53 protein-coding genes and 2 pseudogenes (1 of these 55 running past the window's edge) are annotated in these 56,837 nt (G+C 61.5%); 24 read left to right on the top strand and 31 right to left on the bottom strand.

Annotation, left to right across the window (positions count from 1 at the left end; genetic code table 11):
• The 3 genes and pseudogenes from H7A77_RS25575 to H7A77_RS07225 all read right to left on the bottom strand — a co-directional run.
• A pseudogene (locus H7A77_RS25575) lies at positions 1–148 on the bottom strand (cytoplasmic protein); the annotation flags it as partial.
• An 18-nt stretch (positions 149–166) separates the two neighbouring features.
• Positions 167–1,468 (bottom strand): FAD-binding oxidoreductase, encoded by a 1,302-nt coding sequence (locus tag H7A77_RS07220; protein WP_043148190.1) that lies wholly within the window; start codon positions 1,466–1,468, stop codon positions 167–169.
• 220 nt (positions 1,469–1,688) lie between these two features.
• The gene (locus H7A77_RS07225) at positions 1,689–2,447 is read right to left on the bottom strand and encodes a helix-turn-helix transcriptional regulator (RefSeq protein ID WP_046898053.1); all 759 of its coding nucleotides are present in this window, start codon (positions 2,445–2,447) and stop codon (positions 1,689–1,691) included.
• Positions 2,448–2,676: 229 nt separating this feature from the next.
• Here H7A77_RS07225 and H7A77_RS07230 point away from each other — a divergent pair, with 229 nt between their 5' ends.
• Positions 2,677–3,804, top strand: coding sequence for an iron-containing alcohol dehydrogenase (locus tag H7A77_RS07230; protein ID WP_182073985.1), 1,128 nt, complete (start codon positions 2,677–2,679; stop codon positions 3,802–3,804).
• A gap of 135 nt (positions 3,805–3,939) precedes the next feature.
• Here H7A77_RS07230 and H7A77_RS07235 read toward each other — a convergent pair whose 3' ends face one another.
• Entirely contained in the window at positions 3,940–4,869 is a 930-nt protein-coding gene (locus H7A77_RS07235; RefSeq protein ID WP_047025161.1) for a LysR family transcriptional regulator, read from the bottom strand.
• Positions 4,870–5,004: 135 nt separating this feature from the next.
• Here H7A77_RS07235 and H7A77_RS07240 point away from each other — a divergent pair, with 135 nt between their 5' ends.
• The 4 genes from H7A77_RS07240 (at position 5,005) to H7A77_RS07255 (ending at position 10,567) form a co-directional block, all read left to right on the top strand.
• Positions 5,005–6,345: an aspartate aminotransferase family protein gene (locus H7A77_RS07240; RefSeq protein WP_033641748.1), complete on the top strand. Its 1,341-nt coding sequence runs from the start codon at positions 5,005–5,007 to the stop codon at positions 6,343–6,345.
• 10 nt (positions 6,346–6,355) lie between these two features.
• A complete protein-coding gene (locus tag H7A77_RS07245; RefSeq protein WP_182073986.1) occupies positions 6,356–7,858 on the top strand; it encodes a CoA-acylating methylmalonate-semialdehyde dehydrogenase in 1,503 nt (500 codons plus the stop codon).
• Positions 7,859–8,078: 220 nt separating this feature from the next.
• Positions 8,079–9,455 (top strand): APC family permease, encoded by a 1,377-nt coding sequence (locus tag H7A77_RS07250; RefSeq protein ID WP_182073987.1) that lies wholly within the window; start codon positions 8,079–8,081, stop codon positions 9,453–9,455.
• Between the two features lie 2 nt (positions 9,456–9,457).
• Entirely contained in the window at positions 9,458–10,567 is a 1,110-nt protein-coding gene (locus H7A77_RS07255; RefSeq protein ID WP_182073988.1) for a P1 family peptidase, read from the top strand.
• A 34-nt stretch (positions 10,568–10,601) separates the two neighbouring features.
• On the opposite strand, the gene H7A77_RS07260 is transcribed toward H7A77_RS07255, so the two are convergent.
• The 5 genes from H7A77_RS07260 to H7A77_RS07280 are packed head-to-tail and all read right to left on the bottom strand — an operon-like array spanning position 10,602 to position 15,977.
• On the bottom strand, positions 10,602–11,852 hold the full coding sequence (locus tag H7A77_RS07260; RefSeq protein WP_182073989.1) for a phospholipase D-like domain-containing protein: 1,251 nt from the start codon (positions 11,850–11,852) through the stop codon (positions 10,602–10,604).
• Positions 11,845–12,495 (bottom strand): MotA/TolQ/ExbB proton channel family protein, encoded by a 651-nt coding sequence (locus H7A77_RS07265; protein WP_016929215.1) that lies wholly within the window; start codon positions 12,493–12,495, stop codon positions 11,845–11,847. The genes H7A77_RS07260 and H7A77_RS07265 overlap by 8 nt, the downstream gene beginning before the upstream one ends.
• A gap of 46 nt (positions 12,496–12,541) precedes the next feature.
• A complete protein-coding gene (locus H7A77_RS07270) occupies positions 12,542–14,785 on the bottom strand; it encodes a TonB-dependent receptor (protein ID WP_033651386.1) in 2,244 nt (747 codons plus the stop codon).
• Positions 14,786–14,824: 39 nt separating this feature from the next.
• Positions 14,825–15,568 carry an energy transducer TonB gene (locus H7A77_RS07275; protein WP_182073990.1) on the bottom strand — a complete coding sequence of 248 codons (744 nt, stop codon included), beginning with the start codon at positions 15,566–15,568 and terminating at the stop codon, positions 14,825–14,827.
• 1 nt (position 15,569) lies between these two features.
• Complete coding sequence (locus tag H7A77_RS07280; protein WP_021504179.1) at positions 15,570–15,977, bottom strand: biopolymer transporter ExbD; 408 nt, start codon at positions 15,975–15,977, stop codon at positions 15,570–15,572.
• A gap of 492 nt (positions 15,978–16,469) precedes the next feature.
• Between H7A77_RS07280 and H7A77_RS07285 the strand changes: the two genes are divergently transcribed.
• Positions 16,470–16,772, top strand: a complete 303-nt coding sequence (locus H7A77_RS07285) for a hypothetical protein (RefSeq protein WP_033651388.1) — start codon at positions 16,470–16,472, stop codon at positions 16,770–16,772.
• A gap of 174 nt (positions 16,773–16,946) precedes the next feature.
• Here H7A77_RS07285 and H7A77_RS07290 read toward each other — a convergent pair.
• The 3 genes and pseudogenes from H7A77_RS07290 to H7A77_RS07300 form a co-directional block, all read right to left on the bottom strand.
• Positions 16,947–17,864, bottom strand: a pseudogene (locus H7A77_RS07290) (L,D-transpeptidase family protein); the annotation flags it as partial.
• Between the two features lie 233 nt (positions 17,865–18,097).
• On the bottom strand, positions 18,098–18,973 hold the full coding sequence (locus tag H7A77_RS07295; protein ID WP_047025153.1) for a helix-turn-helix domain-containing protein: 876 nt from the start codon (positions 18,971–18,973) through the stop codon (positions 18,098–18,100).
• Positions 18,974–18,983: 10 nt separating this feature from the next.
• Positions 18,984–19,361 carry a hypothetical protein gene (locus H7A77_RS07300; RefSeq protein ID WP_103101794.1) on the bottom strand — a complete coding sequence of 126 codons (378 nt, stop codon included), beginning with the start codon at positions 19,359–19,361 and terminating at the stop codon, positions 18,984–18,986.
• Positions 19,362–19,481: 120 nt separating this feature from the next.
• Between H7A77_RS07300 and H7A77_RS07305 the strand changes: the two genes are divergently transcribed.
• A complete protein-coding gene (locus H7A77_RS07305) occupies positions 19,482–20,303 on the top strand; it encodes a helix-turn-helix transcriptional regulator (RefSeq protein WP_046688172.1) in 822 nt (273 codons plus the stop codon).
• A gap of 36 nt (positions 20,304–20,339) precedes the next feature.
• On the opposite strand, the gene H7A77_RS07310 is transcribed toward H7A77_RS07305, so the two are convergent.
• From H7A77_RS07310 to H7A77_RS07340, 7 genes are all read right to left on the bottom strand, one after another.
• On the bottom strand, positions 20,340–21,476 hold the full coding sequence (locus H7A77_RS07310; protein ID WP_046688171.1) for a porin: 1,137 nt from the start codon (positions 21,474–21,476) through the stop codon (positions 20,340–20,342).
• 369 nt (positions 21,477–21,845) lie between these two features.
• Entirely contained in the window at positions 21,846–22,616 is a 771-nt protein-coding gene (locus tag H7A77_RS07315) for a 3-hydroxybutyrate dehydrogenase (protein ID WP_047025151.1), read from the bottom strand.
• Positions 22,617–22,628: 12 nt separating this feature from the next.
• Positions 22,629–24,023: a GntP family permease gene (locus tag H7A77_RS07320; protein ID WP_206192867.1), complete on the bottom strand. Its 1,395-nt coding sequence runs from the start codon at positions 24,021–24,023 to the stop codon at positions 22,629–22,631.
• Between the two features lie 42 nt (positions 24,024–24,065).
• Positions 24,066–24,989 (bottom strand): 3-hydroxyacyl-CoA dehydrogenase family protein, encoded by a 924-nt coding sequence (locus H7A77_RS07325; protein WP_182073991.1) that lies wholly within the window; start codon positions 24,987–24,989, stop codon positions 24,066–24,068.
• Between the two features lie 18 nt (positions 24,990–25,007).
• Positions 25,008–26,192, bottom strand: a complete 1,185-nt coding sequence (locus H7A77_RS07330) for an acetyl-CoA C-acetyltransferase (RefSeq protein WP_089192656.1) — start codon at positions 26,190–26,192, stop codon at positions 25,008–25,010.
• Positions 26,193–26,206: 14 nt separating this feature from the next.
• Positions 26,207–26,860 (bottom strand): CoA transferase subunit B, encoded by a 654-nt coding sequence (locus H7A77_RS07335; RefSeq protein WP_025305151.1) that lies wholly within the window; start codon positions 26,858–26,860, stop codon positions 26,207–26,209.
• Positions 26,861–26,871: 11 nt separating this feature from the next.
• Entirely contained in the window at positions 26,872–27,570 is a 699-nt protein-coding gene (locus H7A77_RS07340; protein WP_004933280.1) for a CoA transferase subunit A, read from the bottom strand.
• 168 nt (positions 27,571–27,738) lie between these two features.
• On the opposite strand from H7A77_RS07340, the gene H7A77_RS07345 reads away from it, so the two are divergent.
• The 3 genes from H7A77_RS07345 to H7A77_RS07355 are packed head-to-tail and all read left to right on the top strand — an operon-like array spanning position 27,739 to position 29,226.
• Complete coding sequence (locus H7A77_RS07345) at positions 27,739–28,656, top strand: LysR family transcriptional regulator (protein ID WP_182073992.1); 918 nt, start codon at positions 27,739–27,741, stop codon at positions 28,654–28,656.
• Positions 28,628–28,828: a hypothetical protein gene (locus H7A77_RS07350; RefSeq protein WP_182073993.1), complete on the top strand. Its 201-nt coding sequence runs from the start codon at positions 28,628–28,630 to the stop codon at positions 28,826–28,828. The genes H7A77_RS07345 and H7A77_RS07350 overlap by 29 nt, the downstream gene beginning before the upstream one ends.
• On the top strand, positions 28,825–29,226 hold the full coding sequence (locus tag H7A77_RS07355) for a putative T6SS immunity periplasmic lipoprotein (protein ID WP_033651398.1): 402 nt from the start codon (positions 28,825–28,827) through the stop codon (positions 29,224–29,226). Before H7A77_RS07350 ends, H7A77_RS07355 begins: the two co-directional genes overlap by 4 nt.
• A 15-nt stretch (positions 29,227–29,241) precedes the next feature.
• Here H7A77_RS07355 and H7A77_RS07360 read toward each other — a convergent pair whose 3' ends face one another.
• Complete coding sequence (locus H7A77_RS07360) at positions 29,242–29,541, bottom strand: hypothetical protein (protein WP_182073994.1); 300 nt, start codon at positions 29,539–29,541, stop codon at positions 29,242–29,244.
• Between the two features lie 236 nt (positions 29,542–29,777).
• Here H7A77_RS07360 and H7A77_RS07365 point away from each other — a divergent pair, with 236 nt between their 5' ends.
• The 9 genes from H7A77_RS07365 (at position 29,778) to H7A77_RS07405 (ending at position 39,500) form a co-directional block, all read left to right on the top strand.
• Positions 29,778–31,148: a glutamine synthetase family protein gene (locus tag H7A77_RS07365; RefSeq protein ID WP_122016555.1), complete on the top strand. Its 1,371-nt coding sequence runs from the start codon at positions 29,778–29,780 to the stop codon at positions 31,146–31,148.
• Positions 31,149–31,180: 32 nt separating this feature from the next.
• Positions 31,181–31,591, top strand: coding sequence for a GNAT family N-acetyltransferase (locus H7A77_RS07370; RefSeq protein ID WP_047025147.1), 411 nt, complete (start codon positions 31,181–31,183; stop codon positions 31,589–31,591).
• A 13-nt stretch (positions 31,592–31,604) separates the two neighbouring features.
• The gene (locus H7A77_RS07375) at positions 31,605–32,294 is read left to right on the top strand and encodes a trehalose-6-phosphate synthase (protein WP_033641725.1); all 690 of its coding nucleotides are present in this window, start codon (positions 31,605–31,607) and stop codon (positions 32,292–32,294) included.
• Between the two features lie 482 nt (positions 32,295–32,776).
• Positions 32,777–34,498: an ABC transporter permease subunit gene (locus H7A77_RS07380; protein WP_033641724.1), complete on the top strand. Its 1,722-nt coding sequence runs from the start codon at positions 32,777–32,779 to the stop codon at positions 34,496–34,498.
• A 15-nt stretch (positions 34,499–34,513) separates the two neighbouring features.
• Entirely contained in the window at positions 34,514–35,305 is a 792-nt protein-coding gene (locus H7A77_RS07385; protein WP_182073995.1) for an ABC transporter ATP-binding protein, read from the top strand.
• Between the two features lie 31 nt (positions 35,306–35,336).
• Positions 35,337–36,419, top strand: a complete 1,083-nt coding sequence (locus H7A77_RS07390; protein WP_072626657.1) for a porin — start codon at positions 35,337–35,339, stop codon at positions 36,417–36,419.
• Between the two features lie 585 nt (positions 36,420–37,004).
• Positions 37,005–37,784 (top strand): ABC transporter ATP-binding protein, encoded by a 780-nt coding sequence (locus H7A77_RS07395; RefSeq protein WP_033641721.1) that lies wholly within the window; start codon positions 37,005–37,007, stop codon positions 37,782–37,784.
• A 111-nt stretch (positions 37,785–37,895) separates the two neighbouring features.
• Positions 37,896–38,588 carry an MgtC/SapB family protein gene (locus H7A77_RS07400; RefSeq protein WP_019453282.1) on the top strand — a complete coding sequence of 231 codons (693 nt, stop codon included), beginning with the start codon at positions 37,896–37,898 and terminating at the stop codon, positions 38,586–38,588.
• 27 nt (positions 38,589–38,615) lie between these two features.
• Positions 38,616–39,500 carry a LysR family transcriptional regulator gene (locus H7A77_RS07405; RefSeq protein WP_033641720.1) on the top strand — a complete coding sequence of 295 codons (885 nt, stop codon included), beginning with the start codon at positions 38,616–38,618 and terminating at the stop codon, positions 39,498–39,500.
• A 4-nt stretch (positions 39,501–39,504) separates the two neighbouring features.
• Here the strand turns inward: H7A77_RS07405 and sfnG are convergent, their stop codons facing one another.
• Complete coding sequence (gene sfnG, locus H7A77_RS07410) at positions 39,505–40,599, bottom strand: dimethylsulfone monooxygenase SfnG (RefSeq protein WP_025305137.1); 1,095 nt, start codon at positions 40,597–40,599, stop codon at positions 39,505–39,507.
• 436 nt (positions 40,600–41,035) lie between these two features.
• Between sfnG and H7A77_RS07415 the strand changes: the two genes are divergently transcribed.
• The 3 genes from H7A77_RS07415 (at position 41,036) to yjiA (ending at position 44,613) form a co-directional block, all read left to right on the top strand.
• Positions 41,036–43,216 carry a carbon starvation CstA family protein gene (locus H7A77_RS07415; protein WP_182073996.1) on the top strand — a complete coding sequence of 727 codons (2,181 nt, stop codon included), beginning with the start codon at positions 41,036–41,038 and terminating at the stop codon, positions 43,214–43,216.
• Between the two features lie 218 nt (positions 43,217–43,434).
• A complete protein-coding gene (locus H7A77_RS07420; RefSeq protein WP_004953088.1) occupies positions 43,435–43,638 on the top strand; it encodes a YbdD/YjiX family protein in 204 nt (67 codons plus the stop codon).
• A 21-nt stretch (positions 43,639–43,659) separates the two neighbouring features.
• Positions 43,660–44,613 carry a GTPase gene (yjiA, locus tag H7A77_RS07425; protein ID WP_182073997.1) on the top strand — a complete coding sequence of 318 codons (954 nt, stop codon included), beginning with the start codon at positions 43,660–43,662 and terminating at the stop codon, positions 44,611–44,613.
• A gap of 87 nt (positions 44,614–44,700) precedes the next feature.
• On the opposite strand, the gene H7A77_RS07430 is transcribed toward yjiA, so the two are convergent.
• The 6 genes from H7A77_RS07430 to H7A77_RS07455 form a co-directional block, all read right to left on the bottom strand.
• Positions 44,701–46,098, bottom strand: a complete 1,398-nt coding sequence (locus tag H7A77_RS07430) for a lipopolysaccharide biosynthesis protein (protein WP_072626652.1) — start codon at positions 46,096–46,098, stop codon at positions 44,701–44,703.
• Positions 46,095–47,225, bottom strand: a complete 1,131-nt coding sequence (gene rffA, locus H7A77_RS07435) for a dTDP-4-amino-4,6-dideoxygalactose transaminase (RefSeq protein WP_033651409.1) — start codon at positions 47,223–47,225, stop codon at positions 46,095–46,097. The genes H7A77_RS07430 and rffA overlap by 4 nt, the downstream gene beginning before the upstream one ends.
• Before the next feature lie 54 nt (positions 47,226–47,279).
• Positions 47,280–48,329: a TDP-N-acetylfucosamine:lipid II N-acetylfucosaminyltransferase gene (locus H7A77_RS07440; protein WP_042783601.1), complete on the bottom strand. Its 1,050-nt coding sequence runs from the start codon at positions 48,327–48,329 to the stop codon at positions 47,280–47,282.
• A gap of 75 nt (positions 48,330–48,404) precedes the next feature.
• Positions 48,405–49,274 carry a glucose-1-phosphate thymidylyltransferase RfbA gene (rfbA, locus tag H7A77_RS07445; protein WP_033651411.1) on the bottom strand — a complete coding sequence of 290 codons (870 nt, stop codon included), beginning with the start codon at positions 49,272–49,274 and terminating at the stop codon, positions 48,405–48,407.
• A gap of 20 nt (positions 49,275–49,294) precedes the next feature.
• Positions 49,295–50,359, bottom strand: a complete 1,065-nt coding sequence (gene rffG, locus H7A77_RS07450) for a dTDP-glucose 4,6-dehydratase (RefSeq protein ID WP_042783600.1) — start codon at positions 50,357–50,359, stop codon at positions 49,295–49,297.
• A 642-nt stretch (positions 50,360–51,001) separates the two neighbouring features.
• Complete coding sequence (locus tag H7A77_RS07455) at positions 51,002–52,021, bottom strand: LacI family DNA-binding transcriptional regulator (protein ID WP_156965084.1); 1,020 nt, start codon at positions 52,019–52,021, stop codon at positions 51,002–51,004.
• A 284-nt stretch (positions 52,022–52,305) separates the two neighbouring features.
• Between H7A77_RS07455 and ascF the strand changes: the two genes are divergently transcribed.
• Complete coding sequence (ascF, locus tag H7A77_RS07460) at positions 52,306–53,748, top strand: PTS cellobiose/arbutin/salicin transporter subunit IIBC (protein WP_182073998.1); 1,443 nt, start codon at positions 52,306–52,308, stop codon at positions 53,746–53,748.
• Between the two features lie 144 nt (positions 53,749–53,892).
• Complete coding sequence (locus H7A77_RS07465) at positions 53,893–55,323, top strand: 6-phospho-beta-glucosidase (RefSeq protein WP_182073999.1); 1,431 nt, start codon at positions 53,893–53,895, stop codon at positions 55,321–55,323.
• 15 nt (positions 55,324–55,338) lie between these two features.
• On the opposite strand, the gene H7A77_RS07470 is transcribed toward H7A77_RS07465, so the two are convergent.
• The 4 genes from H7A77_RS07470 to H7A77_RS07485 all read right to left on the bottom strand — a co-directional run.
• The gene (locus H7A77_RS07470) at positions 55,339–55,758 is read right to left on the bottom strand and encodes a putative T6SS immunity periplasmic lipoprotein (protein ID WP_182074000.1); all 420 of its coding nucleotides are present in this window, start codon (positions 55,756–55,758) and stop codon (positions 55,339–55,341) included.
• Between the two features lie 22 nt (positions 55,759–55,780).
• On the bottom strand, positions 55,781–56,080 hold the full coding sequence (locus H7A77_RS07475; protein ID WP_182074001.1) for a contact-dependent growth inhibition system immunity protein: 300 nt from the start codon (positions 56,078–56,080) through the stop codon (positions 55,781–55,783).
• 120 nt (positions 56,081–56,200) lie between these two features.
• Positions 56,201–56,518 (bottom strand): contact-dependent growth inhibition system immunity protein, encoded by a 318-nt coding sequence (locus tag H7A77_RS07480; RefSeq protein ID WP_129993840.1) that lies wholly within the window; start codon positions 56,516–56,518, stop codon positions 56,201–56,203.
• A 4-nt stretch (positions 56,519–56,522) separates the two neighbouring features.
• Positions 56,523–56,837, bottom strand: partial view of an RNase A-like domain-containing protein gene (locus H7A77_RS07485; RefSeq protein WP_129993841.1) — the 3' portion only. 510 nt of this gene lie beyond the right edge of the window; the window shows 315 of its 825 coding nt (coding positions 511–825); its start codon lies beyond the right edge, outside the window; the stop codon is at positions 56,523–56,525.

Consider the following 56,837-nt stretch of genomic DNA (forward strand, 5'->3'; position numbering starts at 1 on the left):
CGCCGCAGTTCAGGTTGTCGGTCGGCTCGCCGAAGATGCTGGCCACGCCGACGTTTGGCGTGCCGGCGATCACCGTGGCGCCCAGGTTGCTGACGCTGCCGATCTCCAGCAGTTCAGGCAGCGGTTGTTTAAGCAGTAACGGTTTCATGTGATTCTCCTCTGAGGGTTAACGGCGGCCTTTCCAGTAGCCGGATGTCTGGTGCCAAACCTTACCGGCGGTGGTCATCACCCGCCGCAGCTTGTCCTTGCCGAAGATGTTGACGTGCGGGATCGAGCTCATCAGATCGTACCGATCGGACCCTTCGCTCATGCCCTCCGCCAGCACCTTGCACACGATGTGGCTCGGCGTCACGCCGAAGCCGGAGTAGCCCTGCACGTAAAATACGTTGTCGCGATCCGGCAGCGTGCCGATCTGCGGGAACAGGTTGGCGCTGCAGCACAGCGGGCCGCCCCAGGCCAGATCGATCTTCACGTCTTTCAGGTACGGGAACACCTTCAGCATCAGGTTGCGGTTCCAGGCCTTGAGATCCGACGGGAAATATTCGATCAGGCGGGTGGCGCTGCCGAACAGCAGCCGGTTTTCGTTGGTCACCCGGTAATAGTCGATCACCGGGCGAATGTCGCTATAGGCGCCGCGGATCGGGCTGATCTGGCGGATCAGATCGTCAGACAGCGGCTCGGTGGCCAGCTGGAAGGCGTAGGTATTGATGGTCTTGCGGTAGATCTGCGGCTCCATGCCGTTGAGGAAGCCGTTGCAGGCCCACAGCATCTTGTTGGCACGCACCGAGCCCATGGCGGTACGCACCGTGATGCGCGGGCCATACTCCACGTTGAGCACGCTGCTGTTCTCAAAGATTTTCACCCCGTAGCCGCTCAGCGCCTTGGCCTCGCCCAGCAACAGGTTAAGCGAATGCACGTGGCCGCCGCCCATGTGTTTCAGCGCGCAGGTGTAGGCGTCGGAGCCCACCACCTGCTTCACCTCCGCCCCGGTGTAGAGCTCAATCTCCTCCTGCGGCGCTACCGCCCTGAACTCCTTCAGCCAGCCGCGCAGGGTCTTCTCCTGGCGTGCGTTGCTGCCGAGATAGCCGTAGCCGAAGCAGAAGTCGGCGTCGATGTCATATTTCTTGATGCGCTCGCGGATAATGCCGGCGCCGAGGTTGCTGATTTTGAAGATGGTTTCCAGCCCGGCCGGGCCAACGTGGCGCTTGATCTTCTCCAGATCGTGGCCGATACCGGCCATCACCTGGCCGCCGTTGCGCCCGGTGCCGCCGTAACCCAGATAGCGGCCTTCGAGAATGGCAATGTTGGTGATGCCCTTCTCCGCCAGCTCCAGCGCGGTGTTGATGCCGGAGAAGCCGCCGCCGATGATCACCACGTCAACGTCCAGATCCTCTTCCAGCGTCGGGAAGCGCAGATCGTATTTTTTGGTCGCCGCGTAGTAGGTTAAGGACTCGATTTCGTTGTTCACTGCCGCACTCCCGATTGCCTATGCCATGACATCGGATTATCGGGAGCGGTGGGATCGTTCGCTATGTCCCCTTAGGGACATTCGTCCCCTTCATCTTTCAAACTACAGCGTTGTTGGCTGCTGACGTTCACCCCAGTCACTTACCTAAGTAAGCTCCTGGGGACTATCGTCCTGGCCGCCTAGCTGTAGCTTGAAAGCTATAGGGGATACATCGATACATTCACGCGCTGCGCCGCTGCGGGGCGGCCAGCAGCAGGCTGAACAGTTCGGCCTGCGAACCGATGTTCAGCTTGCCGTAGATGTTCTTGCGGTGGTTTTTTACCGTGCCGAGGCTGATGAACAGCCGGTCGGCAATCTGCTGCGAACCGCAGCCGGCGAGGATCAGATCGACAATCTCGCGCTCGCGCGGCGTCAGCAGATAGCGCGCCTGGGCGCCGTCATCGTTCACCGTCGCGGCTTCGGCCGGCGCCGCCACCACTTCGCCGTGCAGCCGCGCCACGCTTTTCACCAGCGTCAGCGCGCTGCGCAGATCCGCCCGCTGCGGGTAGCGCACCGCCACCGTGCGGCGCGCCGAACCGAAAAAGACGCCCAGCCCGCGCTCCGGCGTCAGTTGCAGCAGCACGCCGGCCTCGTCGTGCCAGCCGGTCTTGCGATAAAAATTACGGTAATAGTCGCTGTGATAAAACCCGCAGGGCGCCAGCTGGCGCAGCGTGAGCACCTCGCCTTCGCCGCCGTCGTTCAGCGCGCGGTAAAACGGATCCTGCAGGTAGGCGCCCTGCTGGTAGAGCTGATTGACCGCGTCGCTGTTTTCGCGCTCGGTTTTAATCAGGCAGCGTGGCGGCCGGCCGCGTTCGAAGGCATAGACGATGGCGTTGTCGAAGGCGAAAAACCCTTCCAGCCAGTTCAACAGGCTGGGATAAAAGCGTGGGCTGGCCACCGCATCGATCACCGCAGACAAGCGTTCAACCTGAATTTCCATACCCGCCTCGCCATTATTAACACATTAACAATCTACCGATTTCGGATGGGGTTGGCCGCACGACGGCCGGTACTGTTAAAAAAAGCATCCGCAGCGCCGAAATGCAAGAGCGCGATCGTTTACATGTTAAACAACTCACAGGTTGCCGCAGCGGGGAAAGCGGTGGCCGCTCCGCGCCCGCTGGCTTATGCTGTGGCATCGCGACCTGCAACGCCGTCAAGGAGACCTCATGTCCGTCAGCCACATCATCGCCAACCGCCAGACCTGGTTCGGCCACGGCAGCATCCAGCAGCTGCCGCCGCTGCTGCTTGCCGACCCGCAGCCGACGCTGCTGTTCAGCTGCCGCTCTTTTCTCAACGGCCCGGTGTACGCCGGCCTGCGCGAAGCGCTGGCGCCGCTGCTCATCGGCACCGAAATCGTCAGCCACGAGGCGTCGCCGCAGGAAATCGACGCCTGGGTGGCGCGCTGGCGCGGCCAGGCGCGGCGCGTGGTGGCCATCGGCGGCGGCAGCGTGCTGGACGCCGCCAAAGCGTTCTCCGCGCTGGTTGAGCACCCGCTGCCAACGCTGCGCTATATGGAAAAGGTGGGCGACAGCAAAATCAGCGGCGCCACCCTGCCGCTGATAGCCATTCCCACCACCGCCGGCACCGGCAGCGAGGTGACCCAGAACGCGGTGATCACCGATACCCAGGTCAGCAAGGTGAAAGCCTCGCTGCGCCATAACAACTTCGTGCCGCACACCGCCATTCTCGACCCGCAGCTGCTGACGGGCGCCCCGGACAAGGTGCTGGCCTACTGCGCCATCGACGCCTTCACCCACCTGTTCGAGGCCTATCTGTCGAAAACCGCCGGCGCCATGACGCACGATATGTCGCTGAGCGGCATCCGCCACTTCCTCGCCGCCTGGCCGGCGCTTAACCGCAGCGACGCGGCGCGCGAAGCCATTATGCAGGCTTCCTACCTCGGCGGGCTGACGCTGAGCGCCGCCGGGCTGGGGGTCATTCACGGCATCGCCGGCGAGATCGGCGCGCTGCGCGACTACCACCACGGGCAGGTCTGCGGTCGCCTGCTGCTGCCGTTCCTCGCCCTGTTGGAAACCAGCGAACAGCCGCAGCAGCGCGCGCTGATGGCCGAGCTGGCCGCCAGACTGTACCCGCACTGGCAGGGCAGCCCGGAGAGCTACCTGACCGATTTCATCACCCGCCACGCCATCGCGCCGTTCTGGCAGGACGATTTGCCGATTTCCGGCCAGGAGCTGGCGGTAGCGCTGGAGAAATCCAACAGCAAGAATTCCTGGATCGACTATGCGCCGGCGCAGCGGCAACGGATGATCGAAGAGGCGTTTCGCGTCGAATGATTATATAATCAGATCAACGCACTAGCAGGAGTTAAGGAAATGGGCATCATCGGCTGGATCTTCGCCGGCATCGCGGTCGGCATCCTGGTCGGCGCGCTGATCAGAATCTTCGGCATGAAGAAAGAGCAGTAAGCGTCACGCTGTTCCGTGGGCCGCCAGCAGGCACTCATGGAACAGCTTCACCACCCGTTGCGGCACCGGCGAGCGGCGCAGCACGCTGGAGTACTCGCAGTGATAGCGGAACAGCGCCGGTTTGATCGCCCGCATCAGGTTCTGCGCCACAAAAAACGCCGCGTAGTGATCCGGCAAAAAGCCGACGTATTTGCCGGACAGGATCAGCGTGGCGATCGACTCTTGCGCGAACCCCGTCGCCTTGCGATGCAAATGTTGCTGCAGGCTCAGTTCCATATTCGGCGAATGGTAGCCCAATCCGGCGAAAGCATAATTGTGCAGCAGATCCCAATTTAATGTTTCATGGCGGGCGGAAAATAATTCATGCTGCGCGCCGCAATATAAGAACATCCTCTCACTGAATAACGAATGATAAGATAAACTTTCCGCGCTGCGGTGCATGGGAATAACGCCAACCTGAAATTGCCCGTCAATAACGCCACGTTCAATGGTATTAATCGGCTCCACGTACATTTGCAAAGAAACCTCCGGCGCGCGCGCGCTGAATAACGCGATCGCCCGGCCGATCTGCGCCTGCGGATTGCTGACCGTATGGTCGAATATCGCCACGTGCAGCTGCCCGCCCATGCGCTGATGCACCTCGTCCACCCCGCGCCGGAACGCCTCGGTGGCCGCCAGCAGGTTGACGGTTTCCTGGTAGATAATCAGCCCCTCGTCGGTGACCGCAAAGCCCTCGCGCCCGCGCTGGCACAGCGTCAGGCCCAGCCGCTGCTCCAGATCCTTGATGTGCTTGCTGATGGTCGACAGGCTGATATTCAGCTCCAGTTCAGCGGCGCTCATGCCGCCGCAGTCGACCACCGCCTTGAATACCCGCAGCAAACGCAGATCCATATCCGACAATTGTCCCAGCAACGCGCGCTTTTTTACTTGCATAAAACCTTAAGTAAGTTTCGACATATGATTATTCACAGTAGAGAACAAGCGGTACATAGTCAATTTCGTACAACAATTCGTTAACAACTCATTTTATTTAATTAATCGCACTTATTTTCCTGCCCGGAGGAAAACATGGCCGCTGAAAATTATTCGCTTAATCGTCTCGATGCCGAAGGGTTAGAAGCCCATTGGATGCCTTTTACCGGCAACCGCAATTTTAAAGCGCAGCCGCGCATCATTACTCAGGCCGCAGGGGCGTATTACACCAGCCACGACGGCAGAAAGATTTTCGACGGCCTGTCCGGATTGTGGTGCTGCGGATTGGGGCACGGCCGGCAGGAAATCACCGACGCCGCCCAGCGCCAGTTGGCGACGCTGGATTACTCGCCGGCGTTTCAGTTCGGCCACCCGCTGTCGTTCGAGCTGGCCAACAAAATCAAGGCGCTGACGCCGGCGGGGCTGGATTACGTGTTCTTCACCGGCTCCGGCTCGGAAGCGGCGGACACCTCGCTGAAAATGGCGCGCGCTTACTGGCGCGCCAAAGGCCAGGCGGGCAAAACCTGCTTTATCGGCCGGGAAAAGGGCTACCACGGCGTTAACTTCGGCGGCATCTCGGTCGGCGGCATCGCCGGCAACCGCAAGGCGTTCGGCGCCGGCGCCGAGGCGGACCATCTGCCGCACACCCTGCTGGCCGGCAACGCTTTTTCGCGCGGCATGCCGCAACAGGGGGCGGAGCTGGCGGAAGAGCTCAACCGCATCATCGCGCTGCGCGACGCCTCGACGATCGCCGCGGTGATCGTCGAACCGTTCTCCGGCTCCGCCGGGGTGATCGTGCCGCCGGTCGGCTATCTTCAGCGCCTGCGCGAGATCTGTACCCAGCATGACATTCTGCTGATCTTCGACGAAGTGATCACCGCCTTCGGCCGCTGCGGCGCGATGACCGGCGCCGAGGCGTTCGGCGTCACGCCGGACATCATGAACATCGCCAAACAGGTGACCAACGGCGCGCAGCCGATGGGCGCCGTGGTGGTGCGGCCGGAGATCTACCAAACCTTCATGAACGGCGGCGAGCCGGACTACCAGCTCGAATTCCCGCACGGTTACACCTACTCCGCCCATCCGGTCAGCTGCGCGGTGGCGCTGGCGACGCTGGACATCCTGCAGCGCGAACAAATGGTGGAGCGCGTACAGGCGCTGGCGCCCTACTTCGAGCGCGCGGTGCACAGCCTGCAGGGGGCCAAACACGTCGCCGACATTCGCAATATCGGCCTGGCGGCCGGCATCACGCTGGCGGCGCGGCCCGGCGAACCGGCGCGGCGGCCCTTCGAAGCGGCGATGCGCTGCTGGGAAAGCGGGTTTTACGTGCGCTACGGCGGCGACACCCTGCAACTGGCGCCGCCGTTCATCAGCAGCGAAGCGCAGATCGATGCGCTGATCAACGCCGTCGGCGATGCCCTCAACGCCACCGAATAAGGAGCGAACCATGACCATTACCCATTGGATCAACGGCGAACCCGCCGCCGGCGGCGAACGCAGCCAGCCGGTTTACGACCCGGCCACCGGCCAATCGGCGCAGGAGGTGCTGCTGGCCGACCACGCCACGGTGGAGCGCGCCATCGCCGCCGCCGAGCAGGCTTATCCCGCCTGGCGCAACACGCCGCCGCTGAAGCGCGCGCGCATCATGATGAAGCTCAAGGATCTGCTGGAGCAGCACGCCGACGCCATCTGCCAACTGATCACCGCCGAGCACGGCAAAGTGCTCAGCGACGCCCTGGGCGAACTGCAGCGCGGCATCGAGAATATCGAATACGCCGGCTATGTGCCGGAACTGCTGAAAGGCGAACACAGCAAAGAGGCGGGCCCGGGCATCGACAGCTGGAGCGAGTTTCAACCGCTCGGGGTGGTGGCGGGCATCACCCCGTTCAACTTCCCGGCGATGGTGCCGCTGTGGATGTGGCCGATGGCGGTCGCCTGCGGCAATACCTTCGTGCTGAAGCCTTCCGAGCGCGTCCCTTCCGCCGCGCTGTATATCGCGCGGCTGGCGGCGGAGGCCGGGCTGCCGCCGGGGGTGCTCAACGTGGTCAACGGCGATCGCGAAGCGGTGGAGACGCTGCTGCATGACGGACGCGTGAAGGCGATAAGCTTCGTCGGTTCGACGCCGGTCGCAGAACACATCTATCACACCGGCTGCGGCCAAAACAAACGGGTGCAGGCGCTGGGCGGCGCCAAAAACCACGCGGTGGTGCTGCCGGACGCTGATATCCCCGGCGCGGTCGGCGCGCTGATGGGCGCGGCGTTCGGCTCCTGCGGCCAGCGCTGCATGGCCATCCCGCTGGTAGTCGCGGTGGGCGACGGCACCGCCGACGCGCTGATCGCCGGGCTGCGGCAACAGATGGCCGCCATGCGCGTCGGCCCCGGCAGCGACAACCGCAACGACATGGGGCCGCTGGTGACTCAACAGCATTATCAGAAGGTGAAAGGCTATATCGATCAGGGCGTGGCCGAAGGCGCCGAGCTGCTGGTGGACGGCCGCGAACTGCGCGTGACGGACGCCGACGGCCGCCCCAGCCAGGGGTATTTTCTCGGCCCGACGCTGTTCGACCGCGTGACGCCCGGCATGCGCATCTATCAGGAGGAGATCTTCGGCCCGGTGCTCGGCGTGGTGCGCGCGGCGTCGCTGCAGGAGGCGATGGCCTTGATCGACGCCCACGAATACGGCAACGGCACCTGCCTGTTCACCCGTGACGGTGAAGCGGCGCGCCACTTCTCCAGCCGCATTCAGGTCGGCATGGTGGGGATCAACGTGGCGCTGCCGGTGCCGGTGGCCTACCACTCATTCGGCGGCTGGAAGCGCTCGCTGTTCGGCGATCTGCACGCCTACGGCCCGGACGCGGTCAGGTTCTACACCAAACGCAAGACCATTACCCAGCGCTGGCCGGCCTCCGGCGATGCCCGCCGCGCCAGCTTCAGCTTCCCGTCGGGATAAAAATAACAAACTTATCCCCAACGAATTTCAAGTTGCAGCTAGGCGGCAAAGTCATTCGTCTCCAGGAGCTTACTTAAGTAAGTGACTGGTGCGAATGATCTGCGGCCAACAACGCTGCGGCTTGAAAGGCGCAGGGGATTTAGCGCGCTCCATTTGATTTCTGCGTACAGCCTGTGCAGCAAAACAATTACTCACTCACACGTTAATGGAGTCGTTAACCATGAAAGAGTCCGCCCCTGAACACACTTTCAAAGGCAATCTCAGCGTCCTCGACGTGGTGATGATCACCGCTTCCGGCGTGACGCCGGCCAGCTCAATCTTCGTCATCGCGCCGCTGGCGATCGCCAGCGCCGGCAGCGGCGCCTTTCTGTCGTTTCTGATCGCCGCCTGCGTCGCCGCCACCATCGCGCTGTGCTATGCCGAGCTCGGCGCCGCGCACCCCAGCGCCGGCGGCGAATACAGCATCATCAAACGCCTGTTCGGCACCCTGTGCGGGTTGCAGACCTATCTGTTTATTCTCAGCGCCGCGCTGTTCGTGCCGGCGGTGCTGGCCACCGGCGCCGTGCCCTATCTGAATACCGCGTTGGGCACCTCATTCGACGCCTCCACCGCCGGCATGATCACCGTGCTGATCGGCGGCGCCTGCGCCATTTTCAACATCAAGGCCAACGCCCTGCTGACCGGCGCCTTTCTGGTGGTGGAAGTGGCGGTGCTGGCGCTGATCGCCTGGCTCGGTTTCAGCCATCCGCATCAAAGCGCGGAGATCCTCACCGCGCCGGTGATGCTGGACGCGCAGGGCAGCCTGGCGCCGGTTTCGCTGCCGCTGATCGTCGCCATGGTCGGGGTCGCGCTGTTCTCCTACAACGGCTACGGCGCGGCGGTGTACATGGCGGAAGATATGCGCGAGCAGGGCAAACCGATGGCGGTCGCGATCATGCTGACGCTGGTCATCGTGGTGCTGGTGGAACTGGTGCCGTTCACCGCCCTGCTGATCGGCTCGCCGTCGCTGGCGGAGATGGCCAAACAGGCCGATCCGGTCGGTTATGTGGTCACCCAGCTCGGCGGCCCGACGCTGGCGCGGGTGGTGAGCGGCGCGATCTATCTGTCGGTATTCAACGCCATCATCGCCATCGTGGCGCAGTTCAGCCGCATGATGTTCGCCAGCGGGCGCGACGGCTTCTGGCTGCCGACGTTCAACCGCGCGCTGAAAATCATCCATCCGCGCTTCGGCACCCCCTGGATCGCCACCCTGCTGTTCGGCGTCCCCTCGGCGCTGCTGGCGTTTTGCTCCGACCTCGAATCGCTGACCTCATTCACCGTGATCCTGCTGCTGCTGGTGTACATCATCATGGCGGTGGCGGCGCTGATCAGCCGCCGTCGCCGCCACTTCCATCACCCGTACCTGATGCCGCTGTGGCCGCTGCCGGCGGCGGCGGCGCTGCTGTGCTGCCTGTACGTGCTGTGGACGATTTTAATCGCCAGCAGCCTGAAAGACTTTATTATCATTGCCGGCATCATCGGCTTCGGGCTGGCGCTGAACCACTTGCGCGGCCGCCAGACGGCGCCCCTCGCCGCCCCCTCAATAGAAGGAGAATAACCATGACGCAGCGCGCTCAGGATCTGGGCATCACCATCGGCCAGGGCACGCCCGGCCCGCTGAACGCCATCACCGACGTGCCCGGCGTGCGCGTCGGCCATGCCAGCCTTCATGCCGATTTGGCGGACGGGCGCAGCGTGCGCACCGGCGTGACGGTGATCGAACCGCGCCCCGGCTCCGCTCGCCACGCGCCCTGCTTCGCCGGCGTGCACGTGCTGAACGGCAACGGCGACGCCACCGGCCTGGAATGGGTGCGAGAAGCGGGCCTGTTGACCAGCCCGATCGCTTTCACCAACACCCACAGCGTGGGGGTAGTGCGCGATGCGCTGATCGCGCTGGAGCGTGAAACGCTGCCCGCGAGCGACAACGCGGTGTACTGGAATATGCCGGTGGTGATGGAAACCTTCGATGGCCTGCTCAACGACATCAACGGCTTTCACGTCAAGGCCGAGCACGTACGCCAGGCGCAGCAGGCGGCCCGAGGCGGCTTGCCGCAGGAAGGCGCGGTCGGCGGCGGCAGCGGCATGATCTGTCATGAATTCAAGGGCGGCAGCGGCACCGCATCGCGCCGCTTGCCCGCCGATCAAGGCGGCTGGACGGTGGGCGCCATCGTGCAGGCCAACCACGGCAAGCGCGAGTCGCTGCTGGTCGGCGGTTACCCGGTGGGCCGCCACCTGGGGCATATCCCCTCGCCGTTCACGCCGCAGTTGCCGCATCCCGGCATGGGCTCCATCGTGGTGGCGCTGGCGACCGACGCGCCGCTGCTGCCGCACCAGTGCGCGCGGCTGGCGCAGCGCGCCAGCATCGGCATCGCCCGCACCGGCGGCGGCACCGAGGATTCGAGCGGCGATCTCTTTATCGCCTTCGCCACCGGCAACGACGGCCTGCCGCCCGCCGACTACGCCAATAAAGGCGATTTCACCACGCCGCTGCGCATGGTGAACAACGACTACATTTCGGCGCTGTTCGCCGCGGCGGCGGAAGCGGTGGAAGAGGCGATCGTCAATGCGCTGCTGGCGGCCAATACCGTCAGCGGCAACGGCCATCGGGCGGAAGGGTTGAGCGCCGAACAGCTGGTGACGGCGCTGGAGAAGGCCGGCTGGCGGCGGTAAACAACGCGGGGCGCGGGTTAATGCGCCCTGATTATCAGGATTCGCCGCCCGGTTTGGGCGTCGGGTAATCGTAATCCAGCTTCAACGGCTCGGCGTAGACGCTGTCCCACAGCTGTTGGTACAGCCTGTCCAACCGCCCGCTCATCGCCGTGCTGTGCAGCACCAGCTCCAGATTGCGCGAGTTGTCCAGATAGCCGCCGGTCCAGTTGCTGGTGCCCACCCAGGCAATCTCATCGTCGATGGTCATCAGCTTGCTGTGGATCACCCGGGCAAACGGGATGAAGCCGCTGCTGGCCGGCGGAATGGTCACCACCTTGATCTGCACGTTCGGCACCAGCGCCAGGCTCTTCAGCCAGGCGATATCCGGCTTTTTGGTGTTCCAGTTGGCTACCATCAACTCGATCTGCACGCCGCGCGCCGCCGCGCCGCGCAGCGCGTTGTCGATGACCGCATAGAAGGGGCGACTGCGCTCCGGGCCGAACGACAGCGGCGCGTAATCCATTACCTGCACCCGCACCCGCCGTTTGGCGTCAGCCAGCAGACGCGGCAGCTCGGCCTGCGAATCGAGCACGCCCGCCGGGTTGTAGGCGCGCGGGCTGGCCACCAGATAGTTGCCCTGCGGCTGCGCCGTCGGCGGCGAATCGGGCAGCGTCGGCACCGGCTTATCCTGCGCCAGCAGCGCCTGCGCCCGCCAGTCCTGTTCGAAGATCGCCTGGATCTGCCCTACCACCCTGGCGTCGCTGATGCGCAGCCCGGTTTCGTGAATGTGTTCCAGCGCGCGCCAGTCGAAGTTCTGGCTGCCGACGAACGCCTGCTCGCCGTCCACCAGCAGATACTTGGCATGCAGAATGCCGCCGCTCAGCTTCTGGTATGGGATGATGCGCAGCTCCAGATTGGGGATCGCCTTCAGCCGTTCCAGCGTCTCGGCGGTGGAGAGGCGAATGCCCTTCTCTTCCAGCAAAAAGCGGATTTTCACCCCGCGTTCGCCGGCCGACTTCAGGTGCTGCAGCACGCCGTCCAGCAGCGAACCGTCCTGATTCGCCACGTAGAACTGCCCCAGATCGATGCGGGTTTTCGCCGCGTCGAACATCTCGCGCCATACCTCGGCGGTGTTGCGCAGGTCGTCGGCCTGCAGCGCGGTTTCCACCGGCGCGGTGTACACCAGCTCGTAACCGGGAATAGCAAAACGCGCCGCAGCGCTCTGGCTCAACATCAACAAACAACCGCTCCACAATGCCGTATAAAGGCGGCCTCTCGGCCGCCGTACTGGATGGCCATTAGGCATAGCGCGGCGCTCCGCTGTCAACCCATTGTTCGCCGCTGCCGCTCTCCGGACGGCTGGCCGGTTGACCGGCGCGGATCAGCAGCACCTTCAGCAGTTCGTTGATGCGCTCCATGCGGCTCTGCAGGAAATTGTTGGCCACCAGGCACAGCAGCGCGATGGCGATGCCCAGCCCGGTGGCGTACAGCGCGGTGCCCATGCCGGCCGACACCAGACTCGGCTCGGACACCCCCGAGGCGGCCAGCGCCTTGAAGGTTTCGATGATCCCCATCACCGTGCCCAGCAACCCCAGCAACGGCGCGGCGGTGACCACGGTTTCCAGCAGCCACAGGCCGCGCGCCATCGGCGGCTTGCTCAGCAGGTACTGGGCGTCGATCAGATCGCCGATCGCCTCACGGTCGCCGGCGCGGTGTTTCTGCGCCAGCACCGGCGCGATCACCGCCATCGGCAGGCTGTTGCGCTGCGTCAGCGCGTCGGGCAAATCGGCGGCGCGGCGTACCTCCGGCGTCAGCGCCTGCTCCAGCCGGCGCGCCTGACGCTGGGTGTAGGCGAAGTACAGCGTGCGTTCGATGATGATCACCAGCGCGATCGCCAGCGCGGCGTACATCACGTAGAAAATAATGTCGTGCAACAGATTGGCGTCCATACAGGGTTCCTCTTCCCCGCCGCCGGGCAGACGGCGGGGCATTCAGTTAAAAGGTGGCTTCCAGCGAGACGCTGAAGGTGCGTTCTTCGCCGACGTTGTAATACGGGGTGCTGGCCTTCACGCCGCCGTAGGGCGCCGCGTTGAAGGTGGTGGTGCGCACCGAGGTCAGGTATTCCTTGTCAAACAGGTTGCTGATGCCAAAACGCAGCGCGGCGCTTTTGACGATTTTCTTGTCCACCGGCAGATGCACCCCCGCCGCCAGATCGAACACCGTGCGCCCGCCGATCTTCTCGTCGTTGGTCAGATCGCCATAGAACGCGCTGACGTACTTGCCGCTGACGCTGCCGTAGTACAGGCCGTCGTCATAACCCAGCGTCATGTTCAGCAGGTTTTTCGGCACGTTCGGCACCTCTTTGCCGGAGGTCGGCAGCGGCAACCCGCCGTTGCTGACGATGTCGCTCTTCTGCTTCGATTGGGTATAGGTATAGGACGTGTAGTAATTGAAGTTATGCGGCAGTTGGCCGCTCCACTCCAGCTCCAGCCCTTTGTTCTCCACGTTGCCGATGTTCATCATCTCGTAGTCGCCGGCCGCGTTGGTGGTGGAGATCTGGCGATCGCTGTAGCGCATGTAGAACAGCGTGGCGCTCAGCAGCATGTCTTCCTGTTGGAAGCGCCAGCCCAGCTCGTGGTTCCAGCTCAGCTCCGGCTTGGTGCTGAGCGAATCGCCGACGTTGTACAGCACATAGTTCGGCGGCGTGCGCATGTTGCGCGTCAGGTTGTAGAACACCTGGTTTTCCTGGTTCACCTTATAGCTGGCGCTGAAGTTCGGCAGGAATTCATGATAGGTGGCTTTGCGTTTCTCCGGCGCGTTGTACAGGCTGCCGCGATTGTCCCCTTTACGTTCCACGTACTGATAGGCCAGGCCGCCGACGAAAGTCCAGTCCGGCGTGGCGAACCAGGTATCCTGCAGCCACACCTTCTGCGCCGGGGTGATGGTGTACTGGTTGCGCCCCTGAACGGTGTTGCCGTTGGCGTCCTTCACCTGATCGGAACCGCCCGGCGGCCCCCAAATCTGCGACGGGTTGCCGTCGCCCTTGATGCTGATGAACGGCTGGGTCTGCAGCTGGCGCGCGCGCTCATACCAGTAACCGATATCCAGACTGTGCTGATCGTTGATGTCCCACTTCAGCTTGGTGGTGATGCCCGGCCGCCAGGTCTGCGTCCACGACGGGCGGTAGTAGGTGTTGGATTTCAGGTTGCTGAGATCGTACTGCCCTGCCCTGTCCGACGTGCTGGACAATACCGACGCGGTTTGACCGTTGAAGCTGCCGCCGTTGCCCCAGTAGTAATACGGTTGCAGGGTAAGCGACAGGTTGTCGCGCAGCTGCAGCTTCTGGGTGAACGACAGCGTGAAGTTCTCGAACGGGTTGCGCTCGAGCTTGTAATACTTGTTCAACTGTCCGCGGCTGTTGTACTCCGGCGTGGTGGCATAGTCGGTGTCGCGGCCGTCGTTTTGGAACTGCGCCTTGCTCAGGGTGTTGTAGTTGGTGTTGTTCTGGCGGTTGTACTTCATCACCAGATTGCTGCTGTTGCCGTTGCCGTCTTCGTACAGCGAGTTCATCTCGAACTTGTCGGAGTACAGCCGCCCCTCGCCGCGCCACTTCTTCGCCTCGGTGTGCGAATAAGAGAGCCAGTTGCTGAAGCCGTTGTACTCGCCGGTGTCCAGGCGGGCGAAGGTTTTGCTCAGGCTGTTGCTGCCCAGCGTTTGCTTGACGAAACCGCCGAAGTCTTTCGCCGGGCGGCGCGTTACCAGGCCGATGTTGCCGCCGCTGGAGCCGATATGCGGGCCGTCCGCTTCGGAAGAGCCCTGGGTGACGAACACCTCTTCCAGGTTCTCCGCATCGCCCAGCAGGTTCGGGTATACCGCGTAGTTGCCGGAGTCGTTGATCGGGATGCCGTCCATCGACAGGCCGATCTGATCCGAGTTCATGCCGCGCATGGTGTAGTCCACGCCGCTCAGGCCGCTGGCGTCATTGCTGTTGACGTTGAGGCCCGGCGTGAACTTCAGCTTGTCGATGGCGTTGGCCGCCGACGGCATTTTATCCATCGCCTCTTTGGTGACGGTGGAGCGCGCCTTGGCGCTGTCGTCCTGCACCATCATGCCGCCGCCGAGCGACTGCCCCTTGACGCTGATGGTGCCGACGTCGGTGCCGTCGGCCGCCAGCGCGGCGCCCGGCAGCATCGCCGACATCACCGCCAGATAGATCCCAGAACGATTGAACGATTTCATGGTGTGCATCCCTTAAAAATCAAACGATTAACCCTTGCGCTAAGGCGCCTGATAATTGAACGTCGCGGTAAATCTTTTGGTTGTTTGCCCGGCGAACGCGTCGCTCGGGAATGGCTTCACTGAACTGATGCTTTGCAGGCTGCTCATCGCCGCGCGATTCAGCAGCATGCTGGCGGCTTTGTTGGCGATGCCGGAAGAGACCACCCGCCCGCTGCGATCGACCTCCAGCCACACCTCGACGTTGCCCTGCGGGCGCTCGAGGGAGGCCTGACGGCCGGTCGGGTAGCGCTTGCGCTGTTCCAGTTCGCGGCGCAAGGCCAGCAGATAGCCGTTTTCAATCGCCTGCGCATTCACCTTCGGCGCCGCCGGGGTGGCCGGTGCGGGCTGTGCCGCCGGTTTACTGACCAGCGCGCGCGGCGCGGCGGGCGCCGGCGTCGGTTTAGGCTTTTCCACCGGTTTGGCTTTCTCTTTCACCGGCTTGGGTTTGGGCTTCGGTTGCGGTTTCGGCACCGGCTTGGCTTCCACGATCGGTTCCGGCGTCGGCACCACCGGTTCGGGGATCGGCTCCGGCTCGGGCGGCGGTTCGGGCTGGGGGTCCGGCGGCATTTGCGGTTGAGGTTCAGGCGCCGGTTCAGGCTCCACCAGCGCCAGTTCGATGGCGCTTTCGTCGTAGCGCGGCTGGATCTTCAGCGCCGCCTGCTGGCTGGCGAACAGCAGGCAGCCGGCGACAATCAGCGCCGGCAACCAGCTGAAAAGATGACGTGAGCGATAGAGCAGATACATGTCACAGCTTCCGTGTCGCGATGGAGACGGAGAAGAAACCGCCCTGGCGCAGGTTATCCATGACCGCCACCAGCCGCTCGACCGCCACGCCTTTGTCGCTGTTGACGATGATGGTGGTGGTCTGGTTGGCCTGCTGCTGTTGCTTGAGCGTCGTGACCAACGCGTCGAGCGCGATCGGCTGGCCATCCAGCTGCAGCTGTTCGTCGGCCCCCAGCGTGATAATCGCTTTCTTCTGCGGTTTCAGCTGTTGCGCGCTGCCGGCGGACGGCAGCTGCGTTTTCAACCCGAGCGCCGGAATGACGTTCAGGCTGATCAAGACGAAAAACACCAATAAAAACATCATCACGTCGATCATCGGGATCAGTTCGATGTGCGCTTTGTTCTTTTTCGGTTCGTTCCAGTTACGCATGACACTCCCTCACAAAAGCGAAGCAGCCAATATAGGAGGGGTTTGTTTACCTTTTGTTACGCTTGTGTGATCTTATTTTCACAGTGCGGATTTTTTGCGAGAATTTTTTCAATAACTAACGATGGCAAGGGCTATATAACCCATTAATTAGCGATAGTTTTTATCGGAATAATTGCAATGTGGGCCTAACGCCGTGCGGATGACGAGACAATAAATGTGAAAATAGTGACAAGCTGCGCCAACCGGCGGCGGCTTTGCCTCTCACCTTCCAGCGATATCTGCTATTTTTCCCAAGAACATTCCCAATCCCCCTCTTTAAAACACTCGCCAAAAATGAATGCGCCTATATTTAACCAAATAATACCCTTCATTGAATAGAATATTGCCAATCAAATATCAGCTGTTATATTTTTAAAGTGAAATAGCGCTACGGCATTATTTTAGAATTTAATTAAACCCACTAAGTCACCCTTTTATTTATAAGGATTGTATATGAAAGTACTTAGTCAATATGAAGAACAGTACGTTAGCGGTGGCGATCTGAACGCGGCCTGGGATGGGCTGTTGGACGGCGCCATGACCGGCGCGCTGATTGCAGGCAAATCCGCAGGCGCAGGCGGCTTTATTGCCGGTGCGGTCGGCCAATTGGTTGGCACCCTCATCGGCGGCGTTGCAGGCGGTGTGGGGCTGGGTCTTTATGGCCTGACGCATACGCAGCAGGAAGTGGCCGACTACGCGAAACATTTCCGCGAGACGATCGGCTCTACCTCGACCTCGGTCGGCGGCAGCCTGTAATAGAAATAAAATGGCCGCCGGCGCGGCGGCTATTTTATTTCTGACGCGCGGGGAATAAAAAAACCGTTAATCCCGGAGACGCGCCGGCGCAAATATCCTGACAGCACTTCGGTTCATAAAAAAAGACGCCCGCAGGCGTCTTCTTGGTATTGTCACTGAAGCCCGAGGCGATCAGTTCACTTTCACCGGCATACCGGAACGAGCCTTGATCGCCGCGTCCACTTCGCTCTGGTTGACGCCGGCGTCCATCAGCACTTTGCCGACCGGCGCGGAAATGGTCAGCGGCACCGGATCCTTGGATTGCAGCTGCTCTTCGTTGGCCGACAGCGGGTTGTGCACTTCCACGTAGCGCGAGCCGTCCGGTTCGACGGTGGCCTTCATCGGTTCGTTGATGAACTGCACGCGGGTGCCTACCGGCACGTTCTGGAACAGGTACTTGATGTCGTCGGCACGCAGACGCACGCAGCCGTGGCTCACGCGCAGGCCGATGCCGAAGTTGGCGTTGGTGCCGTGGATGGCATACAGGCGGCCAACATACAGCGCATACAGCCCCATCGGGTTATCCGGGCCGGCCGGGAACACCGCAGGCAGGATTTCGCCGTCTGCCGCGTATTCGGCGCGCATTTTGGCGGTCGGCGTCCAGGTTGGGCCGTCTTTCTTGCGCTGCACGGTGGTGGTCCAGTTCAGCGGGGTGTCTTTACCCAGCTGGCCGATGCCGATCGGCAACACCACGACGGTGTTGGAACCTTTCGGGTAGTAGTACAGACGCATTTCGGCGCTGTTGATGATGATGCCTTCACGCGGCGCGTCCGGCAGGATCAGCTGTTGCGGGATGGTCAGGGTGCTGCCGGCCTTCGGCAGGAACGGATCCACGCCCGGGTTGGCCTCCAGCATGTTGCTCAGCCCCATCTGATACTGGGCGGCGAAGCTTTCCAGCGGCAGTTTGCTGTCTTCCGGTACGGTGATTTGGATATTTTCGCCCACCAAACGGCTGTCTTTTGGCGGCAGCGGGTAGACGACGGCGAAGGCAGCCTGGCTGAATGCAACCAGTGCCGTAAACAGGGTTAATAACGCGCGAATGCTCATTTTCATCTTCGTGTTGGTCAAGGCCACTGGCGATTATGGGTATTGGTTTCTACGGCCACGTTTCCCCGTTGAATTTCAGCCGGCAGCCAACGGCGCTGCGGCCTGAAAAACCAGGGGGGATTTGACCGGATGCGCATTATATGTGCACATCAATCAAAGTGTGAACCATTACCGATGTAATATCGCAATTTTTTGTAACCTGACGCGCCACGAAGGCGATTTTCTGCGAGAACCGCCGCCTAACTGGCGGCGGCCAGCGCCTCCGCCCGCCGAATGGGGATCAGATATTCACAACGGATCGCCGCGCCGCCAAGCGGGCAACTGCCCTCCTGCGCCGGGTAGAACCGCTCAATATCCTGCCCTGGCCGGCGGATGGCGTTCATCTGCGGCATGGCGGTGTCATACAGCCGGACAATAAAGTTTTGTAACCCTTCCGCCTGCCCCTGATAGGTGAAACGGGCGTATTCCCCCTGTTCGATGGTCACCCGTTCCCCCACCGCCCCTTCGTCCGGCAAAGCGGCGGTATACGCCATGCGCGGGCAGCCCCGACGCTGCCGGTCGATCTCCAGGCTGGTAAGGCCATACATCACTTCGGGCAGCGTCTGCGGCCGCAGCAGTTGCCGCCAGGCATGGCGACGCAGCTCGCATTTGGAAGCCGCCAACTGCCCCAGCGTAAAGCTGCGGCGTTGCGTGTTGCCCACCAGCTGCATGGCGGGCAGCGTCACGATATCGGCCTGCGGCAGCGGCGCTTCGGTCAGCCGCAGCGGCGGCTGCAGACCGTAGCTCGACCAATCCTGGCTGCGACGATAGCTGGCCGGCGGCAGACCAAACTGCTTGCGGAAGCAGCGGGTGAAGGTCTGCTGCGAATCGAACTGGTACGTATCGGCGATACAGGCCACGCTGGTGCCGGTCAGGCGCAGTTCGCGCGCAGCGGCGGTCAACCTTCTGCGGCGGGCGTACGTGCCGAGGATATGGCCGGTGTGCTGCTTGAACATCCGCTGCAAATGCCACTTGGAATAGCCAGATTTGGCGGCGATGTCGTCCAGCGTCAGCGGCTGATCCAGGCTCTGCTCGATCCAGGCCAGCAGCTGCTCAATCACCTGTTGCTGGTGCATGGTGTTCCCCTTATTTGCTCAGTAATGTCAGCGCCAACATCCGGCCTGCGGCTTCATCGGCGGCCACCAGTACCGGATAGCCCCAGAATTTGGCGCCGTATTCGGCGAATGCTTCCGCCGCCGCGCGTTTGGCGTCGTCCGGTTCCAGCATGATCATGCCTTTCGCCCACCGCTTCAGCGCCGCGCGGTTATCGCGCTTCCACAGCGCCACCTGAGTGCGGGCGTCGCGATCGTGCTCTTCACCTTCATCGCCGACGCTGCGATCGGTCATCAGGACGAAAGGCTCGGCGCGCGCCAGCAGCGCGCTGAATTCAGCCAGCTCGGCCTGGGTATCGCGCCCGTTTCGGCGCATCCACACCAGCGGAAAATCGGCGGTATCGAGTGACATAATCAGTTTCCTCGCGAAAGGGTTTAGGACTGGCGCTTACTTTATCGGCACCGGCGCTAGACCACATTGCGCAATCAGGACATAATACTTTTCAATTCCGCCAAATTGAGAATTGTTCTCATGAAAGTCCAGATCCCACGCCGCAATATCGATATCGATCAGGTGCCGCGCCCGCTGTTCGCCGTGCAGAGTTCCACCATCGAGCAGGACTGGGAAGTCGAGCCGCATCGTCATCAAAAGGCGCAGCTGATCTATACCGTGCGCGGCATGATCCGCTGCGAAGTGGAAAACGGCCTGTGGCTGGTGCCGCCGCAGTGCGCGCTGTGGATGCCGGGCAACGTGTTGCACAACGCCCAGGGCGCCGGCTCGACCGAAGCTTACTGCCTGTTCGTCGATCAACACGTCGTCGCCGGCTTGCCGCAGAGTTGCTGCACGCTGTCGGTCTCGCCGCTGCTGCGCGAACTGCTGCTGCAGGCCACCACCTTCGAACCGCTCTACGACGAACAGGGCGCCGAAGGGCGCCTGACGGCGGTGTTGCTGGATCAGCTGGTAGCCGCGCCGATCGAGAATCTGCATCTGCCGGTATCCGACGATGCGCGCATCCGGCAGTTGACCGAAGGCATGCTGAGCTGCCCGGCGGACAAATCCACCCTCGGCCAGTGGGCGCAGCGCATCGGCATGAGCGAGCGCTCCCTCAGCCGCACGCTGCAACAACAGATGGGCATGAGCTTCGGCCACTGGCGGCGTCAGCTGCACGTGATGCTGGCGCTGCAGCGCTTGACGCAGGGCGAGAGCGTACAGACGGTGGCGCTGGATCTGGGTTACGAGAGCGCCAGCGGCTTCGTCACCATGTTCAGAAAGGCGGTGGGCAAACCGCCGGCGCGCTACCTGGCGGAACGCAACGCCGCCGGGCAATCTCCGGGCGGCGCGATCAGCATGTGAACGGCCGGCACCCGCGCCGGCCTGGCAAGAGGCGGATCAGAAGTCGTAGAACACCGTTATCCAGGTGGAATCCGGCTCGTTGTCGCTGCTGTTGGCCAGCGTGCGCTCCACATACACCGACAGACCGTAACCGATGGTGGTGCCCGCGCCGAGGTAGACGTGGTTGGCGTGATACGCCTCGTCTCCTTTCAGCCGCAGCGAGTCCGCCGCGACGTAAGGCTGAACGGATTTGAGGAACGGCTTGTCGATATTGAAGGTGTAACCGACGAAGCCTTCCAGCCCGTAGCCGTCGCCGGCGAAGAAGTGCGACAGCGTGCGCTGGCGGGTGCTCGGCACATAGTCTTTGTAATAGCTGGCGGTGCCGACGATGTACCAGTTGTTCGGCTGCCAGGTCAACGCGGTGCCGGACAGCTGCTGGTGATAATCCTTTTCGTTGTACAGATTATCTTTGATCTTCGCGTCGGTATAACTGTAGGCGGCGCTGAAGGTGAAATCCTTCGTCACCTTATAATCGAAGCCCAGCCCGCCACCGCCCTTGCGGCGGTAAATCAGGTTATCCGCGGTGTGCAGATCGTCTTCCGGCAATAAATAGTTGGCGTACAGCGTTACCGGCCCGAAATCATTGGTGTATTTGATGCTGTTTTTCGGTTTATTGCCGCCGTCATAATCGCCGGAAATACCGATGCCGGTGCCGCCCGCGTGGCCGTCGTTATCCCAGACGTCGCTTTTGATGCCGACCACGGAATAATAGATGCCGTACTGGTGGCCATAGGTCAGGGTGCCGTAACGATCGTCCTTGAAACCGGCGTACAGCTGGCGCTGATAGTCGCGTTTGCCGTCCTCATTGTAGTGCCCGTCCCAGCTGAGCGCGTGCGCCAGATCGACGCCCCACTCGTAATAGCCGATGATCGAGGTGTCCTGCGTCAGCGCATAGTCGCCGCTGAAGCGAAAACGCGTGCCGCCGTCGTGACCGTTTTTGTCATAGCCCGGTTCCGGGCCGTTATTGAAGATCCACTCGGGGCGAATGCTGCCGCCCACCTTTAAACTGAGCGGCGCCAGCAACACATTGCTCTGCGGGTTTTTATCCAGAATGGTGATCTCGGCCTGTGCGCCGGCGGATAACGCCGACAGCAAGACGCCGCCAATGAATATTGGCGTTGTATTCTTTCTCATTATTACCCCTGCCCGAAAAAATTATTGTTATAAACACGGTGGTCTTAAGCCACGCGGAAATAATTACCCGATGTCAACAGCGCACGCAAGATATAAAAATTCACGTCATAATCTGTCATTATTTCAGGTTGGATTTATTTTCAGCAGAAACGTGTTCACCTGTAACACGGAGAAAAATAATGTAATAACCGCAGCACGAAATAAACCAATCCGCATCTTTTACCCAAAATAACCCGGCGTGATTATCTGGGAATAAAGATAGCAAATAACAAATAAATATTATTGCCGCAGGTAAACCGTCACGCGATGGAATTAATTAATGGTGGGAAATAACGACGGAGCGCATTGCGCGCTCCGGGGAAAATCTCACTACTGCGCCAGCCAGCCGCCGTCCATGTTCCAGGCGGCGCCGCGCACCTGCGCCGCCGCATCGCTGCACAGGAACAGCGCCAGCTCGCCGAGTTGCTCCGGCGTGACAAACGCTTGCGACGGCTGCTTCTCCGCCAGCAGCTCATCGCGCGCCCGCTGCGGATCGATGCCGGCGGCGATGCGTTTGTCGATCTGCTGTTGCACCAGCGGCGTCAGCACCCAGCCGGGGCAGATGGCGTTGCAGGTGACAGGCGTGCGCGCGGTCTCCAGCGCCAGCGTCTTGGTCAGCCCCACCACGCCGTGCTTGGCCGCCACATAGGCCGATTTGTCTTTCGACGCCACCAGCCCGTGCACTGACGCGACGTTGATAATGCGCCCCCAGTTGCGCTCGCGCATCCCCGGCAGCGCCAATCGGCAGGTGTGGAACACCGCCGACAGGTTGATGGCGAGGATCGCGTTCCATTTCTCCACCGGGAACTGATCCAGCGGCGCCACGTGCTGAATGCCGGCGTTGTTCACCAGAATATCCACGCCGCCGAACTCACGCTCGGCATAGTGCATCATGTCCGCTATCTGGGCCGCATCGCCGAGATCGGCGCCGTGATACCCCGGCGCGGCGCCCAGCCGGGCAACCTGCGCTTTCGCCGCTTCCACATCGCCAAAGCCGTTGAGGATCACGCGCACGCCGGCGGCGGCCAGCACGGACGCTATCCCGAGGCCGATGCCGCTGGTCGAGCCGGTCACCAGCGCGGTCTTGCCTTGTACACTCATGGTATCGCTCCTTTAAACAATGCCGGTCAGGTAGAACACGCCGATCACGAACAGCACCGCGGCGCTCTTGATCAGGGTGATGGCGAAGATGCCGCCATAGGCCTGCCGGTGGCTAAGGCCGGTGATCGCCAGCAGGGTGATCACCGCGCCGTTGTGCGGCAAGGTGTCCATGCCGCCGCTGGCCATCGAGGCCACCCGGTGCAGCACCTCCAACGGAATGTGCGCCGCATGGGCGGCGGCCACGAAGTTATCGGCCATCGCCGCCAGCGCGATGCTCATGCCGCCGGAGGCCGAGCCGGTGATGCCGGCCAGCAGGGTGACGCTGATCGCTTCGTTCAGCAGCGGATTGGGGATCGCCGACAGCGCCTGCGACAGCACCAAAAAGCCCGGCAGCGCGGCGATCACCGCGCCGAAGCCGTATTCGGAGGCGGTGTTCATCGCCGCCAGAATTGCGCCGCCGACCGCCGTCTTGCTGCCTTCCGCCAGCCGCCCGCGAATATTGCCAAAGCCGAACGCCACCACCAGCAGAATCCCCGACACCAGCGCCGCTTCCACCGCCCAGATGGCGGTGATCTTCGCCACATCGGTGGTGATGGGCTTGGCCAGCCCCGGCAGCGTCAGCTCGTGGCTGGCGCCGTACCACTGCGGGATCCAATGGGTGAAGGCAAGGTTGAATACCCCGACCAAAATCAGCGGCAGGATGGCGATCAGCGGGTTCGGCAGGTTGATATCGTCCGGGGTTTCCGGTTCGTTCAGCAGCTCGGTGCCGTACCCTTCGCCTTTCAGCTGCGCCTTGCGCCGCTGGCGTTCAAGATACAGCAGGCCGACCGCGATGATGAACAGCGAGCCGATCAGCCCCAGCCAGGGCGCGGCCCAGGCGTTGGTGCCGAAGAAGCTGGTCGGGATGATGTTTTGGATCTGCGGCGTGCCGGGCAAGGCGTCCATGGTGAAGGAGAAGGCGCCGAGCGCCACGGTGGCCGGGATCAGCCGCTTGGGGATGCCGCTCTGGCGGAACAGCTCGGCGGCGAACGGATAAACCGCGAACGCCACCACGAACAACGACACCCCGCCGTAGGTCAGCAGCGCGCACACCAGCACGATCACCGGAATGGCGTGGCGCCGGCCGAGAATGCGGATCGCCGCCGCGACGATCGAACGGGAGAAGCCGGACAGCTCGATCAGCTTGCCGAACACCGCCCCCAGCAGGAACACCGGGAAGTAGAGCTTCACGAAGCCAACCATCTTCTCCATAAACAGCCCGGTGAAGGTCGGCGCCACCGCGCCGGGGTCGGTCAACAGCACCGCGCCCAGCGCGGCTATCGGGGCGAACAAAATCACGCTGTAGCCGCGGTAGGCGGCCAGCATCAGTAATCCCAGTGCTGCCAGGGCAATCAAAACGCTCATCAGGCACCTCGCTATCGTTGTTATTGTCAGGTACGGCGTGCGAAATTACGGTTTCAGCGCAAAGCGCAGCTGATGCGCCCGTCGCCGTTGAATGCGTTCCCTGCGCGCTTCATCCCAAAGATAAAATCCCCGGCCGCTGCGCTGGCCGATATCGCCGCGCTGCAGCCGCTGTTCCACCAGCGCCGTCATCTCGTCGCCGGTCGCCAGTTCCGGGAACAGGTGGCGGGCGATGTCCGCCACCGTCGCCAGCCCGGTCATGTCGGCGGCCTCCAGCGGGCCGACCATGGCGTAGCGCCGCCCCAGCGAGGCGCGCATCACCTGATCCACCACCTCGGCGCTGGCGATGCCGCTGTGGACGATGTGCAGCGCCTCACGCAGCACCGCAAACTGCAGCCGATTGCCGACAAACCCCGGCGCTGCGCGTTCCAGCAGCACCGCCTCCAGCGCCATCTCGCCGAGCAGCGCCTGCACCGCCGCCAGATGGCGCGGCTCGGTGGCGCTGCCGGGCACGATCTCCACCAGCGGGATCAGGTGCGGCGGGTGCCAAAAGTGGGCGATCAGCAGCCGCTGCGGATGGGTCATGCGCGCCGCCAGCTCGTCCGGCGGCAAGCCGCTGGTGTTGCTGGCAATCACCGCGTCGTCAGCGATCAGCCCTTCCAACTGCTCATACAGCGCGTGCTTCAGCTCGAGCCGTTCCGGGATCGCCTCGATAAGCAGCCGGGCGTGCGCTACCGCGTTCAGATCGCCGGTCACGCGCAGCCGCGCCAGCGCCGCTTCGCGTTCGTCGCGATCAAACTGCCCGACGTCGCTCAGCTCGGCCAGAATACCGCTCGCCACTGCCGACGCTTCCTCCCGGCGCTGCGGATCCGGTTCATACAGCAGCACCTCATGGCCGTGGCGAATAAAGTGGGTGGCGATGCCCACCCCCATAAGCCCGGCGCCCAGTACCGCATAGTCAGATGACTGCATCGTGCCTTCCTCGGTTGTTTACGGGCGCTCTACCGCCAGCGCCACGCCCTGCCCGCCGCCGATGCACAGCATCGCCAGCCCCTTGTTCACCTCGCGGCGCTGCATTTCGTACAGCAGCGACACCAAAATGCGGCAGCCGGACGCGCCGATCGGATGCCCCAGCGCGATCGCTCCGCCGTTGACGTTCACCCGCTCCGCCTCCCAGCCCAGTTCTTTGCCCACCGCCAGCGCCTGCGCGGCGAAGGCTTCGTTGGCTTCGATCAGATCGACCTCCTCCAGCCGCCAACCGGCTTTTTCCAGGCAGCGGCGCGCGGCCGGCGCCGGGCCGATGCCCATGATCGCCGGATCGACGCCCGACGAGGCGTAACCGGCGATGCGCGCCAGCACCGGCAAACGCAGCGCGGCGGCTTTTTCCGCGCTCATCAGCAGCACCACGGCGGCGCCGTCGTTGAGCGACGAGGCGTTGCCGGCGGTCACCGTGCCCTCTTTGCGAAACGCCGGGCGCAGCCGCGTCAGCGCCTCCAGGCTGGTGTCGCGCGGCTGTTCGTCGCGCTCTACCCGCAGCGCTTCGCCCTTCGGCTGCGGCACCGTCACCGGCGTGATCTCCTGCGCGAAACGCCCGGCCTGCTGCGCCGCCTGCGCCTTCTGCTGCGAGCGCAGGGCGAACCTGTCTTGTTCTTCTCTGCTGATGGCATATTTCTCCGCCAGGTTCTCGGCGGTGATACCCATGTGATAGTCGTTGAACGCGTCCCACAGGCCATCGTGGATCACGCTGTCCACCATCTGCGCGTGACCGAGACGCAGACCGGCGCGCGCGCCGGCCATCAGGTAAGGCGACCGGCTCATGCTCTCCTGGCCGCCGGCGATCACCGCGTCGGCGTCACCGCTGCGGATCGCCTGCACCGCCAGATGCACCGCCTTCAAACCGGAGCCGCACACCTTGTTGATGGTCAGCGCCGGCGTCGTCACGGGCAGCCCGGCGTTCAGCGCGGTCTGGCGCGCCGGATTCTGCCCGCAGCCGGCGGTCAGCACCTGGCCGAGGATCACTTCATCGATCTGCTGCGGCGCCACGCCGCTTTGCGCCAGCAGCCCCTGCACCGCCGCCGTGCCCAGTTCCACCGCCGTCAGCGGCGCCAGCGCGCCGTGAAAACTGCCGACCGGCGTGCGCGTCGCCGCCACGATCACCACTTCACGTTGTTGCACATTCACCTCCCGTTTCAGAAACGCATTTCCGGCACTTGCTCCGGCACGATCAGCCGGCCGGCGGTTTTGGCGACAATCTCCGCCACGCTGACGCCCGGCGCGCGTTCGCGCAGCACGAAAGCGCCGTCTTCAATTTCCAGATAGGCCAGATCGGTCAATACCTTGCGGATGCAGTTGGCGCCGGTCAGCGGCAGCGTGCAGCGCGGCAGCAGCTTGGACTCGCCGCCCTTCGCTGCGTGGGTCATCACCACGATGATGTTCTCCGCCCCCGCCACCAGATCCATCGCGCCGCCCATGCCCTTGACCATCTTGCCGGGGATCATCCACGAGGCGATGTTGCCCTCGACGTCCACTTCAAACGCCCCCAGCACGGTCAGATCGACATGGCCGCCGCGGATCATGGCGAACGACTGCGCCGAATCGAAGATCGACGCGCCGAGGCGCGCGGTGACCGTCTGCTTGCCGGCGTTGATCATGTCGGCGTCCAGCTGTTGCTCGGTCGGGAACTCGCCCATCCCCAGCAGGCCGTTTTCCGACTGCAGCATCACGTCCATGCCCGCCGGCACGTAGTTGGCCACCAGCGTCGGGATGCCGATGCCCAGGTTGACGTAGTAACCGTCCCTCAGCTCTTGCGCCACGCGCTGCGCCATTTGTTCACGGGTAAGCATGCGAATTCTCCTTATGCCCGCAGGGTGCGTTGTTCGATACGCTTTTCGAAGGTGCCCTGGATCAGCCGATCGACATAGATGCCGGGGGTGTGGATCGCCGCCGGATCCAGCTCGCCCGGCGCGACGATCTCTTCCACTTCCACCACCGTGATGCGCCCGGCGGTCGCCATCAGCGGATTGAAGTTCTGCGCGGTGTGGCGGTAGATGACGTTGCCGAAGTGATCGGCCTTCCAGCCTTTCACGATGGCGAAATCGCCGGTGATGGCGGTTTCCATGATGTAGGGGCGGCCGTTGAACTCGCGCACCTCTTTGCCTTCGGCGATCGGCGTGCCGTAACCGGTGGCGGTGAAGAATGCCGGGATGCCGGCGCCGCCGGCGCGGATCTTCTCCGCCAGCGTGCCCTGCGGCGTGAGATCCACCTCCAGCTCGCCGCTGAGCGCCTGCTGCTCGAACAGCGCGTTTTCGCCGACGTAAGATCCCACCACCTTGCGGATCTGATGGGTTTCCAGCAGCCGCCCGAGGCCGAACCCATCGACGCCGCAGTTGTTGGAAACCACCGTCAACCCGCGCACGCCACGCCGGCGGATCTCTTCGATCAGATTCTCCGGGATGCCGCACAGGCCAAAGCCGCCCGCCAGCACCGTCATGTTGTCCGTCAGGCCTGCCAGCGCTTCCTGGTAGCTGCCGACGCGTTTGTCGAGCCCTGCCATATCGTTGCCCCTGCATGTTGCGGCGCAGGGCGAAATGCCCTGGCTTACGTGAGGGCATCTTCAGGTCACAAAAATGATTTGTTAATTTTGTTTTTATGCCGCATTCATTTAGAATTTTTATTAATCACCCGTTAACCGAAAATTAACAAAGAGTTAACGCCAACCAAAATGAAAATGAGCATCAAACAGTTACGCGCGTTTTTAGCGGTAGCTCACACTCTGAATTTCGCCCAGGCCAGCGAGCGGCTGAATATTTCTCAGCCGGCGCTCAGCCTGGCGATCCGTGGGCTGGAAGACGCGCTGGGCGGGCCGCTGCTGCTGCGCACCACCCGCCGGGTGACGCTGGCGCCGGAAGGAGAAACCTTCTTCCCGATGGCGCGCCAGCTGCTGGCGGATTGGGACAACGCGGAAGAGGCGATGCGTCAGCGCTTCACCCTGCAGATGGGCAAGGTGGCGATCGCCGCCATGCCGTCGTTCGCCGGCAACCCGCTGCCGCCGATACTCAAGGCGTTTCGCGATCGTTATGCCGGCATCAACGTGGCGGTGCACGACGTCATCAACGAACAGGTGTTTGAAATGATCCGCGAAGGCCGGGTGGAGATGGGCATCGCCTTCGAGCCGGAGCCGAGCGACACCCTGCACTTCACCCCGCTGTGCCGCGATCGCTTTCTGGCGGTGGTGCCGAAGGATTCGGCGCTGGCGCGCAAGGCTCAGGTGAGCTGGAAGGAGCTGCTGACGCTGGATTTCATCACCCTGCAGCGGCCATCGGCGGTGCGGCTGCTGCTGGAGCAGGAACTGGCCCGCAGCGGGCGAACGCTGGAGGTGGCGTTTGAGAGTCACCAGTTGGTGACGGTCGGGCGCATGGTGGCCAACGGCCTCGGCGCCAGCGCGGTGCCGGCGCTGTGCGAGCAACAGATGGATGAGCTGGGGGCGGTCTGCGTGCCGCTGATCGGCCCGATCATCGAACGGCGCGTGGGCCTGATCCGCCTGGCGCAGCACCAACTCTCTTCCGCCGCGCAGGCGCTGGCGACGGTAATCGAACGGGAGATGGCGGGGAGTGGCGGGCAGCCTGTGCTTAAACCGTAAACCCGACGTGCTTGCCGCCCGGCAGTTCAATGTCCAGGCGCAGCGTGCCGCCCATCGCTTCCACGTAGCCACCAACTACAGCGGCATTATTGGGCCAGACATCAAAAAACGTTATGAATGGGTATTGCGAGCTTTCCTGAACAATCCAAAGAACCGGAACACCTTGCTATGACAAAACTTTATCTCTCTTTACTGTGCGCACTGCTACTGAACGGCTGCCAATCCACTCAGCCCTGGTACCATCCGTTGGATGTCTCGCTCAAAGACAACCAACCTTGCTTTGCCGTGCCCATCAACAGCGTTCGCAGCGGCGACAGCCTGCAAAACAGGGGAGTGATCGTCTCACGACAGGAACAACAGCAATGGCATATCGTCTGGGCCTCACCAGAAGTCACTCCGTTGCCCGACCTGAAACCGGGACAATGCGCCACTTATCCGCAGGTAAACTGGGCTGCGGGAGAATACTCGGTCTTGCTCGGCGTCTCGATGAATAACGACACGGAAAGGCGTAAATACATGAAAGAATTCAACTTAATAATTAATCCCAAGGGAGAAATACAGCTACAGTAAGGAGACTGGGATTATTTATTCCCCCTCCACCGCCTGCACCGCCGCCTTCTGCGTGGCGCGCTGATATAAGCACAGCTCCCTGCCCGGCTGGTTTTTCATAAACGGCTGCGGGTAGCGGCCGCCGATAAACAGCGCCGAATAGCCGACGTCATCACCGTAGTGAATAATATCCCCTTCCACCCTGGCGTTTTTTAGCCCGCTGGCTTTCAGGCAGGCGGCGCGCATCGCCCGTTCGCTCTCGGCCCACGCCTGTGGGGAAGACGCGGTGGCGTGGAACGCGGCCAGCGCGGCGATAAGCAACCCTATTCTCTTCATCGTTATCTCTCCTTCTACGGCCCGTCTCGCCAGTATAGACCGTGCCGCCCCGGCCAACCCGCCGCGCTCTTTACGGCATTTTTATTCCGCGCCCCGTTAACGTTACGGCGTTTTTACAGACAGTTTTTGCCGCCGCAGATACCCTTTTCACATCGCCGCTATGGCCTCACAAGAGAGTTGTCTCATGCGTTTATCCCTGCCTCTGGCCGTGACCGGTCTTCGTTCTGGAGCGCGCCATGCATTCTAATATCATCGGGTTCAATCCTCTGCTGGCAGAGCTGCCCGCATCGCCGACGCGCACCTTCCGCAAAGAGCTGGAACACTACCTGCAGCGCTATCCGGATACCGAACAGCTGGATATTTATCTGCACGATCTGAACGGCCAGCTGCGCGGCAAGCGCCTGCCGATCGCCGAAGCCTTTGGCCTGGAAAAAGGCTGCTACTTCCCGCTGTCGATCTACGCCCTGGATCTGCACGGCCGGGTGATTGAAGAAAGCGGGCTGGGGCAACGGGCGGGCGAGCCGGATCGGCTGTGCCTGCCGGTGCCCGGCACGCTGCGCCCCTGCGCGCGCGATCCCGAACGCCACGCCCAGCTGCTGCTGACGATGCAAAACGCCGACGGCGACGCCTGCGAGCTGGAGCCGCGTGTGGTGCTGCAACGGGTGCTGAAGCGCCTGCACGAGCGCAACTGCTTCCCGGTGGTGGCGGCCGAACTGGAGTTCTACCTGCAGGATCCGCAGCGCCCCGCCGAGGCGGAAGCCTGCCCGACGCAGAGCTTCGCGGTGGATGCGCCCGAGCGCCACCATGCGCTGCTGAGCGACATCGAACGGCACGCGCGGCTGCAAAGCCTGCCGCTGACCGGCGTGGTGGCCGAAGCCGCTTCCGGCCAGTACGAGCTGAACCTGCATCACAGCCGGCGCGTGCTGGAAGCCTGCGACCAGATCATGGCGCTGAAGCGCCTGACGCGGCAGATTGCCGAGCAACATCACCAGCACGCCTGCTTTATGGCCAAGCCCTGCGCCCATGCCGCCGGCAGCGGGCTGCATTTTCACATCAGCCTGCAGAACGAGCACGGCGAGAACCTGCTGACCGGCGCGCCGGGCGAACTGAGCGACAACATGCAGCAGGCGATGGCGGGCATGCTGGCGCTGATGCCGGCGTCGATGGCGATCCTGGCGCCCAACATCAACGCGTTTCGCCGCTTTCGCCCCGGCATGCACGTGCCGCTGCGCGCCTCCTGGGGCCACAACAATCGCACGGTGGCGCTGCGCCTGCCCTGCGCCGACAGCGCCAACCAGCGCATCGAATACCGCCTGGCCGGCGCCGACGCCAACCCCTATCTGGCGCTGGCGGTGATGCTCGGCGGCCTGCTGCACGGGCTGGAACACCCGCTGCCGCTGCCGCCCGCCGCCAACGGCTGCGAGAGCGACAACGCCGCGCCCTTGCCGCTCGGCCAGCAGGAGGCGCTGGCGCTGTTCCGCCACAGCGATCCGCTGCGCGAACTGCTCGGCCCGGCGTTCTGCACCCTGTGGCTCACCTGCAAAAGCGCCGAACTGCGCCGCTTCGAGGAACAGGTCACCGCCGCCGAACTCGGCTGGATGCTGTAACCGCCCACTGATTCGTTAACCTAAGGATAATCATGAATATGCAACCGCAACGGGCGCCCGCACAGCCGCTGCTCTGCTGGCGCAAAGGCGTTTTTCATATCAGCACCGATCGGCAGTTGTTGGATATCGACGCGATCCAGCGTTTTCTCAGCCTGCAGGATCGAGCGGCGGCGGAGCGCCTGGCGCGCCACGGCCTGTGCTTTGGCCTGTATCGCAAACGCCACCAGCTCGGCTTCGCCCGCATGGTAACCGATTACGCCACCTTCGCCTCGGTGAGCGAACTGTTCGTCAGCGCCGAATACCGCGGCGTCGGGCTGGGAAGCTGGCTGACGCGCTGCTGCCTGGCGCATCCGGCGTTGCGCGGCCTGCGCGTCACGCTGCCCGCGCTGCAAGCGCCCTGGCGCGCCGACTGCGCGGCGCACGCCCCGCGCGCCCTTCACTGATAAGGAGACCCCCATGTCTCGTTTGGTGCTGATTTCCAACAAGCAGTGCGACGGCAAGGATCTGGCCTGCGCCGGCCGGACGCTGGCGGCCGACGCAGAACCGGGGCTGTGGCTCGGCTGGAACGGCGACGTACAGAATTTCGCGCAGCGCCCGATCCACTGCCGCCAAGACGCCGGTTACGATCAGGTGACCTTCCCGCTGTCGATCGAAGAGTTCCGCCGCCACTATCAGGGCTACTACCACGACGGCCTGTGGCCGGTGTTCCACAACCAGCCGGAGAAGGCGCACTTCACGCCGGAAAACTACCGCGCCTACCGGCAGCTGAATCGCCGTTTCGCCGATATCGCCTGCGAACACCTGTGCCCGGGCGACATCGTCTGCATCGACGATTACCAACTGCTGCCCTGCGCCCAGGCGCTGAAGGAACAGGGGCTGCTGAACGACTGCGCGTTCTTTTTCCATCTGCCGTTCCCGTCGGCGGCGCTGCTGCGGCGCATCCCGGAACATCGCCAGCTGATCGCTTCGCTGTTGTTCTACGATCTGATCGGCTTTACCACCACCGACGATCGCAACGCCTTTCTCAACTGCCTGGCGGCCGAGTTTCCGCTGGAGATGCTGCCCGACGACCAGATCCAGGCCAACGGGCATCTCTTCGCCACCGGCATTTTCCCCGCCGGCATCAACGGCAGGCAGGTTTATTAATGTTACGGCGCGCGGTATTCAGGCGCGCCGTTTTATTTCGCCGCGATTTATTTTCACCGCATTTACTGCCATCAAAATAGGTTATTTTATTTTCTGAATATAGCGATTAAAAAATGAATATTCATCCTGTTACATATCAACCGTAAAAACCGCGCGCCGCCAATTGCTTTTTATTAGCAAAACACATTACCCTCTCCGTGCCATATTTAAACCGAGGAGGGCCCTATGGGCGATGAAAGTTTTAGTTTTACGCTAATGCTATTGGGCACCTTTCAGTAATGCCATCCACGTTGCATTCTGAAAGATACGGAATGCGGCAACCGCTCCCCTTCTGACGGCCTTTCCCGCTCTGCCTGCCCGCCCATCGCCTCGCTGCGAAAATAACGTTTGTCTCAACCGCTGTGGCGGTATTTATCTGATGTCGCCGGGCCTATTACCCGAGCGCCGACGGATTTCTTATGGGAAAAATAAGGTATTGCGTTATGCAAAATAACCGGGGTACATCTGTTTTCAGAAAGTCTTATTTAAATGACTTTATCGTTATCGCCATCGGCGTTTTCTTCATTGCCTTTTTTATTCGCGCGTGGGGCGACATGCACGGCGACTTCAATGAACAAAACGTCTCTGCCATTAGTCTCGATGCCTGGAACCTGCTTTATTATTCGCTCAGAACCAGCATGCGTTTTCTCCTCGGCATGGCCTGGTCGCTGCTGTTTTCTGTGGTGTTCGCCGTGCTGGCCGCGCGCTATGCGCCGCTGCGCCGGGTGATCCTGCCCTTCGTCAACTTTATGGAGTCGGTGCCGCTGGTGGGGTTCCTGACCTTCACGACCGTGTACTTTCTCAACCTCTACCCACACAGCGTGATGGGGCTGGAGTGCACCGCCATCTTCGCGGTGTTTACCGGCCAGGCCTGGAACATGATGCTGACGCTGTATCAGACGCTGCGCATCGTGCCCAAGGAGCTGGACGAAGCCGCCCGCAGCTTCAATTACAACCCGTGGCAACGTTTCTGGCGGCTGGAATTCATCTATTCGGTGCCGGGCCTGCTGTGGAACGCCATGGTGTCGCAATCCGCCGCCTGGTTCGCCCTGGTGGCCTCCGAAGCCATTCCGGTCGGCGATCGCTCGGTCGAACTGCCCGGCGTCGGCTCCTATATCGCCGAAGCGCTGGCGCAGCAGAACGTGCCGGCGATCCTGTATGCGATCGTCGCGCTGGCCGCCAACATCGTGCTGCTCGATCAGCTGGTTTTCCGCCCGCTGGTGCGTTACACCGCCCGCTTCAAATACGAAGACGTCACCGCCAATCGGGCGCTCGGCAATCCGTGGTTCTACAACAGTCTGGCCTTTTCGCACGTCGGCGCGGCGCTCGGCCGCACGCTGCGCGCGCTGGCTGATCTGTGGCTGTTCAAGCTGCCGCGGCTGTGGTACGCCCTCGGCCTGCACCGCCTGTTTCGCCTCGCCGCCAAAGGCAATTGGCTGTGGCGCAGCCTGTGGTATCTCGGCGTGGTGCTGGCCTGCGTCTGGTTCGGTTACCGGCTGTGGGAATACTTCCCCAAACAGTACTTCGCCATGCTGCCGGAGTGGATGCTGCTCACCACCGCGCGCGTGGCCGCGGCCATGCTGCTCAGCGTGGCGATCTTCACGCCGCTGGGGGTGTGGATCGGCCTGAATCCGCGCCTGGTGAAGATCTTCCAGCCGATCATCCAGATCCTGGCGGCCATTCCGCCCAACATTTTCTACCCGCTGATCGCCGCCTTCATCGCCATTTATCATCAGGATCTCGGCTGGTGGGCCATACCGATGATCATGCTGGGCACCCAGTGGTACGTATTGTTCAACGTGATCGCCGGCGTTTCCGCCATTCCGACGCAGATCACCGAGGTCAGCGAAACCTTCGGGCTGCGCCGTTTCCGCTGGTGGCGCTACTACATGCTGCCGGCGATCTTCCCCTACATCGTGACCGGCATCATCTCCGCCGCCGGCGGCGCCTGGAACAGCGCCATCGCCGCCGAAGTGATCCAGTGGGGCAGCACCACCCTCAGCGCCACCGGGCTGGGCGCGTTTATTTCCGTCGTCACCGACGCCGGCAAGAACCCGGAGTCCGCACTGGGCTGCGCCGCGATGTGCGCGCTGGTGGCGCTGTGCATCATCTTCGTCTGGCAACCGCTGTATCGCATCGCGGAAACCAAATTCAAATATGACTGATCAAGGGGGAACAACATGCTGACTCAAGACGTGATTATCAGCGCCCGTCGGTTGAACAAGACGTTTATCGGCGAAAACAAGCGCCCCCCCCCCGTGCTGCGCGACGTGTCGCTGACCGTGCACGCCGGCGAGTTCGTCACCATTCTGGGGCAATCCGGTTCGGGTAAGTCCACGCTGCTGCGCATGCTGGCCGGGCTGATCCCGCCGGACAGCGGCACGCTCACCCTGGCGGGCAAACCGGTCTGCGGCCCGAGCGCCAACGCCGGCATGGTGTTTCAATCCTACGCGCTCTACCCCTGGCTGACGGTGTACGACAACATCGCCTTCGGCCTGCTGGCGCAAAAGCTGCCGCCGCAGACGATCGCCGAGCGGCTGGAGGCGCTGCTGCGCCTGGTGGGGCTGAGCGGCTATGAGCACGCCTGGCCGCGCGAGCTGTCGGGCGGCATGCGCCAACGGGTGGGCTTCGCCCGGGCGTTGGCGGTAGAGCCCGATGTCTTGCTGCTGGACGAGCCCTTCTCCGCCCTCGATATCTTTACCGCGCAAAAACTGCGCAGCGATCTGCTGGCGCTGTGGGGAGACAACCGGCTGCGCACGCGCGCCATGGTGATGGTGACGCACGACGTCGAAGAGGCGGTGCTGATGTCCGATCGGGTGCTGATCCTGGACGCGACCAGCAAACGGATCGATGACGAATTCAGCATCAATATTCCCCGCGCGGCGCGCAACCGGGACAGCCTGCGGCACCTCACCGATCGGATCCGCAGCTGCCTGTACAAAAAAATCGCGCGGGCGCAACCGGCCGGATAAGGCCGCATTTTCGTTAACTCAGGGTAGTGAAATGAAACATAAAAGCTTACTGATGGCGCTGGTCATCCTGATGCCGGCGGCCGCCGCCGGGGCAGAAATCATCAACAAAGACGGCAATAAACTGGATCTGTACGGCCAACTGAACGGGGTGCATTACTTCAGCAGCGATGCCGACAATAACGGCGATCGCTCCTACACCCGTTTCGGTTTCAAAGGCGAGACGCAGATCGCCGACGGGCTGACAGGGTATGGCCAATGGGAATATCAGGCGGGGCTCGATCAGCCGGAAAGCGCCGGGCCGGGCAATAGCTATACCCGGCTGGGCTTCGCCGGGCTGACGTTCGGCCGCTGGGGCAGCCTGGACTACGGCCGCAACTACGGCCTGCTGTATGACGTGGCCGGCTGGACGGACGTGCTGCCCGAATTCGGCAACGACAGCTACGAAGCGGCCGACAACTTCATGACTGGCCGTGCCAACGGCCTGCTGACCTACCACACCCGCAGCCTGGGCGGGCTGTTGGACGGTCTGGATCTCGGCCTGCAATATCAGGGGAAGAATCGGGGGGACGACGCTCTGCGGGCGAAGGATATTCAGACGCAAAACGGCGATGGCTACGCCTTTTCCGCCACCTACGACACCGGCGTGGGGCTAAACTTTGGCGCCGCCTACGCCAACTCTGCGCGCACCCTGGCGCAGCAGCGCTTCGGCCTGGCTGACGGCGATCGCGCCCGGGCCTGGACGCTGGGGCTGAAATACGACCTGGACAACCTCTACCTGGCGGCCAGCTATGCGCGCACCGAAAACATGACCTATGTCGACGGCGATCGCTACGCCGGCTTCGCCCCCCGCGCGGACGCCGTCGAGGCGGTCGCGCAGTATCACTTCGATTCCGGCGTCACGCCCTCGGTGGCCTACCTGCAAACGCGCGGCCGTAACCTGCCCGGCATCGGCGACGCCGATCTGGTCAAATACCTGGATCTGGCGCTGAACTACAGCTTCAACGCCAATATGTCGACCTACGTGGAGTACAAGCTCAACCTGCTGCAACGGCAGAACGCCGTCGGCGCCGGCGCCGACGACATTGTCGAAACCGGCATCATGTATCAGTTCTGACCCGATACCGGCCGCAGCGCGCGCTGCGGCCGGTTCATTATTTGTCTTGCGCCCGCCCTGTTATTCTCTCGTTTAATTCAGGTTTATATTTCCATAAAATAGCGCCTATATTCATTCTCATGATTTTCGTTGACGCCCCGTTTAATAAATAAAGAAAAACTTTCCCGTATTCATATTAAATTACATTTTGCCGAGATAATTCCGCCTAACCACATTGAATCACAGGCAATATCACGCGTATTATGGCCACACGAAAAATAACGGGGAAATGATATGGACGGCGACAGTTGGTTGTTTATTTTATTGTTGGAATCGCTGAGGTCACAGGAGCAATAGTCATCCCATTGCATCCTGAAAGTGTCAGGATATGCGTCAGTTACCACATCCCTTCGCTTTACCCCTTCAGCGCATGGCCTCCGCGCACGCCGCTCCGGCGCGCCTGACAGGCTAATCCTTCCAGCATACGCTTATTAACAGGCCGATAACGCTCAGGCTTATTTGCGCTCGCATTTATTTTACCCCTGCGCGGCGATAACTATCGGCCATTTTTCCATGCTCATATTTTTAATTGAGTGGAGAAACATCATGATGGTAAAAAAAACCACGCTGCTGACGGTTAATAACGTCAGCAAAAGCGTTCAGCCTACCGGTAAAGAAAAACGCCTGGTGCTGAATGAAATCAACCTGCGCCTCTACGATAACGAGGTCGTCAGCATTTTGGGGCAGTCCGGCTCGGGCAAGTCCACCCTGCTGCGCATACTTTCCGGCCTGATCGCGCCGGATCTGGGCACCGTGATGCTGGGGGATAAAAAAGTCTCGGGGCCGAATCCGCAGATCAACATGGTGTTCCAGACCTTCGCCATTTTCCCGTGGCTGAACGTCTACCAAAATATCGCCTTCGGGCTGCAGGCGCAGGATCTGCCGCCGCAGGTGGTCGAAACCCAGACGCTGAAAATGCTCGATCTGGTCGGGCTCGCGCCCTACCGCGACGCCTACCCGCGCGAGCTTTCCGGCGGCATGCGCCAGCGGGTCGGCTTTGCGCGCGCGCTGGCGGTAGAACCGATGCTGCTGTTGCTGGATGAGCCGTTTTCCGCGCTGGACGTCTATACCGGCGAACACCTGCGCAGCGATCTGCTGCGCATCTGGAGCACGCGCCAGATCAAAACCCGCTCCATCGTGCTGGTGACCCACAGCGTAGAGGAAGCGGTGATGATGTCTGATCGCATCCTCCTGCTGGGCGCCGGCACCCTCGACGGCTGCTATCACATCGCGCAGCGCCGCGAGACGCGCACCCGCGAGGGGATGCAGCCGCTGACGGACAAAATCAGCGAGACGCTCAGCCGGCAGATCGCCGCCGCGCACTGAGCGCCGCCCTGGCCTGGCGGGACGGATCCCGCCAACTTAACTACCTGTTTATCAAGAGTCACCCCGCCACGGGTGGCTCATGATAAGCGGATAATACATCGAGTTATTATCATGCATTTCATTCATACACTGCTGACGCTGCTGACCGCGTCCGTCCTGGGCGCCGCCATCGGCTACGAAAGACAATTCCGCCAGCGCACCGCCGGGCTGCGTACCAATACGCTGGTGGCCACCAGCGCGGCGATCTTCGTCCACCTGGCCATGACCATCGACGGCAGCGGCGGCGCGGTGCGCGTCATCTCCTACGTGGTCTCCGGCGTCGGCTTTCTCGGCGCCGGGGCCATCATGAAAGAAGGGATGAACATCCGCGGCCTGAACACCGCCGCCACGCTCTGGGGCTCCGCAGCGGTCGGCGCCTGCGCCGGCTGCGGCCTGTACGGCGATGCGCTGGCCGCCACGCTGTTCGTGCTCGCCGCCAACACCCTGCTGCGCCCTCTGGTCAATATGGTCAACAAACAGCCCTTCAATGACGTTAACGGCGAATCCACCTACCAGATTTGCGTCATTGCCTTCGAGCATGAACAGCGTGAAGCGCTGGCCAAATTCAAACAGGTGCTGCAAGGAGAAAACTGCTTTATCTCGCATCTGGATATCGAACCCTTTGGCGACGACGACGTGGAGATCACCGCCACGCTGATGCCGGCCTCCGTCACCACGCCGGTGCTCGACCAGACCATCAATAAACTGCTGAACGACAGCATGATGAAACAGGCCTATTACAGCCGCATCGCCGGCTCCGGCTAATGCCGTTCACTTCCAGGGAGATCCACCATGAAAACCATGCCAAAACTGGCTCATCTGACGATGTTCAAAGACATCGTTCACTGCGGAAGTTTGCACGATGCCGCGAAAAAACTGGCCGTCTCGCAACCGACGCTCAGCCGGGTGCTCAAAGAGCTGGAAATGTCCATCGGCGCGCGGTTGCTGGAGCGCAGCAACCGCGGCGTGCGCCTGACGGCGGTCGGCGAGCTGTTTTACCGGCGGATAGACGCCGCCACCAATCAGTTGCTCAGCGCGTTTGACGAGCTGCGCGGCATGAGCGCCGGCGGCGAGAAGCGCCTGCGGGTGGGGATGAGCGTCGATCCGCTGCTGTGCTACCTGCCCCAGGTGCTCGAAGGCTTCAACCGCCGCTACCCGCATACCCGGGTGACGGTGGTGGAAGACGGCCCGGAAGGCCTGCTCGCCCGGCTGAGAAACTGCGAGCTGGATTTGGCGGTCAGCAGCCTGAACGGCGCGGCGGGCGGCGCCGATCTGGCCATGCAGGCGCTGAAGAGCGAGCGCTTCTCGCTCTATCAAGGGGGCGACCTGACCGCCGCCGGGCAGCCGCCGGCCGAAGCCAAATGGGTGGTGCCGCGCTCCTGCTCGGTGGGGCACGCCGCCATCCGCGAGATCGCCGAGCGTTACACGCCGCACGGCCAGATCGTCGAGACCGACTCCTTTCTGGCGACCTGGTGCCTGGTCAGGCAGCAGGGCTATATCGCGCTGCTGAGCGATCGGGTCGTCGCGCACTACGCCCCGCAGCTGCACCTGCAGAAAATCCCGACGCAGGGGATCGACATCAGCGCGCGCTTTTATGTCTTTACCCGCCATGAGCCGGCCACGCCGCCGCTCAGCGCCGCCTTTATCCACCTGCTGCAAACCCTGCAAACGGGTTGAACGCTCAGGCCGCCGCCCGCTGGCGCTCCAGTTCGCGCACCAGCGGGATCACTTCACGGCCGAAGTACTCCACCTCTTCCTGGAAGTGCAGAAACGCCAGCAACAGCAGATCCACCCCGGCGTCTTTCAACGCGATTATGCGCTCGGCGATCTGCTGCGGCGTGCCGATCAGGTTGGTTTTAAAGCCGTCGTTATACTGCACCAAATCTTCGAAGGTGGACTTGGCCCAGTTGCCCTCGCCCTCGGGCGAGGCCGCCCCGGCGTTTTTCACCTCGTGCCCGAAGCCCTGCACCGCCTCCGGGTTGGCGTGATCGATGATCTCCTGCAGCACCGCCTGCGCCGCCTGTTCGCTCTCGCGGGCGATGACAAAACCGTTCACCCCCACCTTCACCCGATGGTGATTGGCCTGCGCCTTGCTCTGGATGTCCTCCACCTGCCGGCGAATGCCCTCCACGCTGTTGCCGTTGGTGAAATACCAGTCCGAGACCCGCGCCGCCATGTCGCGCGCCGCGCGTGAGCTGCCGCCCTGGAAAATTTCCGGCAACGGCGCCAGCGGCTTCGGCTTCAGCGAGTAGTCGCGGAAACGGTAGAAATCGCCGGCGAAGGTGAAGCTGGGCTCAGTCCAGATGCCGCGCAGGCAGCGGATAAACTCTTCCGAGCGCAGGTAGCGCTCCTCATGATCCAGCCATGGCTCGCCGATGGCCTTGAACTCGCCGCGGAACCAGCCGCTGACAATGTTCACCGCGATGCGCGCGTTGGAAAGATGGCTGATGGTGGCGATCTGTTTGGCCGCCAGCGTGGGGTTCCACGGCCCCGGCAGCAGCGCGGCGATCACTTTCAGCTTTTCGGTGGCGTCCAGCAGAGCCTGTGAGAACGACACCGATTCGTGCTGGTTCTCCGCGCCGTAACCGGCGGTGAAGCGGATCTGGGTAAGCGCGTAGTCGAAACCGGCGCGCTCGGCGATCTGCGCCAGCTTGCGGTTATAACCGATGTCCCAACCGGTGCGCTGCGGGATATTGCTGATCACCAGGCCGCCGGAAACGTTCGGCACCCAGTAGGCGAACTGAATCGGCTGCTGCGAGTGGTTTGCTGCTGACATGCTTCTCTCCCTCTGACCGTCGGCGCCGTTATGCGGCGCGCATATAACCATTATTGATTTCCAAATATTGAAAACCTTGTTTTGGTTATAAATCCGATAGCAGGATGCGTGCCAATCGCCACGTTAAGGCATCTGGCTGAAAAACCGGGCGTTTAAAGCCGACGGGTGCGGGCGGGTGCTGCATTGGCAACAGCGGCTGACGGGCGGCTGTTGGTTATGCAACAAACCGCTCACCCCGCCAATCCAACCGTTTACCCGGCGGATCTGACCGCTGACCGAAATACGCCTGTCTTCCCCCCTTACCCCCGGCGATGATGAGCTGTTCCTAAACCCGCCTTACCTCGGGAAAGACGCTACGGCTCACCGCGCCACTCTGACATCTCTTACAAGCGGATGAGTTCATTCATATTTTGCAGACTGGAATTAAGGATACCTCATGAAACGAGAGGGGATTTTAAAGCACATTCCGTGGATGCTGCTGGGGATACTCGGCGCAGCCTGCCTCGGCGTGGTGGCGCTGCGCCGCGGCGAACACATCAGCGCGCTGTGGATCGTCGTCGCTTCGGTGGCGGTGTATCTGGTGGCCTACCGCTACTACAGCCTGTACATCGCCACCAGGGTGATGAAGCTGGACGCCGGCCGCGCCACCCCGGCGGTGGTCAACAACGACGGCCTCAACTACGTGCCGACCAACAAGAACGTGCTGTTCGGCCACCACTTCGCCGCCATCGCCGGCGCCGGGCCGCTGGTGGGGCCGGTGCTGGCCGCGCAGGTCGGCTACCTGCCCGGCACGCTGTGGCTGCTGGGCGGCGTGGTGCTGGCGGGGGCGGTGCAGGACTTTATGGTGCTGTTCATCTCCTCGCGCCGCAATGGCGCCTCGCTCGGTGAGATCATCAAAAAAGAGATGGGGCCGATACCGGGCACCATCGCGCTGTTCGGCTGCTTCCTGATCATGATCATCATCCTGGCGGTGCTGGCGCTGATCGTGGTGAAAGCGCTGGCGGAAAGCCCGTGGGGCGTGTTCACCGTCTGCTCCACCGTGCCGATCGCGCTGTTTATGGGCATCTACATGCGCTACCTGCGCCCCGGCCGCGTGGGTGAAGTGTCAATCATCGGCATCGTGCTGCTGGTGGCCGCCATCTGGTTCGGCGGCGTGGTGGCGCACGACCCGTACTGGGGCCCGGCGCTGACCTTTAAAGACACCACCATCACCTTCACGCTGATCGGCTACGCGTTCGTCTCCGCTCTGCTGCCGGTGTGGCTGATCCTGGCGCCGCGCGACTACCTGGCCACCTTCCTGAAAATCGGCGTGATCGTCGGGCTGGCGATCGGCATCTTGATCCTCAACCCCGAGCTGAAAATGCCGGCGGTGACCCAGTTCGTCGACGGCACCGGCCCGGTGTGGAAAGGCACGCTGTTCCCGTTCCTGTTCATCACCATCGCCTGCGGCGCGGTCTCCGGCTTCCACGCGCTGATCGCCTCCGGCACCACGCCGAAGCTGCTGGCCAATGAGACCGACGCGCGCTTTATCGGCTACGGTGCGATGCTGATGGAGTCCTTCGTCGCCATCATGGCGCTGGTGGCGGCTTCCATCATCGAGCCGGGCCTGTACTTCGCCATGAACACCCCGCCGGCGGCGCTGGGCATCACCATGCCGGATCTGCACCGCCTGGGCACCGAAGACGCGCCGATGATCATGGCTTCGCTGAAGGACGTGACCGTGCACGCGGCGGCGGCGGTCAGCTCCTGGGGCTTCGTCATCAGCCCGGAACAGATCCTGCAGACCGCCACCGACATCGGCGAACCTTCGGTGCTGAACCGCGCCGGCGGCGCGCCAACGCTGGCGGTGGGCATCGCCCACGTGTTCCACCAGATCATTCCGGGCGCCAACATGGGCTTCTGGTATCACTTCGGCATTCTGTTCGAGGCGCTGTTCATCCTGACCGCGCTGGACGCCGGCACCCGCTCCGGCCGCTTTATGCTGCAGGATCTGCTCGGCAACTTCGTGCCGTTCCTGAAGAAAACCGACTCGCTGGTGGCCGGCATCATCGGCACCGCCGGCTGCGTCGGGCTGTGGGGCTACCTGTTGTATCAGGGCGTGGTGGATCCGCTCGGCGGCGTGAAGAGCCTGTGGCCGCTGTTCGGCATCTCCAACCAGATGCTGGCCGCCGTGGCGCTGGTGCTGGGCACCGTGGTGCTGATTAAGATGAAGCGCCCGCAATACATCTGGGTGACCGTGCTGCCGGCGGTGTGGCTGCTGATCTGCACCACCTACGCGCTGGGCCTGAAGCTGTTCAGCGACAACCCGCAGCTGGAAGGCTTCTTCTTCCTGGCCGGCGAATACAAACGCAAAATCGCCGAGGGCGGCGCCGAGCTGAGCGCCCAGCAGATCGCCAACATGAACCACATCGTGGTGAACAACTACACCAACGCCGGGCTGAGCATTCTGTTCCTGCTGGTGGTGTACAGCATCATCTTCTACGGGGTGAAAACCGCGATGGCGGCGCACAAGAACCCGAAACGCACCGATCAGGAAACGCCTTACGTTCCGGTGCCGCAGGCCGCGCCCGCCGACGGCGTAACTGAGGGGGAGGTCAAAGTTTCGACCCAGCATTGATGTGATTTAACGGATACCCTGCATAATAAACGTTAAGCAGTACCCAAAGCCGCACGGCCTGTGCATCGCAAGGTGCCAGGCGTGCGGCGCGATGCAATCGAGATACCCGGGGCGACCCGGAGGTGGGGCATCCCTGCGGGAACCCCATCCCCCGGCTTCCCCTAATATCAGGCTAAAGCAAGCGCTGTAGTGATGCAGGGTAGAGTTGGAGAAGGCTTATGTTCGGAAATCTCGGCCAGGCGGGGAAGTATCTCGGGCAGGCGGCGCGCATGTTGGTGGGCGTGCCTGACTACGATACCTACGTCCAGCACATGAAAGACAACCACCCGGACAAGCCGGTGATGACCTATAAAGAATTTTTCCGCGAGCGCCAACAAGCGCGCTACGGCGGCGACGGCAAAGGCGGCATGCGCTGCTGTTAACCCGCAGTCACAAGGACCCGTATGAAACCCATCGCAGTCACCATCCTGACCGGCTTTTTGGGCGCCGGCAAAACCACCCTGCTGCGCCACATCCTGAACGCCGAACACGGCTATAAGATCGCGGTCATCGAGAACGAGTTTGGCGAAGTGCCGATCGACGACGCGCTGATCGGCGATCGCGCCAGCCGCATCACCACGTTGAGCAACGGCTGCATCTGCTGCAGCAAGTCCAACGAACTGGCAGACGCGCTGCTGGATCTGCTGGACGGCGTCGACAGCGGCCAGCTGGCGTTCGATCGGCTGATCATCGAATGCACCGGCATGGCCGATCCCGGCCCGATTACCCAGACCTTTTTCTCGCACGAGATCCTGTGCGAGCGCTTCCTGCTGGACGGCATCATCACCCTGGTGGACGCGGCGCACGCCGAGCAGCAGCTGAGCCAGTTCAGCATCGCCCAGGCGCAGGTGGGCTACGCCGACCGCATCCTGTTGACCAAAACCGACGTGGCGCCGGACTGCGAGGCGCTGATCCAGCGGCTGCAGCGGATGAACGCCCGCGCGCCGGTCTACAAGGTCACGCACGGCGATATCGATCTGAGCGTGCTGTTCGACATCGAAGGCTTCACGCTGAACGACAAGCTGAACCTGACGCCGCCCGCCCCGCTGTTCCGCCGCATCCCGCAGCCACAGAGCGACATCCGCTCAATTGTCGTGACGCTGGAGCGCCCGCTGCCGCTGATGCAAATCTCCGACGTGATGGAAGGCCTGCTGCTGGAATACGCCGACAACCTGCTGCGCTACAAAGGCATTCTGTCTATCGAAGACGAGCCGCGCCGCCTGCTGTTCCAGGGCGTGCAGCGGCTGTATAACGCCGACTGGGATCGGGAATGGCTGCCTGAGGAAGAGCGCAAGAGCACGCTGGTGTTTATCGGTGTGGATTTGCCGGAGGAGGAGATTCGGCAGCGGCTGCGTTGAGCCAGGAGAAGTGAGCGCCATCGGATAGCGCTGGATGGGGGAAGTCAAAACGGCGGCAACCCGCAACGGGTTGCCTGACCGAAAACGTTATCTTTTGGCGAACGATTTAAGGAACCGCAGGTTCCTCACCAGCACAACGGCCAGCAGGACGCCCCAATAGACAAACAGCTCGTATTTCATTTTCTCGCCCGCCAGCGCGGAAGCCGACGCCCCCGCCAGACACAGGAAAGTGAAGAAATACATTTCAAAACGCGGCATGGTCTTCCAACTGATAATCGAGAACTCCGTTCTCAGGATCAAGAATGCCCAGAAGGCCAGGCAGGTGCTGACCGCCGCGCCACCGGCGCCGAAACGAGGCACCAGCAGTGCGTTGGCCGCCACGTTGATAATCAACGCGATCAAGGAAGCCAGCATGGTGTAACCGGTCTTTCTGCTCAGGCCGATGCCGACCGCCGTCGTTTCCGACAGCGTGAACAGCAAAGGGAAACCCAGGCTCGCAACCAGAATGTATTTCACATTCACGTAGTTAGCGGGCAAGACAAAGTCAACCAGCCAGGAAAATAGCCCCCCCAGACTGAACAGGCAAACCACGGCAATCAGCATGCACTGCGTGACCTTGTTGATCATCTGCTGCTCGCCGCCCTCGTTGGATTCCGCCAGCTTGTAGACCATCGGCGCCCAAACGGTAGAAAATACGCTTTGCAGAATGCTCGCCACGCCGGCGAAGCTGACCGCCACCGAGAAGATAGCCAATTGTTCAAAGCCGGAATAGGCTCGCACGAACATCCGATCGATGGTGGTTAGCCCCCAAAACGCCAGCCCGCCCAAAATCAGCGGATAGCCGAACTTGAGCATCGCTTTCAGTTTGCCGGCGTCCAGCGAACTGCGCAGCGCGGCGATCCAATCCGCCCGGGAAGACCACATCAGCATCAGCGACACCGCGATAAAACCGACGGCGTTCGCCACCACCAGCTGCATCAGCGTATGCTGGGTGAACAGGACATAGCACAGGCCGATAACGATCAGCGTCATCAGCTTGGGCATCAGTTGGCTGAGCGAAAACGCCATCCCCTTCTCCTGCATCCTGAGTATCAGGGACAGGAAACGGTTGATGAACGAAGCCAACAGAATCAGCATGACAAGCCAGCTTATCGCCGTGTCTTTCTGTTCGAACAGCAACGCGGACAAACTGCCGGGGAACAGCAGGAACACGGCGCTGATGATGACGATCATCAGCAAGCCGGGGAAAGCAACGTTCTTCAACAGCTGCCCGCGATCGGATTCGCCGTGGTATTCCCGAACGTAAGCCTGATCGAGCCCCAAACTGAAAAACAGCACGCAGAAAGACACGGCCACGTTCAGCATGCTGATTCGGCCTACGTCGTCCGCCGAAAACAGCCAGGTGATCACCGGCAGGGTCAACAATCCCAGCGCGGCATTACCGATCGGCCCGATAGCGAACGCCAGGATCTTGCGGGCGTTCACTCAAAGAACCTCACTACGCTTTCAATGACTTTATTCAGATCGGCATCGCTCATTTTGTAGTACAGCGGCAAGCGAACCAGTCTCTCGCTTTCGCGGGTAGTGTAGTTGTCTTCGCCGATGAAGGTGCCGAAGACCTTGCCCGCCGGCGCCGAGTGCAGCGGAATATAATGGAACACCGCCATGACGCCACAGGCCTTCAGGTGAGCGATGAACTGCGTTCTTTGCTCGATATCCTTCAGCTTCACATAGAACATATGCGCATTATGCTCGCAGTCCGCCGGGATGGTCGGCAACGTCAGCAGCCCTTTCTCCGCCAGCGGCGCAAAGCTCGCATAGTACTTGTGCCAGGTCGCCAGGCGGTTATCGTTGATCTCATCGGCCAGTTCCAACTGCCCCCACAGGCAAGCCGACTGCAGTTCGCCCGGCAGGAAGCTGCTGCCGAAATCGACCCAGGTATACTTGTCTACCTGGCCGCGCAGGAACTGGCTGCGATCGGTGCCCTTCTCACGCAGAATTTCGGCGCGTTTGATAAAGCGTTCGTCATTGATCACCAACGCGCCGCCTTCACCGCCGCTGGTGTAGTTTTTGGTTTCATGGAAGCTGAAAGCCGCCAGATGGCCTTTAACGCCGACGAAATCGCCTTTGTATTTGCTCATGACGCCCTGCGCGGCGTCTTCAACCACCAGCAGGTTATGTTGGTCGGCCAGGCGCATGATCGCATCCATATCGCAGGAGACGCCGGCATAATGCACGGGCACGATGGCTTTGGTTTTATCGGTGATCGCCGCAGCCACCAGCGCTGCATCCATATTCATGGTTTCAGGATGGATATCGACGAATTTGATTTTTGCGCCGCGCAACACGAAGGCGTTGGCGGTGCTGACGAAGGTGTAGCTTGGCATGATAACTTCGTCGCCCGGCTGGATATCGACCAGCAGCGCGGCGATCTCCAGCGCGGCGGTGCAAGACGGGGTCAACAGCGCGTGTTTGCACCCCAGCTTGTTTTCAAACCATTGCTGGCACTGTTTGCCGAACGGGCCATCGCCCGACAGTTTCCCATTCTCCAACGCCGCATTGATATATTGAATTTCGTTGCCGGTTACCGGTGGTTTGTTGAACGGTATCATGTTATCCCTTGTTGTCGATTCTGAATGCATGCCGAGGCGGTGAGCCGTGCGGCATCAGGAAGTAAAGACGGCCTTTAACTGCGCGGTCAGGTTCTCAGCGGAGAAATAGGCTTCGATTTTTTGCTCGTTGTCATCCTTTTCCGCCGCGCTCAAGCTGCGTAGCGAAAACGTTTGAAGATCCAATACCTGAATACCCTTTTCCTGAAAGAAATCCCACTGCGTGGTGCCCGGATTCAAGAACACCGTTTTTTTCAGCCCCAGCAGGGAAATGGTGTTGCCCATCGCCTGCTGGCGATGGTGATTGAACACCGCGATATCCACTTTCCCCAGCAGCGCCAGGTAGTGCTGGAAAGGCATAAAGTCGGTCAAGGGGACAAACTTCTCGCCAAAGCGCCGCGTGCCTTCGGCCACCACTTCTGCCGCATAGCGTTTATTGCCGTAGGAGAGCGGCACGACCAGTTCGATATTCTCGTTTTTGTAGGTTTCCAAAACGTCGAACGCGGCAAAATGATTATTGGTCGGATCGGCGGAATTACCCAGCAAAATGGTGGTTTTATCGTCCGCGTCCGCCGCACGTTCGCCGATGACGTTTTTCTTGTATACGTTACTGGTATACAGCAGGCACTCATGCCACCGGCCGGCGCAGCCGTACCACTTTTTAGCCAGCTCGTAATCGCCCTTGATATAAGTGACAAAGTTGCCCATACGCTTGATGGCCGGGCGGCGGAGCAGCTCCGTCAGGCGCCATTTGAAGTTGCGCTTGCCGATTTGGTATTGGTAGAGATCGCCGCCCCACATGAACCAATAGCATTTCTTTAATACCCAGGGGGTCAACAGCAGCAGCAGCGCCATCTTGATGCCGTGGAAGCTGTGCAGAATCACCCGGTCGTGGCGTTGAATGGCCTTCATCAACTTCAGGGTCGGCTTGACGTTGCCGAACAGATCCGCCCCGAGATAATGAACGTTATCCGCCTGCGGCAAAGCGAAACGCGCCTTATCGCCGTAAACCCAAAAGGTGTGCTCATCGGGATCGAATTTCTCATTCACAAATTCAATGAATGAAGGGATGAATTTATCCAGAGGACAAATATGTACAGTGCTCATATCCGCTCTATATGCAGGTTCGTCCAGCGCCCCGCCGCGCGCCGGATGTTCGGTGCACGACGGGCCGGGCCGGGGTTATTTTTCCGCGATCAGCTGCGACAGATACTGGCCATACAGCGTTTTGCCGAGCAGCTTGGCTTCGGCGGCCAGCTGCTCGCGCGTCAACCAGCCTTTTCGGTAGGCGATCTCTTCCAGACAAGCGACCTTGAAGCCCTGACGCTTCTCAATGGTATGTATAAACTGAGAGGCTTCGATCAGACTGTCGTGCGTGCCGGTATCCAGCCAGGCGAAACCGCGCCCCAGCAGCTCGACGTTTAGCGTGCCGCGCTCCAGATACATCTGGTTGAGAGTGGTGATTTCCAGCTCGCCGCGCGCCGACGGCTTCACCTGCTTGGCCATCTCGACCACGTGATGGTCATAGAAATAAAGCCCGGTGACCGCCCAGTTGGATTTCGGCACGGCCGGTTTTTCTTCCAGCGACAACGCGCGGAAGTTATCGTCGAACTCCACCACGCCGAAACGTTCAGGATCCATCACCTGATAGCCGAAGACGGTCGCCCCTTCGCTGCGCTTCACCACCGACTCCAGCTTGTTGCCGAAGCCCTGGCCGAAGTGAATGTTGTCGCCGAGCACCAGCGCGCAGCTGTCGCCGCCGATGAACGCTTCGCCAATGAGAAAGGCCTGCGCCAGGCCGTCCGGGCTCGGCTGGATTTCATAACTCAGATTGATGCCGAAACGGCTGCCGTCGCCCAGCAAGCGCTTGAAGGAGGGCATATCTTCCGGGGTGGAGATGATCAGGATATCCCGGATCCCCGCCAGCATCAGCACGGAGATCGGATAATAGACCATCGGCTTATCGTAAATCGGCAACAGCTGCTTGGAAACGCCGCGCGTGATGGGATAGAGACGCGTGCCGGAACCGCCCGCTAAAACAATGCCTTTCATACTTCTTCCTTAAAAATCGATTAACGGGTCAAACCCAGACGCTCGCCGGCATAGGAGCCGTCTTTCACCCGGCGCCACCAGGTCTCATTCGCCAGATACCATTCCACGGTTTTGCGAATGCCGCTTTCAAAGGTCTCCTGCGGCTTCCACCCCAACTCCGCATCGATTTTGGCGGCGTCGATCGCATAGCGCATATCGTGCCCAGGGCGGTCGGTGACAAAGGTGATGAGATCCGCATAATGCGCGATGTCGCCCGGTTTGTTCGGCACCAGCTCATCCAACAGCGCGCAAATGGTTTGCACCACTTCGATATTTTTGCGCTCGTTGTGGCCGCCGATGTTATAGGTTTCGCCCACCGCGCCTTCAGTGACCACCTTATACAGCGCCCGCGCGTGATCCTCGACGTACAGCCAGTCGCGCACCTGGGCGCCGTTGCCGTATACCGGCAGCGGCTTGCCTTCCAGCGCGTTCAGGATCGTCAACGGGATCAGCTTTTCCGGGAAATGGTAAGGACCGTAGTTGTTCGAACAGTTGGTGACGACGGTCGGTAAACCGTAGGTGCGCAACCAGGCGCGCACCAGGTGATCGCTGGCGGCTTTGGAGGCGGAATACGGGCTGCTTGGCGCATACGGCGTGGTTTCGGTAAACAGATCGTCGGTGCCGTGCAGATCGCCATACACCTCGTCGGTGGAGATGTGATGGAAGCGGAACGCCTGCTTGCGCTCGGCGTCCAGGGCGTGCCAATACTGGCGAGCCGCCTCCAGTAAGGTGTAGGTGCCGACGATGTTGGTTTCGATAAAGGCGGCCGGGCCGTCAATAGAACGATCGACGTGGCTTTCGGCGGCCAGGTGCATCACCGCATCGGGTTGGAAGGCGGCGAACACGCGATCCAACGCCTGACGGTCGCAGATATCGACCTGCTCGAAGGTGTAACGATCGCTATCGGCGATCGGCGCCAGGGATTCGAGGTTGCCGGCATAGGTCAGGCTATCCAGCACCAAAATGTGATCAGCGGTATCATTGATAATATGGCGGGCAACGGCCGAGCCAATAAACCCGGCGCCGCCGGTAACGATAATTTTCATAGAATCCTCTAAAATACGCCGTGGTCATTTCATCGCCACATTGTTTTACATGCGCATAAAACGGCTAAAGGCCTTGTCGTGGGTAAACACCCTGCCGACCATCGAATCACAGCATTCCCCCAATCCCGCCGCGAGCAAGCCCCTAAAACCAACAGAGCTGCATCGCAGCTCTGTTGGTTTTAGGTCGGCACGCAACCGTCGTGTTCGGGTATCGCCGCCGGAAACGCCGGACGGCTACGCTACCGCCCTTGGCTCACAGACGCCAATCTCTGGTGGTCGCTCGGGTATTGCCGCCGGACGGCGACACGCTCAGGCCGTTCATCCGCAGGGCCGCAAGGTTTGCCACTGAAACCGTTCACCGACGCAACGCAGGAAGCCATGCCGTCGCAGAAGACAGCGTGATGCTTTCAATCGCTAAAAGCGGGTGGGAACGGCCAAACTTTCGGGGGATAACATAACGTATAGCGGCCCGAAAGAGCAGCCTTGGGGCGCTCTTTCAGATTATTACTCAGGGTGGTAAGGGGAGCGACTGACGCGCCGTCGCGAAAAGTCATGGCTATGGGGTGACGGCGCTGCGCCGGGTGATAACGGCTTGTACGGTCAACCTACGCCTTCACAAACCACATGGACGCATTGCCGAGTTCAACTTCGCTCGTACGGCCCCGCCGCCACCGACTCGCGCTCGATCAGGCTGGCCGGGAAGCTGGGGCGCTTGCTCAGCTCGCCGCCGTCCAGCATCGACAACAGGCGGTTGATAGTCTCCTGGATCATCTCGGTGACCGGCATCTTCATGCTCGACAGCGACGGTACGGTATAGGGCGCCAGCGGGATGTCGTCGAAGCCGATGACCGATACCGCCTCCGGCACCGCCACGCCGCGCTCCGCCAGCCGCTTCATCGCGCCGATGGCCATTTCGTCGTTGCCGGCGACGATGGCGCTGAACGGCTGCCCGCCGGCCAGCAACGCATCGACCGCCGCCACGCCGCTTTGCGCGTGCCATTTTCCTTCAACGATCAACGCCTCGTTAACCGCAATGCCCTGCTGCGCCAGCGCGGACTTGTAGCCGGAAAGCCGCTCCAGCCCGGTGGGGGAATCGAGCGAGCCGGTGATAAAGGCGATGTCGCGATGGCCGCGCGCGATCAGGTGCGCCACCGCCGCCGCGCCGGCGGCGTGCTGATCGCTGAAGATGCAGTAGCTGTCGTTCAGCCGCAGCCGCCGGTTGATCACCAGAATCGGCTGGCGGTGTTGGGAGACGATCTCGTCCATTTCCGCGATCGACAGAAAACGCGGATAGATGATCACCCCGTCGCAGCGCAGATCCAGCAAAAACTGAATGGCGGCCCGCTCCTCTTCCGCGGTGTGCTTGCCGTCCGCCAGGATCAGTTGGCGGCCGTTCGCCTCCATGATGCGCGCCGACTGCGCCATCAGTTCGCTGAAATAGTTGCCGCTGTAGAGGGTGTTGGTAACCACCAGGCCGAGGGTTTGGGTGGTGTTGGTCGCCAGGCTGCGCGCCAGCAGGTTGGGCCGATAGCCGGTTTCCGCGATGGCTTTATCCACCAATGCGCGTTTCTCCTCGCTGACATAGCCGCTGCCGGACAAAACGCGCGACACCGTCGCCTTTGAAACGCCGGCCTTTTTCGCCACCTCGAGTATCGTTGCCATCTGTGCGCCGCCAAAATCCATGGGTTCAGCGCAGTCTACCCAAGACGCCCGGCGTTTGGAACGCTTTCGCGCCCCTGCGCGTCGGTGCGCACTTACCTCTGACGATCCAGATCACGAAAACGAAACGCCAAAAATCATAGTTCTTGCCAACCACAAAACACCAATACATGATTTTGTGAAACCGGTTTCTTGTGGGCGTTTCATACGGATGGAACGACGGATCGCCCAGGCAGTAAATATTCGCCTTTGGGCTATCCGAATTGCTATCTGAGAGACGACACGCCATGCCGAAGAACTACGCAGAGATCTCGCACGCCATCGTGGCCGCCCTGGGCGGCACGGGCAATATCGAGGCCGTGACCCACTGCATGACCCGCCTGAGATTCGTGGTGAAAGACAAAGCGCGGATCGACACGCCGGCGCTGAAGGCCATCAACGGCGTGCTGGGCGTGGTGCACAGCGGCGAGCAGTGCCAGGTGATCATCGGCAACGAGGTGGCCAAAGCCTATCAGGCGGTGCTGGCGCTCGGCATGCCAGGCGCGGCGGCCCCCGCCGCCCCGGTAAAACGCAAGCTCACCCTGAAGGGCATCGGCGCCGGCATTCTCGACGCGCTGGTGGGCACCATGTCGCCCCTGATCCCCGCCATCATCGGCGGCTCGATGGTGAAGCTGTTGGCGATGATCCTGGACATGGCCGGGGTATTCGAGAAAGGCTCCTCGACCCTCGTCATCCTCAACGTGATCGGCGACGGCGCGTTCTTCTTCCTGCCGGTGATGGTCGCCGCCTCGGCGGCGCTGAAGTTCAAAACCAACATGTCTTTGGCGATCGCCATCGCCGGGGTGCTGGTGCATCCCAACTTTATCGATCTGATGGCCAAGGCGGCGCAGGGCCAGGCGGTGGAATTCGCCTTCATCCCGGTGACGGCGGTGAAATACACCTACACGGTGATCCCGGCGCTGGTGATGACCTGGATCCTGTCGCACATCGAACGCGGGGTGGATCGCATCACCCCGGCGGTGACCAAGAACTTCCTCAAGCCGATGCTGATCGTACTGATCGCCGCGCCGATCGCCATTCTGCTTATCGGGCCGCTCGGCATCTGGATAGGCAGCGGCATCTCTGCGCTGGTGTACACCGTGCACGGCTACCTGGGCTGGCTTTCCGTGGCCATCATGGGGGCGATCTGGCCGCTGCTGGTGATCACCGGCATGCACCGGGTGTTCACCCCGACCATCATCCAGACCATCGCCGAGACCGGCAAAGAGGGCATGGTGATGCCTTCGGAGATCGGCGCCAACCTGTCGCTGGGCGGCGCTTCGCTGGCGGTGGCGCTGAAAACCAAGAACCGCGAGCTGCGCCAGACCGCGCTGGCCGCCGCCGCCTCCGCCATCGTGGCGGGGATTTCCGAACCGGCGCTGTACGGCGTGGCGGTGCGCCTGAAACGGCCGCTGATCGCCAGCCTGATCAGCGGCTTCGTCTGCGGCGCGGTCGCCGGCATCGGCGGGTTGGCCAGCCATTCGATGGCCTCGCCCGGGCTGTTCACCAGCGTGCAGTTCTTCGATCCGGCCAACCCGATGAGCATCGTGTGGGTGGTGGCGGTGATGGCGCTCTCGGTGGTGCTGTCGTTCGCGCTCACGCTGATGCTGGGCTTCGAGGATCTGCCGGAAAACGCCGCCGCGCCCGGCCAAACCGCACCGGCGGCGAACGCCGCCAGCGCAACGCATTAACGTATATTTATACCCTAAATAGTTGGAGCGGCATCAAGGCGGCAAGAGAGCGAATCCCGATGAGCTTACACAAGTAAGTGATTCGGGTAAGTGAACGCAGCCAACACGGATGCAGCTTCAAGTATGACGGGTATTGAGGATTGCATGTCCGATTCAACATTCCCTAAAGGATTTTTATGGGGCGGCGCTTTAGCCGCCAACCAGGCGGAAGGCGGCTATCGCGAGGGCGGCAAAGGGCTGACCACCGTCGATATGATCCCGCACGGCACCAACCGCATGGCGGTCAAACTCGGGCTGGAGAAGCGCTTTAACCTGCGCGACGACGAGTTTTATCCCAGCCACGACGCCATCGATTTCTACCACCGCTACCGCGACGACATCGCGCTGATGGCGGAGATGGGTTTTACCGTGTTCCGCACCTCCATCGCCTGGAGCCGGATTTACCCCAACGGCGACGAGCTGACGCCCAACGCCGAAGGCATCGCCTTCTACCGCAGCCTGTTCGAAGAGTGCCGCCAATACGGCATCGAACCGCTGGTGACCCTGTGCCACTTCGACGTGCCGATGCACCTGGTGACCGAATACGGCTCCTGGCGCAGCCGCAGGATGGTGGAGTTCTTCACTCGCTACGCCCGCACCTGCTTCGAAGCCTTCGACGGGCTGGTGAAATACTGGCTGACCTTCAACGAGATCAACATCCTGCTGCACAGCCCATTCTCCGGCGCGGGGCTGGTGTTTGAAGCGGACGAAAACCCCGAACAGGTGAAATACCAGGCCGCGCACCACGAACTGGTGGCCAGCGCGCTGGCGACGCGCATCGCCCACGAAGTGAACCCCGCCAACCAGGTGGGCTGCATGCTGGCCGGCGGCAACTTCTACCCGTGGTCCAGCAAGCCGGAAGACGTGTGGGCCGCGCTGGAGAAAGACCGCGAGAACCTGTTCTTTATCGACGTGCAGGCGCGCGGCGCTTACCCCTCCTACGCTGCCCGCGTCTTCCGCGAGAAAGGTGTCAGCATCGTCATGGAACCGGAAGACGCCGACATCCTGAAGCACACCGTCGACTTCGTCTCCTTTAGCTACTACGCCTCGCGCTGCGCCTCCGCCGACATGAACGACACCAACAGCAGCGCCGCCAACGTGGTGAAATCGCTGGCGAACCCGCACCTGCCGCGCAGCGACTGGGGCTGGGGCATCGATCCGCTGGGGCTGCGCATCACCATGAACATGATGTACGACCGCTACCAAAAGCCGCTGTTCCTGGTGGAAAACGGCCTGGGCGCGCACGACGAGTTCAACGCCGCAGGCGAGATTGAGGACGACTACCGCATCAGTTACCTGCGCGAACACATCCGCGCCATGGCCGACGCCATCGCCGACGGCGTGCCGGTGCTGGGTTACACCACCTGGGGCTGCATCGACCTGGTGGCCGCCTCGACCGGCGAAATGAGCAAGCGCTACGGCTTTGTCTACGTCGACCGCGACGACCAGGGCAACGGCACCCTCGCCCGCACCCGCAAGAAATCGTTCTGGTGGTATAAGAAAGTGATCGCCAGCAATGGGGGGGATTTGGGGTAGGTTGGGGCGGTGGGGTTAGCGGGGGGAGCGGAGGGCTTCCAGTTGCAGTTGATTGCCTTCCTGCTGCACAACGAATTCGGCGACGAATTCACGCGCAGAGGGGAACTCACCTGCCTGCTGTTTCTTGATGGAGACCAGCTTCGCGGAGAAATGGTATTGCTTCCCCGGCGTAAATACGTAGCCCTCATCAGGGACGCACTGATTGGGGGCGATATCCCGCAGCGGCTCGAAGAATTTGAACGTGCGGTTCCGCGCCTCATCCAATCGATAAATCGAGATACCCACGAGCTTTTCGTCTCCCTGCGGTTGAACTGTGATGCATACTTTGCCCCCACGCAGGTTGGCGGTGGCGGGATAGTCTTCGGGGATGCGATCGCCTATCGACGGACAGCCGGCGAGCAGGAAAGGGAATGCGAGGGGGAAAATCCGTTTCATGATTACCTCAAATGCTGGGGCTTCATTTGGTATACGTCAATGACTTCGCGAGGGCACTACGCACCTGCTGCAAAAACGCGGGAACCGTTGTGCCCCATAGCTCAGGGCTGAAGGTAAAACCGAAACGTTGGTTGAAAAATGACTCCACATTATCCTGCGCCAATAACGCATCTATCTCATTGACCAAAGCCTCGCGCTGCTGATGAGTCGCCAGACGAATGTACTCTGCGATCAGCGCAGTAATATCGCCCTCTGCATTTATCAGGTCATAGTCTTGACCAAAATAAACGACGATCAGGTTATCAAGTTCGCTGGTTTTCATCGGCTTATCTCGCAGGGAAAGCGCTAAGGATAAAGTAAGGTTTGCCACTACTGCGTGTGCGTTGCATTACAACGCCAGGCCGAGATCCAAGCTCGAATAACTCGGCATCCACTGCGTTAATTAAAGCTGCCCCAGCTTTTGCTCTGCTTTTCGTTGCAACATGGCAAAGAACGCTACCGCGGTAGTGCCCCAGCTCTCCGGCACAAACTCATCTGAAAAATGCTCTGCCATGCCTTCGTTTATACGCCCTGCATAAGTCGCCTGAAACTCTTTAGTCTCCTCGAGGATATCGAGGATGACTTGACTGCCGTTTTGCTCCAGGAAGCCGTCAATCACCCCCTCGGCCGTTTCGGCATCAGTAAACAGATCATAATCCTGACCGAAGTAAATACTGAATAAGCTACTGAGTTCGCTGAAGTCTCCGTGCAATCTCATCATTACCTCAAAAGTCGGGAAAAGCTGTCAGTATGAAGTAGGGTTTACCTTGAAACTGCTGATAGTGCAACACGACCTTTAATCGCGATGTTCTCACTAATTGCGTTGAATTTTTACTCAGACCATAACCGATATCGCTGGACATAATATGGGTTAACTCAATATTTGGCCTTCCTGCAGGATTCGTGGCCCACAGTTTTATCCACTCTTTATTCGCTTTTAACGCCGAGCTGACGGCGACCTCTGCGGCCCCTAATGATTTAAACGAAGAGGCCTTGTTCACTCGTGGATTTTTTAAACGCTCTAACAGTTGCTCTTTCGT

Origin of the sequence: Serratia sp. ME47 (genome assembly GCF_903970925.1) — a bacterium.
GTDB classification, from domain to species: domain Bacteria; phylum Pseudomonadota; class Gammaproteobacteria; order Enterobacterales; family Enterobacteriaceae; genus Serratia; species Serratia ureilytica.

Excerpts from the sequence above, each read along its gene's own strand:
- H7A77_RS07370 (WP_047025147.1), top strand. The coding sequence starts at position 31,181 with ATGAATATGCAACCGCAACGGGCGCCCGCACAGCCGCTGCTCTGCTGG.
- H7A77_RS07315 (WP_047025151.1), bottom strand. The coding sequence starts at position 22,616 with ATGAGTGTACAAGGCAAGACCGCGCTGGTGACCGGCTCGACCAGCGGC.
- H7A77_RS07245 (WP_182073986.1), top strand. The coding sequence starts at position 6,356 with ATGACCATTACCCATTGGATCAACGGCGAACCCGCCGCCGGCGGCGAA.
- H7A77_RS07335 (WP_025305151.1), bottom strand. The coding sequence starts at position 26,860 with ATGCTTACCCGTGAACAAATGGCGCAGCGCGTGGCGCAAGAGCTGAGG.
- H7A77_RS07400 (WP_019453282.1), top strand. The coding sequence starts at position 37,896 with ATGCATTTCATTCATACACTGCTGACGCTGCTGACCGCGTCCGTCCTG.
- H7A77_RS07455 (WP_156965084.1), bottom strand. The coding sequence starts at position 52,021 with ATGGCAACGATACTCGAGGTGGCGAAAAAGGCCGGCGTTTCAAAGGCG.
- H7A77_RS07265 (WP_016929215.1), bottom strand. The coding sequence starts at position 12,495 with ATGGACGCCAATCTGTTGCACGACATTATTTTCTACGTGATGTACGCC.
- H7A77_RS07365 (WP_122016555.1), top strand. The coding sequence starts at position 29,778 with ATGCATTCTAATATCATCGGGTTCAATCCTCTGCTGGCAGAGCTGCCC.
- H7A77_RS07395 (WP_033641721.1), top strand. The coding sequence starts at position 37,005 with ATGATGGTAAAAAAAACCACGCTGCTGACGGTTAATAACGTCAGCAAA.
- H7A77_RS07305 (WP_046688172.1), top strand. The coding sequence starts at position 19,482 with ATGAAAGTCCAGATCCCACGCCGCAATATCGATATCGATCAGGTGCCG.
- H7A77_RS07295 (WP_047025153.1), bottom strand. The coding sequence starts at position 18,973 with ATGCACCAGCAACAGGTGATTGAGCAGCTGCTGGCCTGGATCGAGCAG.
- H7A77_RS07230 (WP_182073985.1), top strand. The coding sequence starts at position 2,677 with ATGTCCGTCAGCCACATCATCGCCAACCGCCAGACCTGGTTCGGCCAC.
- ascF (WP_182073998.1), top strand. The coding sequence starts at position 52,306 with ATGCCGAAGAACTACGCAGAGATCTCGCACGCCATCGTGGCCGCCCTG.
- H7A77_RS07255 (WP_182073988.1), top strand. The coding sequence starts at position 9,458 with ATGACGCAGCGCGCTCAGGATCTGGGCATCACCATCGGCCAGGGCACG.
- H7A77_RS07235 (WP_047025161.1), bottom strand. The coding sequence starts at position 4,869 with ATGCAAGTAAAAAAGCGCGCGTTGCTGGGACAATTGTCGGATATGGAT.
- sfnG (WP_025305137.1), bottom strand. The coding sequence starts at position 40,599 with ATGTCAGCAGCAAACCACTCGCAGCAGCCGATTCAGTTCGCCTACTGG.
- H7A77_RS07405 (WP_033641720.1), top strand. The coding sequence starts at position 38,616 with ATGAAAACCATGCCAAAACTGGCTCATCTGACGATGTTCAAAGACATC.
- H7A77_RS07420 (WP_004953088.1), top strand. The coding sequence starts at position 43,435 with ATGTTCGGAAATCTCGGCCAGGCGGGGAAGTATCTCGGGCAGGCGGCG.
- yjiA (WP_182073997.1), top strand. The coding sequence starts at position 43,660 with ATGAAACCCATCGCAGTCACCATCCTGACCGGCTTTTTGGGCGCCGGC.
- H7A77_RS07250 (WP_182073987.1), top strand. The coding sequence starts at position 8,079 with ATGAAAGAGTCCGCCCCTGAACACACTTTCAAAGGCAATCTCAGCGTC.
- H7A77_RS07465 (WP_182073999.1), top strand. The coding sequence starts at position 53,893 with ATGTCCGATTCAACATTCCCTAAAGGATTTTTATGGGGCGGCGCTTTA.
- H7A77_RS07440 (WP_042783601.1), bottom strand. The coding sequence starts at position 48,329 with ATGAGCACTGTACATATTTGTCCTCTGGATAAATTCATCCCTTCATTC.
- H7A77_RS07340 (WP_004933280.1), bottom strand. The coding sequence starts at position 27,570 with ATGGCAGGGCTCGACAAACGCGTCGGCAGCTACCAGGAAGCGCTGGCA.
- H7A77_RS07325 (WP_182073991.1), bottom strand. The coding sequence starts at position 24,989 with ATGCAGTCATCTGACTATGCGGTACTGGGCGCCGGGCTTATGGGGGTG.
- H7A77_RS07240 (WP_033641748.1), top strand. The coding sequence starts at position 5,005 with ATGGCCGCTGAAAATTATTCGCTTAATCGTCTCGATGCCGAAGGGTTA.
- H7A77_RS07415 (WP_182073996.1), top strand. The coding sequence starts at position 41,036 with ATGAAACGAGAGGGGATTTTAAAGCACATTCCGTGGATGCTGCTGGGG.
- H7A77_RS07270 (WP_033651386.1), bottom strand. The coding sequence starts at position 14,785 with ATGAAATCGTTCAATCGTTCTGGGATCTATCTGGCGGTGATGTCGGCG.
- H7A77_RS07380 (WP_033641724.1), top strand. The coding sequence starts at position 32,777 with ATGCAAAATAACCGGGGTACATCTGTTTTCAGAAAGTCTTATTTAAAT.
- H7A77_RS07345 (WP_182073992.1), top strand. The coding sequence starts at position 27,739 with ATGAAAATGAGCATCAAACAGTTACGCGCGTTTTTAGCGGTAGCTCAC.
- H7A77_RS07385 (WP_182073995.1), top strand. The coding sequence starts at position 34,514 with ATGCTGACTCAAGACGTGATTATCAGCGCCCGTCGGTTGAACAAGACG.
- H7A77_RS07390 (WP_072626657.1), top strand. The coding sequence starts at position 35,337 with ATGAAACATAAAAGCTTACTGATGGCGCTGGTCATCCTGATGCCGGCG.
- H7A77_RS07285 (WP_033651388.1), top strand. The coding sequence starts at position 16,470 with ATGAAAGTACTTAGTCAATATGAAGAACAGTACGTTAGCGGTGGCGAT.
- rffA (WP_033651409.1), bottom strand. The coding sequence starts at position 47,225 with ATGATACCGTTCAACAAACCACCGGTAACCGGCAACGAAATTCAATAT.
- H7A77_RS07375 (WP_033641725.1), top strand. The coding sequence starts at position 31,605 with ATGTCTCGTTTGGTGCTGATTTCCAACAAGCAGTGCGACGGCAAGGAT.
- H7A77_RS07480 (WP_129993840.1), bottom strand. The coding sequence starts at position 56,518 with ATGATGAGATTGCACGGAGACTTCAGCGAACTCAGTAGCTTATTCAGT.
- H7A77_RS07475 (WP_182074001.1), bottom strand. The coding sequence starts at position 56,080 with ATGAAAACCAGCGAACTTGATAACCTGATCGTCGTTTATTTTGGTCAA.
- H7A77_RS07275 (WP_182073990.1), bottom strand. The coding sequence starts at position 15,568 with ATGTATCTGCTCTATCGCTCACGTCATCTTTTCAGCTGGTTGCCGGCG.
- H7A77_RS07360 (WP_182073994.1), bottom strand. The coding sequence starts at position 29,541 with ATGAAGAGAATAGGGTTGCTTATCGCCGCGCTGGCCGCGTTCCACGCC.
- H7A77_RS07310 (WP_046688171.1), bottom strand. The coding sequence starts at position 21,476 with ATGAGAAAGAATACAACGCCAATATTCATTGGCGGCGTCTTGCTGTCG.
- rffG (WP_042783600.1), bottom strand. The coding sequence starts at position 50,359 with ATGAAAATTATCGTTACCGGCGGCGCCGGGTTTATTGGCTCGGCCGTT.
- H7A77_RS07225 (WP_046898053.1), bottom strand. The coding sequence starts at position 2,447 with ATGGAAATTCAGGTTGAACGCTTGTCTGCGGTGATCGATGCGGTGGCC.
- H7A77_RS07470 (WP_182074000.1), bottom strand. The coding sequence starts at position 55,758 with ATGAAACGGATTTTCCCCCTCGCATTCCCTTTCCTGCTCGCCGGCTGT.
- H7A77_RS07355 (WP_033651398.1), top strand. The coding sequence starts at position 28,825 with ATGACAAAACTTTATCTCTCTTTACTGTGCGCACTGCTACTGAACGGC.
- H7A77_RS07280 (WP_021504179.1), bottom strand. The coding sequence starts at position 15,977 with ATGCGTAACTGGAACGAACCGAAAAAGAACAAAGCGCACATCGAACTG.
- rfbA (WP_033651411.1), bottom strand. The coding sequence starts at position 49,274 with ATGAAAGGCATTGTTTTAGCGGGCGGTTCCGGCACGCGTCTCTATCCC.
- H7A77_RS07300 (WP_103101794.1), bottom strand. The coding sequence starts at position 19,361 with ATGTCACTCGATACCGCCGATTTTCCGCTGGTGTGGATGCGCCGAAAC.
- H7A77_RS07260 (WP_182073989.1), bottom strand. The coding sequence starts at position 11,852 with ATGCCTAATGGCCATCCAGTACGGCGGCCGAGAGGCCGCCTTTATACG.